We start from the raw sequence: 57,470 nt of genomic DNA on the forward strand, positions 1-57,470 counted from the left end.
CCTGGCCTATATCGCCTGGTATCAGGGCATCCGCCGGATTGGTGCGACGCGTTCCGGCGTCTTCATTGCGCTCAACCCGCTGACGGCGGTACTGCTGGGCGCGATGCTGCTCGACGAACGGCTCACTTTATTTATGTGCGTAGGTGGCGGGTTGATCCTGGCGGGGATCTTCCTGTGCAACAAACCGCTTGCACGCTCGGCAAAAAAGACGATTTGATACCTGAGGCGGACAAATCCGGTTACGCTGTGTAGAATCGGGTTACGCATATAAGAATAAGGTCTTCTGGCAGCAGAAGCCTCGCCCGCAATAGCCTTGGGTCGACAATGAAGATACTTGGGTTTCAACTGATCTATGGCGACTTCCTCGCCCGCAGTGTCCGCGGCATTTCCTGCGCGCCGCCCCGCGTCCTCAGCATCACTGGCAACTAACGTTTTTTGTTGATTGATAAGTATGATGAGGCGCCGACATGGCAGATCTATACGAAAACCCGATGGGCCTGATGGGCTTCGAATTCATTGAATTTGCATCCCCAACCCCGAATACCCTGGAGCCGATCTTCGAGATCATGGGCTTCACCAAGGTGGCCACCCACCGTTCCAAAGACGTGCACCTGTACCGCCAGGGCGCGATCAACCTGATCCTCAACAACGAACCGCACAGTGTGGCGTCCTACTTCGCGGCCGAGCACGGCCCGTCGGTTTGCGGCATGGCCTTCCGCGTCAAGGATTCGCAAAAAGCCTACAAGCGGGCCCTGGAACTGGGTGCCCAGCCGATCCACATCGAAACCGGCCCGATGGAGCTGAACCTCCCGGCGATCAAAGGCATTGGCGGCGCGCCGCTGTACCTGATTGACCGTTTTGGCGAAGGCAGCTCGATCTACGACATCGACTTCGTCTTCCTCGAGGGTGTCGATCGCAATCCGGTGGGCGCCGGTCTGAAGATCATCGACCACCTGACCCACAACGTTTATCGCGGGCGCATGGCCTACTGGGCCAACTTCTACGAGAAGCTGTTCAATTTCCGCGAGATTCGTTACTTCGACATCAAGGGCGAATACACCGGCCTGACTTCCAAGGCCATGACGGCCCCGGACGGCATGATCCGCATCCCGCTGAACGAAGAGTCATCCAAGGGCGCCGGGCAGATCGAGGAGTTCCTGATGCAGTTCAACGGCGAAGGCATCCAGCACGTGGCCTTCCTGACCGACGACTTGATCAAGACCTGGGACTCGCTCAAGAAGATCGGCATGCGCTTCATGACCGCGCCGCCGGACACCTATTACGAAATGCTCGAAGGCCGCCTGCCGAACCATGGCGAACCGGTGGCGGAGCTGCAATCGCGGGGCATCCTGCTGGACGGGGCCTCGGAGCAGGGCGACAAGCGCCTGTTGCTGCAAATCTTCTCGGAAACCCTGATGGGGCCGGTGTTCTTCGAGTTCATCCAGCGCAAGGGCGACGATGGCTTCGGCGAGGGCAACTTCAAGGCACTGTTCGAATCGATCGAGCGTGACCAGGTGCGGCGTGGTGTACTCACTACCGAGTAAACCCGACAGGTAAAACAACCCGCCCGGCAGTGATGCCGGGCGGGCTTTTTGTTGTCGATGCAAGACCCCTGTGGGAGCGAGCCTGCTCGCGAAAGCGCTGTGTCAGTCACCTAAGCCTTCGCGAGCAGGCTCGCTCCCACAGGGGCGGGGGTAGCCTTAAGCCCGGCGCCGCTGCCGCACCAGGTGCCTGAAGCCTTCCAGCACCAGCACGGCCACCGCCAGCCAGATGGGGATATAGGTGAGCCATTCCTCAGCCTCGATGCTTTCCCCCAGCAGCAGCGCCACGCCCAGCAGCAGCACCGGCTCGACATAACTCAACAGCCCGAACAGGCCGAGCGGCAGCAAGCGGCTGGCAACGATGTACGCCACCAACGCCGAGGCGCTGATGACGCCAAGTACCGGAATGAGCAGCGACAGCCACGGGTACTGGTTGAAGACACCAAAGCCTTGCGCTCCGCTCTGCACGAACCAGAGGGCCAACGGCAGCATCAGGGCCATGTCCAGCCAGAGACCGCCCAGGTTGTCGGTCCGGATGCGTTTGCGCAGGATGAAATACAGCGGATAGCCCAGCACGACCAACAGGGTCGCCCAGGACAGACCACCGACTTGCCATAGCTCGTTGAACACGCCGAGCGTAGCGAGCAACACGGCGACTTTCTGAAAGCGCGAGAGTCGCTCGCCATAGACGATGCGCCCGGTCAGGACCATCGACAGCGGCAGCAGAAAATAACCCAGCGACACGTCCAGGCTGTAGCCGTTGAGCGGCGCCCACATGAACAGCCACAACTGCGCGCCCATCAACGCTGAAGACGCCATCGCCCCGAGCAGCAGAAGCGGTGTGGCGACCAGGCGCTCGACAAGATTGGCGACGAGCTTCCACTCCCGTGCAATCAGCATGAACGCCGTCATGCAAGGCATCGTCAGCAGCATGCGCCAGCCAAATATCTCCAGGCCGGTCAGCGGTGCGAGCAGCGAGGTGTAGTAGTACATGACCGCGAACAGGGCGGAGGCCGATACCGATAGAGCGATGCCTTTGGACACTGATGCCTCTTGTTATTGGAATTGCAGCAGGGAGTTGTTTACCCGTGGCGAGGGAGCAAGCTCCCTCGCCACGGGGTCATGCGTTGAATATTACGACGTATGCGGCACGCGGCCCGACACGAAATGACTGATGTCGTTGAAGCCCGGCGTCGAAGCATGCCCCGGTGTCACCAGCGAATCGATGAACGCTTCGTCATCCGCCGTGATCCGCACCGCTTGCGCCCTGGTGTACGCGTCCCATTGTTCTTCGGTGCGCGGTCCGACGATCGCCGACGTGACGGCACGGTTGTTCAATACCCAGGCAATGGCGAACTCGACGATGCCGACGCCGCGATCCCGGGTGTATTGCTGGATCTGCTGGGCAATGCGCAAGGATTCGACCCGCCATTCGGTTTCCAGGATGCGCTTGTCCTGGCGTCCGGCGCGGCTGTTGGCATCCGGTGCCACATCGGGTGCGTACTTGCCGCTGAGCACACCTCGGGCGAGGGGGCTGTAGGGCACCACGCCGAGGCCGTAGTTCTGCGCGGCGGTGATCTGTTCGGTTTCCGCCTGGCGGTTGACGATGTTGTACAGCGGCTGGCTGATCACCGGCCGATCGACGCCCAGGCTGTCGGCGATGCGGATCACTTCGGCGATGCGCCAGGCGCGGTAATTCGACAGGCCCCAGTAGCGGATCTTGCCCTGGCGAATCAGATCGCCGATGGCCGACACCGTGACCTGATGGCGTGTTGTGGTCTTCGCGGTGCAGGTAGTAGATGTCCAGGTAATCGGTGCCCAGGCGCGTCAGGCTGGCCTCGATGCCGTTGAAGATATGCTTGCGGCTCAAGCCGCTGCGGTTGGGCACACCGTCCGGCGGGCCGAAGCCGACCTTGGTGGCGAGCACCCACTCGTGGCGCCGGCTGGCAATCGCCTCGCCGACGATTTCTTCGGAACGGCCGTTGGTGTAGACATCGGCCGTGTCGATGAAATTGATGCCCTGGTCCCAGGCCTTGTCGATGATCCGCAGCGAATCCTCGGTGCTGGTCTGTTCACCGAACATCATCGTGCCCAGGGTCAGCGTCGAGACTTGCAACCCCGAATGGCCCAGCGTGCGGTAGCTCATGGACAAGATCCTTTTATCGATGGGAAAGGTCCCATCAAATACCAGAACCGCCGTGTGGATCCAACCGTTTTCTATACCCCGGCAAAATCCAATGTGGGAGCGAGCCTGCTCGCGAAGGCGTACTTCCAGGCACCCTCTACAGTGACTGACACAGCGCTTTCGCGAGCAGGCTCGCTCCCACAGCAGGCAAACCGCGTCAGCCCCGCAGGGTGCGCGTCATGCGCAACGCCAGCAGGCTGCCGCAGACAATCACTGCCGCCAGCACATAGAGCGCCGCATCGGTCGAGCCGGTGGCGTCCTTGACCCAGCCCACCAGGTACGGGCTGAGGAAGCCGGCCATCTGGCCCATGGAATTGATCAGCGCCAGACCGCCGGCCGCCGCTCCCGCGCTGAGCAGGGCGGTGGGCACCGGCCAGAACATCGGCAGGCCGGTGAGGGCGCCCATGGTGGCGATGGTCAGGCCGAGGATGGCGATGGCCGGCGTAGTGGCGAAATTGACGGCGATCAGCAGCCCGACCGCACCCATCAGCATCGGCACGACCAGATGCCAGCGACGCTCCTTGTGCAGGTCCGCCGAGCGGCCCACTAGCAGCATGAACACCGCCGCCAGCAGATAGGGGATCGCACTCAGCCAGCCGATCACCAGGTTATCGCTGAAACCCAGGTTCTTGATGATCGACGGCAGCCAGAAGTTGATCGCGTACACGCCGCTCTGGATGCAGAAGTACACCAGGCCGAAGGCCCAGATCGCCGGGTTCTTGAACACGGCTGCCAGGGAATCGGTGGTGGTCTTCGGCTTGTTGGCCAGGTCTTCGGCATGGTCGGCGGTGAGCACGGCGCGCTCATGGTCGGTCAGCCATTTGGCATTGGCGAAGGTGTCGCTGAGCAGGAAGAACGCCAGGGCCCCGAGGATCACCGTCGGCACGCCTTGCAGCAGGAACATCCACTGCCAGCCCGCCAGGCCACCCTGGCCAGCGGCGAAATGGTTGAGGATCCAGCCGGAAAACGGGCTGCCGAGCAGGCCCGACACCGGGATGGCCGACATGAACAGCGCCATGATCCGGCCGCGACGGAACGTCGGGAACCACTGCGAGAGGTACAGCACCACGCCAGGGAAGAACCCGGCCTCGGCTGCACCGGTGAACAGCCGCAAGGTATAGAACCCGGTCGGGGTGGTGACGAACAGCAGGCAGGTCGACAGCGTGCCCCAGGTGATCATCATCAGCGCGATCCAGCGCCGCGGGCCGAATTTTGTCAGTGCCAGGTTGCTCGGCACGCCACACAGCACGTAGCCGATGAAGAAGATCCCGGCACCAAGGCCGTACACGGTTTCGCTGAATTTCAGCGCATCGAGCATCTGCAACTTGGCGAAGCCAACGTTGACCCGGTCCAGGTAGTTGAACAGGTAGCAGATGAAGATGAAGGGGATCAAGCGCAGGGTGATGCGCTTGTAGACGGTATTTTTTTCGTCGGGGGTAGCCAGGAGGGCTGCTGCGCTCTGGGACATGGCGGGTCTCTCTTTATTATGATTTTGGCGTGCCAAGGGGTAACGTTGACCGCCCCTTGAGTCTCGGCCAGCCTGAGGGCCCGTGTCTTTGTGCCGGGGCACAGGGTTTGGGCGCGGACCCTGTGCGGCTGACCAATCGCGCTGAAGCATTACTCCCAATAACAAGAACCCTGCTCACAAGGAGTCGCCCATGTTCGAACTCGATCACGACCTGGCCCAGGACATCGTCGACCGGGCGATGGCGATTCTGCCCTATAACGTCAACGTCATGGACAACCAGGGCCTGATCCTCGCCAGCGGCGAGCGCGAGCGCATCAATACCCGTCACGAGGGTGCGCAGCTGGTCCTGGCGAATGGGCGGGTGGTGGAAATCGACGAGCACACCGCCGTGCACCTCAAGGGCGTGCAGCCAGGAATCAACCTGCCGTTGATGCTCGACCAGCGGCTGATCGGCGTGCTCGGTATCACTGGCGAGCCCGCGCAATTGCGCACCTACGCCGAGCTGGTGCGCATGACCGCCGAAATGCTGCTCGCCCAGCGCAACCAGCAGGCCGAGCAGCAATGGCGGCGCCAACGTTGCGATGATTTGCTGGCGCTGCTGCTGGGTGATGCCGGGGATTCGCCACGGTTGCTCGACGAAGCCCTGCAGATGGGCCTCAAGCCGCAGCTGTCGCGGGTGCCGTACCTGTTTGAATTGGGCCAGGAGCATGGGCCCGGGCAAACGGTCGAGGCGCTGAGTGCGTGGCTGATGTCGCGCTACCCGGACAGCTGGTGCCTGACCTCATCCAAATCTTCTTTGCTCTGGTGCCGGCCGGTCACGGCTTCGGTGGAGAACGAGCGCTTGCTCGGCAAGCTCGACGGGCTGGGCTGGAACATCCTCAGGGTGGCGGTGGGCGGTCAGGCCGAGGGTCTGACCGGCCTGCGCCGTTGCTACCGGCGTGTGGCGGACCTGCTCGCTTACGGCCGTGATGTCCTGCCGCAGTCGCGCCTGTTGATCCTCAATCGTTATCGCCTGCCGGTGCTGCTCTGGCGCCATCGCAGCGACGATGCGCTGGACGAGTTGCTGACACCGCTGCGCAAGGTGATCGCCAAGGACAACAACGGACAACTCCTGGCCACCCTGCGCAGCTGGTGCGAACACGACGGCCAGAGCCAGGCCTGCGCCGACGCGCTGGGCATCCACCGCAACAGCCTGCGCTATCGCATGGAACGCATCGCCGAGCTCAGCGGCGTGGACCCGCTGCGGCTGGATGGGATGCTGGCGTTGTATCTAGGCGTCCAACTGTTGCCCCATGATCAAAATTATCCGGCGTGATCCCTTCGCGAGCAGGCTCGCTCCCACATTGGATCTGCTGTGATCCCATATCCAGTAGAAATACTTGTGGGAGCGAGCCTGCTCGCGAAGAGGCCAGCAATGCCGAACCGCCATTTTTGTGAAATTGACCAATAATGCCCAAGGAGTTTTGTGCGGCGGACCGGCGTCAGGGCTGCGGTCAGCTGGCAGCATGCTGTGCATCGGAACCGGAGAACAAAAATGAAAATAATCATCGCCCCCGACTCGTTCAAGGACAGTCTCAGCGCCCAGGGCGTGGCGGACGCGATTGCCCAAGGGTTGGCCGAGGTCTGGCCGGATGCGCAGTTGATCAAATGCCCGATGGCCGACGGCGGGGAAGGGACGGTGGAGTCGGTGCTGGCGGCGTGCAACGGCCAATGGCGTCGCGCCCTGGTTCGCGGGCCCTTGAGCGCCGCTGTCGAGGCCCGCTGGGGCTGGCTGCCCGACAGCGGCACCGCGATCATCGAGATGGCTGAGGCCAGCGGCCTGCAACTGGTGCCGCCGGGACAGCGCGACGCGTGCTCCAGCAGCACCTTCGGCACCGGCGAACTGATTCGCGCCGCCCTCGATGAGGGTGCCCGTCGCGTGATCCTGGCGATCGGCGGCAGTGCCACCAACGACGGCGGTGCCGGGGCGATGCAGGCTCTGGGCGTGGCGCTGCTGGACGCACAGGGCCAATCGCTGCCGCCCGGCGGCCTGGCCCTGGGGAAACTGGCGCGCATTGACCTGAGCGAGTTGGACCCGCGCCTGGCCGGGGTGCGTTTCGAGATCGCCGCCGACGTCGATAACCCCTTGTGCGGGCCCCATGGCGCTTCAGCGGTGTTCGGCCCGCAGAAGGGCGCTTCTGCCGAGCAGGCGCAGCAACTGGATCGCGCGCTGGGGCATTTCGCCGAGCACTGCGCCCAGGCGTTGCACCGGGACGTGCGCGACGAACCGGGCAGTGGCGCCGCCGGAGGCCTGGGATTCGCGGCCAAGGCCTTTCTCCAGGCCCGGTTTCGCACCGGCGTGGAAGTCGTTGCGCAATTGACCGGCCTGGCCGAGGCGATCAACGGGGCCGATCTGGTCATCACCGGCGAAGGCCGTTTCGATGCGCAGACCCTGCGCGGCAAGACGCCTTTTGGCGTGGCCCGCATTGCCCGACACCAAGGTGTACCGGTAGTGGTCATTGCCGGCACGTTGGGGGAGGGTTACCAGGCGCTGTATGAGCATGGCATCGATGCCGCCTTTGCCCTGGCGAACGGGCCGATGACACTTCAACAGGCCTGCACCGATGCGCCACGCCTGTTGGCCGAGCGCGCGCGGGACATCGCCCGGCTCTGGCGCGTGGCGGCCCGCTAGATCGGCCGTGCCGGTGCCGACGATGAGGCACCGGCCCCGGAGTTTGCCTCAAGGACATTGACCCGCCCGCGCACCCTGCGTAGCCTTGCGCCTTCGAGGTTCTTTGGCGTACGCCGAAGCTAAGAAGGGAACGCGGTCCAAGCCGCGGCTGCCCCCGCAACTGTGAACGGTGCTGTTTCTGCAAGGCCACTGTGCATGCCCTTTTTCAACGGGCGCACGGGAAGGCGCAGCAAATTGTCGGTCCAGGCTTTGTATGAAGCGTGGACCGGCCCGCCGTCAGCCAGGAGACCTGCCTCGACAACAGATTCTCACTACAACCGGGCGGGGTGATCCGGTGGCGAAATCTTCCGCGCGCGTCTGTGCCAGCGGTTGTCGTCCCGTTTGCCCGCCACCTTGCCAAAGGGCATCCGATGAAAACACTGGCCAAACTCCCCGTCACCATCGTCACCGGTTTCCTCGGCTCGGGTAAGACCACCTTGCTGCGGCACATGCTCGACAACGCCCAGGGCCGGCGCATCGCGGTGATCGTCAACGAATTCGGCGAGCTCGGTATCGACGGTGAGATTCTCAAGCAGTGCTCCATCGGTTGCACCGAAGAAGAAGCCAACGGCCGGGTCTACGAATTGGCCAACGGTTGCCTGTGCTGCACCGTGCAGGAAGAGTTTTTTCCGGTGATGCGCGAACTGGTGGCCCGTCGCGGCGACCTCGACCACATCCTCATCGAAACCTCTGGCCTGGCCCTGCCCAAGCCCTTGGTCCAGGCCTTCCAGTGGCCGGAAATCCGCAGCGCCTGCACGGTCGATGCGGTGATTACCGTGGTCGACAGCCCGGCCGTGGCCGCCGGTACTTTTGCCGCGTTCCCCGACCAGGTCGATGCCCAGCGCAAACTGGACCCGAACCTGGATCACGAATCGCCGCTGCACGAGCTGTTCGCCGATCAACTGGCGAGCGCCGACCTGGTGATCCTCAACAAGGCCGACCTGATCAGCCCTGAAGACCTGGCAAAAGTCCGCCTGGAAGTCGCCGAAGAATTGCCGCCAGCGGTCAAGGTCATCGAAGCCAGCAGCGGTCGCCTGCCGCTGGACGTGCTGATCGGCCTGGGCGCCGGCTCCGAAGAGCACATCGACAGTCGCCACAGCCACCACGATCACCACCATGACGGTGATGATGACGACCACGATCATGACGCCTTCGACTCGATCTCCCTCGAACTGCCCCAGGCCGATGAAAGCCTGCTGCTGGACGCGCTGACGCAACTGGTGATCCAGCATGACGTGCTGCGGGTCAAGGGTTTCGCGGCGATCCCGAACAAGCCGATGCGCTTGTTGATTCAGGGCGTCGGCACGCGCTTCGACAAGCACTTCGACCGCCAGTGGGGCGCCGACGAAGCGCGGGTGACGCGGCTGGTGCTGATCGGCCAGGCGCTGGATGCCGGGCTGCTTGAAGCGCAGCTGCGCGCCGCCCTCAGCGTCTAAGCCATGCACCTGCTCAGGACCCAGCCCGGCGGTTTTGTGTCGGATGACAACATCGCCGACCTCGGACAAACCCCCGCCGAGCTGGTGATCCTGTGCAGCGGCGATTCCAGCCTGGCGCTGCTGGCCGAAGCGGCGGGGCAGTTGCCGGACGACTACCCGCAGTTTCGCCTCGCCAACCCGATGCAGGTGCAGAACCACGCCTCGGTGGACCTGTATGTCGACGACGTACTGCGCCACGCCAAGGTCATCCTGTTGTCGCTGCACGGTGGCATCGGCTATTGGCGCTACGGCATCGAGCGCCTGATGGAACTGGCCGCGCGCGGCGTGAAGCTGATCCTGGTGCCGGGGGATGATCGCCCCGACCCGGAGCTCAGCGACCTGAGCAACGTAGCGTTCGAGGATCGCGACCGGCTCTGGCAGTTCTTGCGCCAGGGCGGATTGGCCAATGCCCTGAACCTTTTCAATCACCTCGGCAGCCAATGGTTTGCGCGCGATTATCCGTGGGCCGAACCGGAGCCCTTGCCGCGCACAGCGATCTACCACCCCGAACAAACCCACGCGACCCTCGATCATTGGCAAACCGACTGGCGCGCCGACGAACCGGTGGCGGCGGTGTTGTTCTATCGTTCACACCTGCAAGCGGCGAACACTGCTTTCATCGACGTATTCTGCCAGCGCCTGCAAGCGGCGGGGCTCAATCCGCTGCCAATTGCCGTGGCCAGCCTCAAGGAGCCAGGTTGTCTGGCACAGGTGGAAGATTGGTTGGACGAGGCAGCGGCGGGGGTGATTCTAAACACCACCGGCTTCGCCCAATCCAGCCCTGAAGCACCGCATCTGCGGCCGTTTCGCCGCGACATCCCGGTGATCCAGGCGATCTGCGCGCAGGACAATGAGCCCGGCTGGCGTGCCAGCGAACAAGGCCTGGGGCCACGCGACCTGGCGATGCACATCGCCCTGCCGGAACTGGATGGACGGATCATCAGCCGGCCCATCAGTTTCAAGGACCTGGCCTGGCGCAGCGAGCGCAGCCAGAGCGATGTGGTCTGCTACCGGGCGGTGCCCGAGCGCATGGATTTCGTTGCCGAGCTGGCCCGGCGCTGGACGGCGCTGGCGCGTCTGCCCAACCGCGAAAAGCGCGTGGCGCTGATTCTCGCCAACTACCCGACTCGTGATGGGCGCATCGGCAACGGTGTCGGCCTGGACACGCCGGCGGCGGCGCTGAATATCCTCCGCGCCCTGCAGGCCGAGGGCTATCCGCTGTCGGCCGAGCTGCCGGCCAGCGGCACCGCGTTGATCCAGCAATTGCTCGGCGGCGTCAGCAACGATCTCGACAGCCTGGATTTGCGACCGTGTCATCAAAGCCTGGCCCTGGACGCCTATCAAGCCATGTTCGACGCGCTACCCGAGGCCAATCGCGACGCGGTATTGGCCCGTTGGGGCGCGCCCGAGCAGGACCCCATGTTCCGCCAAGGTCGGCTGATGGTCGCCGGCTTGCGCCTGGGCCTGACGTTTATCGGCATCCAGCCGGCGCGCGGTTATCAAGTCGACCCGAGCGCGGTGTACCACGACCCGGACCTGGTGCCGCCCCACGGTTACCTGGCGTTCTACTTCTGGTTGCGCCACACCTACGGCGCCCATGCAGTGATTCACGTCGGTAAGCACGGCAATCTCGAATGGCTGCCGGGCAAGGGCGTCGGGCTCTCGGAAAATTGCTGGCCGGACGCGCTGCTCGGACCGCTGCCGAACATCTACCCGTTCATCGTCAATGACCCGGGCGAGGGCGCCCAGGCCAAGCGACGCACCCAGGCGGTAATCATCGATCACTTGATGCCGCCGCTGACCCGGGCCGAAACCTACGGGCCGCTGCGCAACCTCGAACTGCTCGCGGACGAATACTACGAGGCGCAACTGCTCGACCCGCGCCGCGCCCGGGAGCTGCAACGGGATATTCTCAGCCTGGTGCGCGAGACCCACATCGACCGCGAACTGCAACTCGACGCCGCTCTCGACAGCGACGCCGACGCGGCGATCTGGCTGCCACGCCTGGACACCTACCTGTGCGACCTGAAGGAGTCGCAGATTCGCGACGGCCTGCATATCTTCGGCGAGTCGCCTGGCGGACGGTTGCGTATCGACACCTTGCTGGCGTTGCTGCGTATTCCCCGTGGCGACGGCAAGGGTGCGCAGTCGAGCCTGTTGCGGGCCTTGGCGAAGGCGTTCGGGCTGGGGTTCGATCCGCTCGATTGTGCCTTGGCCGAGCCTTGGACCGGGACGCGACCCGAGGCCCTGGGCGAGGTCAGCGCCGAGCCTTGGCGCAGCGTCGGCGACACCCGCGAGCGCCTGGAGCTGTTCGCCGCGCGGTTGATCGAACAGGCCCTGGAAGGTCCGGTCAAGCAGCTCGACGCGCCGGGCTGGGACGCGGTGGGCTGCATCATCGAACACCTGCGCTGCGTCGTCGCGCCGCGTCTCGACGCCTGTGGCCCGGCGGAAATGCGCGGCTTGCTTGATGCCCTGGGTGGACGCTTCGTGCCGGCCGGCCCCAGCGGTGCGCCGAGTCGTGGACGCCTGGATGTGCTGCCGACCGGACGCAATTTTTTCTCCGTCGACGTGCGCAACCTGCCCACCACCACGGCGTGGCGCATCGGCTTCCAATCGGCCAACCTGATCCTCGAACGGCACTTGCAGGACCACGGCGATCACCTGCGCCAGCTCGGTCTGTCGGTGTGGGGCACCGCGACCATGCGCACCGGTGGTGATGACATTGCCCAGGCCATGGCGCTGATGGGCGTGCGCCCGGTGTGGGCCACGGGCAGCCAGCGCGTCGACGATTTCGAAATCCTGCCGTTGAGCCTGCTGGACCGGCCCCGGGTCGATGTGACGCTGCGGGTCTCGGGGTTCTTCCGGGACGCCTTCGCCAACCTGATCCGCCTGTTCGATGCGGCGGTGCAGGCCGTTGCGGCCCTCGATGAGCCGGACGACATGAACCCGCTGGCGGCGAAGGTCCGCAGCGAGCGCGAAGCCTTGCGGCAAGCCGGACTGCCGTTGGAAGACGCGACACGCCAGGCCGGCTGGCGGATCTTCGGCGCCAAGCCCGGCGCCTATGGCGCGGGCGTGCAGGGCGCTGTTGACGGACGTCTCTGGCAGAGCCGCGAGGACCTGGCCGAGGTGTACCTCAACTGGGGCGGCTACGCCTACGGCGCCGTTGATGAAGGCACCGCCGCGCGGGCTCAGTTCAGCCGGCGCCTGAGTCAGGTGCAAGCGGTGTTGCAGAACCAGGACAACCGCGAGCACGACCTGCTCGATTCCAACGATTACTACCAGTTCCAGGGCGGCATGCTCGCCGCCGTCGAAACCCTGAGTGGCCAAGCCGCTGCCAGTTACCACGGCGATCACAGCCAGCCGGACTTGCCGAAAATCCGCACCCTGAAGGAAGAACTCAACCGGGTCATCCGCTCCCGCGCGGCCAATCCGAAGTGGATCGACGGCGTCAAGCGCCACGGTTACAAGGGCGCGTTCGAACTGGCGGCGACGGTGGACAACCTGTTTGCCTTCGACGCTACCACGCAGTTGATCGATGATCACCAGTACGCCTTGCTGGCCGATGCCTACCTGCTCGATCCGGATACCCGGGACTTCGTCCGCCAGCACAACCCCGACGCCCTGCGGGACATGACCGAGCGAATGCTCGAAGCCCAGCAGCGGGGGATGTGGCAGGAACCGGGCGACTATCGCGAGGCGCTGGAGAATCTGTTGCTGGATATCGAAGAAGATGACTGATTTGCCGATGACTGCCGGGCTTTTGTGGCGAGGGAGCTTGCTCCCGCTCGGCTGCGCAGCAGTCGTCATCCGTCATCCAGAAAAACGCCGAGACCTCAGGTTGTTGGGGCTGCTGCGCAGCCCAGCGGGAGCAAGCTCCCTCGCCACGGGGACGTTTTTACATCCATGAGACATTCAACATGACCGACACCGCCCATTTTCCCCTCTCCGCCGTGGTCGGCGCCGATGCGCTGAAACTGGCCCTGTGCCTGGCGGCGATCGATCCGAAGATCGGCGGTGTGCTGATCGAAGGTCCACGGGGGATGGCCAAGTCCACGCTGGCCCGGGGCCTGGCGGATCTGCTGGCAAGCGGTCAGTTCGTGACCTTGCCACTGGGCGCCACCGAAGAGCGGCTGGTGGGCACTCTCGACCTGAATGCCGCACTTGGGGAAGGGCGCGCGCAATTTTCCCCCGGCGTGCTGGCCAAGGCCGACGGTGGCGTGCTGTATGTCGATGAGGTGAACCTGTTGCCGGATCACCTGGTGGATCTGCTGTTGGACGTCGCCGCCAGCGGCACCAACCTGATCGAGCGCGACGGCATTTCCCACCGGCATCCGGCGCGTTTCGTGCTGATCGGCACCATGAACCCGGAGGAGGGCGAACTGCGTCCGCAATTGCTCGATCGTTTCGGCCTGAACGTGGCGCTTGACGGACACACGGCACCTGCCGAGCGCGGGCAGATCATTCGGCGGCGGCTGGATTTCGACAGCGATCCGGCGGCGTTCTGCGCCGAGTGGGAAACCGCCCAACGACAGTTGCGTGAACGCTGCCAACAGGCGCGCGCGCGGTTGGCCGGGATCCCATTGGATGACACGGCGCTGGAGCAGATTACCGAGCGTTGCTTCGCCGCTGGGGTCGATGGCTTGCGCGCCGATCTTGTCTGGTTGCGGGCCGCCCGCGCTCATGCTGCCTGGCGTGGCGCGGACACCATCGCGGCCGAAGACATCGACGCCGTCGCCGAGTTTGCCTTGCGCCATCGGCGCCGCGACCCTGCGACCCAGGCGCCCGCGCCGTCCCAGGCACCGCCGCCGCGCCCGAATGAAGCGAGCGAGTCCGGCGAAGGCCAGGGCCAATGGGGTGACCTGCCGGCCCGCGCGCTGCCGACCGGTGCCCGGCGTGACGTGCCGAGCTGGCCAAAAAAGCCCTAGGCATTCGCCCCCGGTCGCCCGTGGGGGCGAATGCCAGACCCCGCCCGGGACGGCTCGACCAGGGCCGCCAAGGCCACGGCAAAGCGGCCGCCAGCGGCGCGGTGGATTGGCCGGGCACGTTGCTCAAGGGACATCCACGCCTGCTGGCCGATTTGCGTTTCAAATGGCGGCAGCGTTCCGCCCATGAGCTGTGGCTGGTGATCGTCGATGCGTCGGCCTCGACCCGTCGCCATCGCGCCTTGAGTGACGGCAAGGGCCTGCTGGCCCAACTGTTCGATGACGCCTACCGACAACGTGCACGGTTGGCGCTGTTGACGGCCAGCGGCGTCGCCCCGACGTGGCAAGTGCAGGGGCTCAAGGCCTCCACTGGCCTGGGCGCTTGGCTCTACGCGCTGGGCGCCGGCGGCGGCACGCCGTTGCTGGCGGCGCTGGACGAGGCACAGCGCTGGCTCATGATTCGGCGCAAGCGCTACCCGGCGGAGCAGCAGCGGGTGTTGCTGATGACCGATGGACGAGTCAAGGACGGGCTGGGCGTGCCGCCTCTCGAATGCCCGTGCCTGCTGATCGACATCGAGCGCGGGCCGATTCGCCTGGGCCGGGCGCGGCAACTGGCGGAGCAGTTGGGCGCTGAGTATCGGCATATCGATGAAGCGCACTGACTGAACTTTGCGGTGTAACGGCAGGCCCCTTCGCGAGCAGGCTCGCTCCCACAGGGTGACGGGGCTTGCACTGGTTATGTGTCCACAGCGAAACCAATGTGGGAGCGAGCCTGCTCGCGAAGGCATCACCTCGGTCCCGGACCTCTATGTTCAATCTGCATCACTGCTCTATGCTCAGGCAGTCTCCACAGGAGTGAACCATGCGCGTACTGGTCACCAACGCGAAGGACGATTTCCGGGTCAAGGCCTATGCCGGCACCAACGGCGTGTTGCTCGCCATGGACCTGGCCGAGCCCCGGCGCAAAGGGCTGCTGGGTTTTGCCATCGAGAAACAGCAGGGCGCCAAGCCCTGGCTGTTCCTGTTCAACAGCCTGACGTTCCCCGACAAGGCCCACACCTTTCCCCAGTTCCATGCCACGCCCAGCGACAAGGCGCCCTTGCAGAAATTTCGCTGGGCCGATTACGCCGTCAACCCTGGCGTGACGATTCATTACCGCGTGCACCTGGCCTACGGCAGCGCCGATGCGCCGCAACTGGGCGAATCCCTCGAAGTGAGCGTGACCAGCGATGACGGCCAGCCGGCCAACCAGCGGGTCATCTTCAATCGCGCGGTGGCCGCCAGCCAGGCGTTCCAGCGCAAGTTTCCCGAACTGGACGCACTCATTGACGCCAACAAGAACCTGTCCATCGACGACTGGCCCGACGCGCCGCGGCGCTGGCTGGAAAACGGCTTGCTGGGACGCCTGACCGGGTTCATCGATCGGGCGCTCGATGCCAGCTGGGCGCTGGACGTCGCCATTTATGAGTACGAATTACCGGTGATCGTCGGTGCGGTGAACGCTGCCCATGCCCGTGGTGCACGGGTCAGGGTGCTCTACCACGCCGAACCGGGGGGTGACGGTACGCTGCGCAACGAAGCCAGCCTGGAAAAACTGCCAGCGGCGAACAAGCGTGGGCGGGTCACCCACAATATCTTCCACGACAAGTTCATCGTGTTGAGCAAAGTCGAAGGCAACGCGTCGCTGAAACCCGAGGCGGTGCTGTGCGGCAGCACCAATTTCACCGCCAATGGCATCTACCGCCAGGCCAATGTCATTCATGTGCTGGACGACCCGCGCATCAGCGCCAGTTACCTTCAGGTCTTCGAGCAGATCTGGGCCACACCGGAGGATGTCGATGCCACGCGCCAATGGCTGACCCGCAACAACCCCATGGATGCAGACGAGAAACTGTTCGCCGGTTTCTCGCCGCGTACCGGGCAGGGCGATCTGGATCGCTTCGTCGACATCATCGACGGTGCGCGCAAGGACCTGCTGTTCGTCACGGCGTTTGCCTTGCCCGACCGGATCCTCGATGCCTTGCTCGGCCAACCCAATGACGACGTGCTGCGCTACGGCCTGCAAAATACCACCAGCCGCATCAGCGGTTTTCACGCCGACCGCACCGCCGAATTCGCCGCCACCGCGCTGCTCAATACTGGCCTGGAAGGTTGGCTCAGGGAAAACATGAAAGGCCAGAAAGGCAACCTGCTGGTGCATACCAAAGCGGTGGTCACCGATTTCACCAGCGATGCGCCGACCATTATCAGCGGCAGCCATAATCTCAGCATCGCGGCGAGCAACGACAACGACGAGAACTACCTCATCATCCAGGGCGACACCGACCTGGCCGACCGCTACGGGCTCGAACTGCTGCGTTTCTACGAGCATTACCGCTTTCGCTACTTCGCGAAAAAACTCGCCCTCAAGCAGGTCAAGCCGCTGGCGGTGGATGACAGCTGGAGCGACGACTATTACCGCGAGGGGGATCTGCGGATGTTGTCCAGGGTGAGGTTTTGCGGGCGTTGAGCAGTAGCGAGAGCCGGTTTGGAGTGCTATTTTTAGCACCATTAAAAGTGCTCGAGGATATCTCATGACCCATATCGTGCTTTCTCAAGTGGTAGCCAGCATCTCCGAACTCAAGAAAAACCCCATGGGCACCGTTGCTGCAGGCGGAGGACTATCTGTAGCGATCCTCAATCGTAACGAGCCGGCTTTTTACTGTGTCCCTGCCAAAGAGTATGAAGCCATGATGGAGCGGCTTGAGGACATCGAACGACCCCAGTGCTAGCATAGGGCCATCTATCAGCCTGGAAGCTGTCATGAAGCGCTGTCACGGAAAGTTCTTTCTGCTTCGCACCGGTGTCGCGGTCCTGTTGTTGGCCCTGGGCACTTCGGCCATCGCTGCCAACCAGCCGTGTTCCGGACGCAAGGGCGGCATTGCCGGATGTGACGGCGATACGTTCCTGTGCAACGACGGCTCCATCAGTGCTTCGAAAAGGTCCTGTTCCGCTGTGCTGGGGCTTCGCAATGAGGCTCGCCCGCAATCGCTGCTCAAGTCATCAGACGGCTGCCAATGCGGCAGCGGCAATTATTGCGTCGGTCCCCGGGGCGGGGTCTATTGCCTCACACCCGGCGGCAGCAAGAGTTACAAGCGTAAATAGACCGACTCCTTCCCAAGGCGCCGCAAATCCAAGTGGGAGCGAGCCTGCTCGCGAAAGCGTCAGGTCAGTCGGCATCGTTGTCGGCTGAAACACCGCCATCGCGAGCAGGCTCGCTCCCCCAAGGCTAGCCACCCGCAGCAGCACCGATTTGGGGCCTCGCTACCCGCATCCGTGGCCAACGGTAGCAACCACGCAGCGACCCGCCGGGGTGCCCTCTGGCGTTGTATTTTTCCATCTCGTTGATTTTCCTCACATTCCATTTTTCCCACCCATGCACATCAAGCCTGTGGCACACTTTCTGCTGTCTATTCCGTTGTTACATACCATGTTCCGGTATAGCGGAATAAACTCATCCTGGAGTGCTTGCCATGCAATGCCGACCTTCCTTGTTCAAAGCGTGTGTTTTTCTCTTCGCGGCCACGACGGCTGCCATGGGTGTCGCTCAGGCGGCCGACAGCAAGCTGGACAGCGTGCTGCAACGCGGGAAATTGATCGTGGGCACGGGCAGCACCAATGCGCCGTGGCACTTCCAGGGAGCGGATGGCAAGTTGCAGGGGTTCGATATCGATATCGCGCGGATCGTCGCCAAGGGTTTGTTCAATGACCCGGAAAAAGTCGAGTTCGTGGTGCAGTCTTCCGATGCACGGATTCCCAACCTGCTGACCGACAAGGTCGACATGAGCTGCCAGTTCATTACGGTCACCGCCAGCCGAGCCCAACAGGTGGCATTTACCTTGCCGTACTACCGCGAAGGGGTAGGCCTGCTACTGCCGGCCAACAGCAAATTCAAGGAAATCGAAGACCTCAAGGCTGCCGGCGATGACGTCACCGTGGCGGTGCTGCAGAACGTCTACGCCGAAGAGCTTGTGCACCAGGCGCTGCCCCAGGCCAAGGTCGACCAGTACGACAGCGTCGACCTGATGTATCAGGCGGTGAACTCCGGCCGTGCCGATGCCGCTGCCACCGACCAGTCCTCGGTCAAATACCTGATGGTGCAGAACCCCGGTCGCTACCGCAGCCCGGCCTACGCCTGGAGTCCGCAAACCTATGCCTGCGCGGTCAAGCGCGGCGACCAGGACTGGTTGAACTTCGTCAACACTGCGCTGCATGAAGCCATGACCGGTGTGGAATTCCCGACCTACGCTGCGTCGTTCAAGCAGTGGTTCGGCGTCGAGCTGCCATCGCCGGCCATCGGTTTTCCCGTTGAATACAAATGACCCAGTGAGCCCGGGGCGCCAGCGTTGGGCGCCCCGTCGAAGGTACTGCCGACCATGAATTATCAGTTGAACTTTGCCGCCGTCTGGCGCGATTTCGACACGCTGCTGGCGGGGCTTGGCCTGGGGCTTTCCCTCGCGCTGGTGTCGATCGCCATCGGTTGTGTGATCGGCCTGCTGCTGGCGTTCGCGCTGTTGAGCAAGCACCGCGTACTGCGGTTGTTGGCCTCGGTGTATGTCACGGTGATCCGCAATACGCCGATCCTTGTGCTGATCCTGCTGATCTACTTCGCCTTGCCGAGCCTGGGTATTCGCCTGGACAAGCTGCCGTCGTTCGTCATCACGCTTTCGCTGTACGCCGGGGCCTACCTCACCGAAGTGTTCCGTGGCGGCCTGGTGAGTATTCACAAAGGGCAGCGGGAGGCAGGTCTGGCGATCGGCCTGGGCGAATGGCAGGTAAAGGCCTACGTCACCGTGCCGGTGATGCTGCGCAACGTGCTGCCGGCGTTGTCCAACAACTTCATTTCGCTGTTCAAGGACACCTCGCTGGCGGCGGCGATTGCCGTGCCGGAGCTGACCTACTATGCCCGCAAGATCAACGTGGAAAGCTACCGGGTGATTGAAACCTGGCTGGTCACCACGGCCCTGTATGTCGCGGCCTGTTACCTCATCGCCATGTTGCTGCGTTACTTCGAGCAGCGCCTGGCGATCCGCCGTTAGGAGCGTTCCATGTACCAATCACCTAGTTGGTTGCAGGAGTTGTGGGTCGCCCGGGAGACTTTGTGGGCCGGTTTCCTGACCAGCGTGCAATGTTCGGCCCTGGCGATTGTGTTGGGCACCTTGATCGGCGTCGTCGCCGGGTTGGCGCTGACTTATGGCCGGGTCTGGATGCGCGCGCCGTTTCGTTTCTACGTCGACCTGATTCGCGGTACGCCGGTATTTGTGCTGGTACTGGCCTGCTTCTACATGGCCCCGGCCCTGGGTTGGCAGATCGGTGCGTTCGAGGCTGGCGTCCTCGGATTGACGCTGTTCTGCGGCTCCCACGTGGCCGAGATCGTGCGCGGTGCCTTGCAGGCCTTGCCGCGTGGGCAAATGGAGGCGAGCCAGGCCATCGGCCTGACGTTTTTCCAGTCGCTCGGTTATGTGCTGTTGCCCCAGGCCTTGCGGCAGATCCTGCCGACCTGGGTGAACTCCTCCACCGAGATCGTCAAGGCCTCGACGCTGCTGTCGGTGATCGGTGTCGCCGAACTGCTGCTCAGCACCCAGCAGATCATCGCCCGGACCTTCATGACCCTGGAGTTCTACCTGTTCGCCGGTTTTCTCTTTTTCATCATCAACTACGCCATCGAATTGCTCGGGCGGCACATTGAAAAGCGGGTGGCCTTGCCATGACTGACGTTTCCCTTTCAAACGCGCAACCGCTGCTGGACATTCGCGGCCTGCGCAAACAATACGGCCCGCTGGAAGTGCTCAAGGGCGTGGACCTGAGCATGCAGCGCGGCAACGTGGTGACGCTGATCGGCTCCAGTGGCTCGGGCAAGACCACGCTGCTGCGTTGCGTCAACATGCTCGAAGAATTCCAGGGCGGGCGGATCGTGCTCGACGGCGAGTCCATCGGCTATGACGAGGTGGACGGCAAGCGCGTGCGTCACGCCGAAAAAGTCATCGCCCGGCACCGGGCCATGACCGGGATGGCCTTCCAGCAATTCAACCTGTTCCCGCATCTGAGCGCTTTACAGAACGTCACCCTGGGCCTGCTCAAAGTGAAAAAACTGCCGAAGGACGAAGCGGTGGCCCTAGCCGAGAAATGGCTGCAGCGGGTCGGCCTGCTGGAACGGCGCGATCACTTTCCCGGTCAGTTGTCCGGCGGCCAGCAGCAGCGCGTGGCGATTGCCCGGGCGATCGCGATGAACCCCAGCCTGATGTTGTTCGACGAAGTGACCTCGGCCCTGGATCCGGAGCTGGTCGGCGAGGTGCTGAACGTGATCAAGGGCCTGGCCGAAGACGGCATGACCATGCTGCTGGTGACCCACGAAATGCGCTTTGCCTTCGAGGTCTCCGACAAGATCGTTTTCATGAACCAGGGCCGCATCGAAGAGCAGGGGCCGCCGAAGGAATTGTTCGAGCGCCCTCAATCGCCGCGCCTGGCGGAATTTCTCAAGAACACCCGTTTTTAAGTCCATCCAATAAGGAGTAACTCATGAGCATTACGCGCTATGGCACCGGCAGCACCGCGGGCGGCGGGCAGCCGCGGCCCTTCGCTCGCGCCGTGGAGGCCGATGGCTGGTTGCACGTGTCCGGCCAGGTGCCCGCGGTGAATGGCGAGATCGTCGCTGGCGGCATCGTCGAGCAGACGCACCAGACCATGAAGAACCTGATCGCCATTCTCGAAGAGGCCGGCTATGGCCTGGAAGATGTTGTGCGTTGCGGCGTCTGGCTGGATGACCCGCGGGATTTCTGGAGTTTCAACAAGGTCTTCGGCGAATACTTCAGCCCCGAACACGCCCCGGCTCGGGCCTGTGTGCAGGCGAGCATGATGGTTGACTGCAAGGTCGAGATCGATTGCATCGCCTACAAGAAAAAGGCCTGAACACGATATTCTGGCGAGGCCACTTTCCGTGGCGAGGGAGCTTGCTCCCGCTGGCCTGCGCAGCAGGCCCATTTTTACGACTGCTGCGCAGCCGAGCGGGAGCAAGCTCCCTCGCCACAAGGGTTTTTTGCCCGATGAAAATTGAGATCTCAGGAACCGCAGACATGACCGAAGACACCATCAAACGCCGGGCCCGGGGATTGGATCGGGCGTTCGATATCCTCGATTTCCTCAAGGAAATCGGCCAGCCGCTGCGCCCGAACGATATTGCCAGCGGCATCGGCAGCCCCAAGTCCACGGTCTACGAACTGGTGGCGTCGCTGCTCGAGCGGCGCATTCTCGAGCCGGTCGGCAAGGACGGCCACGTCTACCTGGGGCGGCAGTTGTATTTTCTCGGGCAGGCGCACCTGCGGCATTTCGACCTCAGCCGCGAGGCCGACCAGGCCTTGCAGGAGATCGTCCGCCAGACCCGCGAAACCGCGCAGATGTGCCTGCTCAACGGGCGCAAATACACCGTCGCGCTGATGAAGGAAGGCGAGCGGCACTTTCGCATTTCCTCGGACATCGGTGAGAACGCGCCGATCCCCTGGACCGCGTCCGGGCGCCTGCTGCTGGCGCATCTGAGCGACCAGCAGATCGTCGACCTGATCGACCCCGACGACTTCATCCTGCCGGGCGGCGAGCGTTTGCCCCTGGAGCAGTTTCTCAAGGAAATCCGCCAGGCCGGTGTCGATGGATTTTTCTCCTTCGACAGTGTGGCCGACACCTTCACGCATTGCTTCGCCGCGCCGGTCAGAGACCCCAGTGGCGTGGCCATCGCGACGCTGTGCATCGTCGCCCCGAGGGCTGACGCCAAGAACAATTATGCCGACTACCGCCGGGTGCTGATCGAGAGCGCCAACAACCTGGCCCGTCGCATCAACGAATAGACAGCCGCGGCTGTATGAGGAGTTTGAACATGTCTTCTGCCATTGTTAACGCCGGTGTCGAAAAGGGCGCCGCTTCCCAGGGCGCCCATCTGCTGCGCGATGTCAGCCTGCCGGCCCTGGTACTGCATCGCGAGGCGCTGGAGCACAACATTCGCTGGATGCAGAAGTTCGTCAGCGACAGCGGCGCCGAGCTGGCGCCCCACGGCAAGACCAGCATGACTCCGACGCTGTTTCGTCGCCAGCTTGAGGCCGGTGCCTGGGGCCTGACCCTGGCCACCGCAGTGCAGACCCGCGCCGCCTACGCCCATGGCGTGCGCCGGGTGCTGATGGCCAATCAATTGGTAGGCCGGCCGAACATGGCGCTGATCGCCGATCTGCTGGCCGACCCGGCGTTCGAATTCCACTGCCTGGTGGATCATCCGGACAACGTCGCCGAGCTGGGGGCTTATTTCGCTTCGCGCGGCGCACGGTTGAACGTGATGATCGAGTACGGCGTGGTCGGCGGTCGTTGTGGTTGCCGGACCGAAGCCGAGGTACTTGCGCTGGCCGAGGCCATCGGTGCGCAACCGGCGTTGGCCTTGACCGGTATCGAAGGTTACGAAGGGGTGATCCACGGCGATCACGCCATCAGCGGCATCCGGGCGTTCGCCGGGTCCCTCGTAGGGCTGGCAATGCAGTTGCAGGACAGCGGCGCGTTTGCCAACGACAAACCCATCATCACCGCCTCGGGTTCGGCCTGGTACGACCTGATCGCAGAATCCTTCGAGGCGCGCAATGCCCACGGGCGCTTCCTCAGCGTGTTGCGACCCGGCAGTTATGTGGCCCACGACCATGGCATCTACAAGGAGGCGCAATGCTGTGTGCTGGAGCGCCGCAGTGACCTGCACGAAGGCTTGCGTCCAGCGCTGGAAGTCTGGGCCCACGTGCAATCGCTGCCGGAGCCGGGCTTTGCGGTGATTGCCCTGGGCAAGCGCGACGTGGCCTACGACGCCGGGTTGCCGGTGCCGCTCAAGCGCTACACGCCGGGTTCGGAATCGGCGACGGGGGGCGACGTCAGCGGCTGCAAGGTGACCGCGGTGATGGACCAGCATGCGTTCATGAGCGTGGCGCCGGGCGTTGAACTGCGGGTGGGCGACATCATTGCGTTCGGCACGTCCCATCCATGTCTGACGTTCGACAAGTGGCGGGTGGGGTGTCTGGTGGATGAGGGGTTGCGGGTGGTCGAGAGCATGGAGACTTGTTTTTAAGAGTTGAGACCGAGTCGCGGCCTTCGCGAGCAGGCTCGCTCCCACAATTGGATCGCGGGTGACCCAGTGATCACTTGTGGGAGCGAGCCTGCTCGCGAAAGCGGCCCGCAACACACCGCTGAAATATCAGGATAACTCATGAGCAACACCAGACCCCGCATCGCCCTCATCGGCGAATGCATGATCGAACTGCAACACCGCGCCGACGGCAGCCTGCAGCAAAGCTTCGGCGGCGATACGCTGAACGCCGCGGTCTACCTGGCCCGGGCGTTGGGCGACAACGGCGTTGTGGATTACGTCACCGCGCTGGGCGACGACAGTTTCAGCGATGCCATGTGCCAGGGCTGGTCCGCCGAAAACATTGGTTTGGGCATGGTCCAGCGCTTGCCCGGGCGCCTGCCGGGCCTGTATTGCATCCAGACCGACGCGACGGGCGAGCGCCGCTTCCTGTATTGGCGCAACGAGGCGGCGGTGCGTGATTGCTTCACCACGCCAGCCGCCGCGCCGATTCTCGCAGCGTTGGCGGACTACGATGTGCTGTATTTCAGCGGCGTGACCCTGGCGGTGATTGGCGAGCAGGGCCGGCGCAAACTCATCGACACGCTGGTCGAGGCACGTCGGCTCGGGGCCCAGGTGGTGTTCGACAACAACTATCGGCCAAGGCTCTGGGCCTCGGTCGAGGCGGCCCGTGCGGCTTATCGCAGCGTGCTGCCCTATGTCGAGCTGGCGTTGTTGACCGTGGACGACGAACAGGCGCTGTTCGGCCATGCCGACAGCGAGGCGGTGTTCGCTGCCTATGCACAGTTGGGTACACCGGAAGTGGTGCTCAAGCGCGGCGCCGAGGCTTGTCTGATTCGTTGCGACGGCCGGTCATATGAGGTGCCTGCCCTGCGGGTCGAGCGGGTGGTGGACACGACGGCGGCGGGAGACTCGTTCAGCGCCGCCTACCTGGCGAGCCGCTTGCTCGGCGGCAGCCCGGCGGAAGCCGCCGAGGCCGGGCATTTGCTGGCGAGCCGGGTGATTCAGGTGCCGGGGGCGTTGATTCCCCGGCAGTGACATCACGTCCCTGTGGCGAGGGAGCTTGCTCCCGCTGGCCTGCGCAGCAGGCCCATCCTTTGCGACTGCTGCGCAGCCGAGCGGGAGCAAGCTCCCTCGCCACAAAGGGCCGGTCCGCGCCCGGCATCGCTTCAGTCGCGGTAAAACACCTGCACCAGGTGATAGCCGAACTTGCTCTTGATCGGTCCGTGCACCACCCGCAGCGGTTTCTTGAAAATCACCGCATCGATCGCGCCGACCATCTGCCCAGGGCGTACCTCACCCAAGTCCCCGCCGCGCTTGCCGGAGGGGCAGGTGGAGTACTTTTTTGCCAACACGTCAAACGCTTCGCCCTTGGCGATGCGTTGCTTGAGCTGTTCGGCTTCTTCGGCGGTTTTCACCAGGATATGGCGGGCTTGGGCTTTCATTGCAGCGGTGACCTGAGCGGTGCAAAAGGGCGGCGATTATGCCTCAAGTCAGCTGCCATGGTTGATCATCGTCCGAATCTTGTTGGCCAGGAGATCGAGGGTGAACGGCTTGGCAACCATGTCCATGCCTTGCTCGAGGAACCCCTGGCGCTCGGTGGCTTTCTGCGCATAACCGGTCATGAACAGGACTTTCAAATCAGGCCGGTGCTGACGGGCGATTTCAGCCAGCTGCCGGCCGTTCATGCCTGGCAGGCCGACATCGGTCACCAGCAGGTCGATACGCTGCCCGGATTCCAGGAACAGCAGAGCCTGCCGGCCGTCCTCGGCTTCGAGGGCGGTGTAGCCCAAGGTGGCCAGCAGGTCGAGCACGAGCATGCGCACCGCCGGTTCGTCTTCGACCAGCAACACGGTTTCCCCGGCAATGGCCGGCGGCGCGTCCGTGGCCGCCGGCGCTGCGGGTTGTTCGGTCGCGGCAACGCGCAGCCGCGGCAAGTACAGCTGCACCCGCGTGCCCTGGCCTGGCACGCTGTCCAGGCTCAGGTGTCCGCCAGACTGCTGGGCAAAGCCGTAGATCATCGAAAGACCGAGGCCGGTGCCCTGGCCGATGGGCTTGGTGGTGAAGAACGGATCGAAGGCCTTGGCCAGCACGGCGGGAGTCATGCCGCTGCCGTTGTCGCGCACGGCGATCATCACGTAATCCCCGGCCTTGACCGGTTCCAGTGTGCTGATGTCGCTGCCGTCGAGGTAGACGTTGGCGGTTTCGATGGTCAACTCGCCGCCGTCGGGCATCGCGTCCCTGGCGTTGATCACCAGGTTGAGCAGGGCGTTTTCCAGTTGGCTGGCATCGGTACTGACCGGCCACAGCTCATCGGCCAGTTCAAGCCGCAGCACGATGTGATCGCCGGTGGTACGGCTCAACAGGTCTTCGAGTGAGCGCACCAGGCCATTGGCGTCCAACGGTTTGCGGTCCAGCGACTGGCGCCGGGAAAAGGCCAGCAGGCGATGGGTCAGGGCCGCGGCACGGTTGGCCGAGGAGATGGCCGCTTCGGTAAACCGGCCTATCTCGGCGGCGCGGCCCGAGGCGATGTAGCGCTGCATCAGGTCCAGGCTGCCGAGAATACCGGTGAGCATATTGTTGAAGTCATGGGCAATGCCGCCGGTGAGCTGGCCCACCGCTTCCATCTTCTGCGCATGGCGCAGCGCTTCTTCGGCGCGTTCGCGCTCGAACATCTCGCTTTGCAGGCGATGATTGGCTTCGGCCAGTTGCTGGGTGCGGGCGATTACCCGTTCCTCCAGCGTTTCGTTGAGATTACGCAGTGCTTCTTCGGTTTTCTTGCGCTCGGTTTCGTCGATCACGAAGATGTAGAAGCCGTTCACCGCGCCGTCACTGCCATGGCGCGGCAGGTAGTTGATCAATGCATGCCGTGGCCGGCCATCGCGATGGGCCGACTGCACGGTGAAACTGCACGGCTTGCCTGCCAAGGCGCCGGCGATCTGTTCGGCGCGCGCCGCGTACGCTTCGTCGCCGATGACCTCGCGAATGGTCTTGCCGTACAGCTCCTGCGGGGTCAGCCCGTACCAGTTCAGGTAGGCGCTGTTGTTCAGGCGGAAACGCTCTTCGCGATCGACATAGCTGATCAGCACCGGCATGGCGTTGATGATCAGTTGCAGCTCGGTCTGGCTCTGGCGCAGGGCGTGCTCGGTGCGCTTGCGCTCGGTCAGGTCCAGCGCCGCGCCAAGGAAGCGCTTGGGCCGGCCGTGGCGATCCTTGTAGCAGCGCCCGCGCACGAATACCCAGCGCAGTTCACCGTCGGGCTGCAGCAGCCGGTACTCCTCGGCATATTCGGTGCCGTGGGTGATGCAATGCTTGATGCTGCGCGCGACCATCGCCCGGTCTTCGGGGTGCACGCCTTCCAGGTACGCGCTGATCGGCAGTTGCCGCGACAGGCTCGGATCGACGCCATGCAGCAGGGCGAAATGCGCATCGGCGATGAAGCGGTCTTCGCTGATGTCCCAGTCCCAGGTCCCCAGTGCATCGGTGGCCGCCAGCGCCAGTTGCAAGCGCTCCTCGCTTTCCTGCTGAGCCTTGAGGCTGGCCTCGGAACGCCGCTCGAATTCCTGGGCCAGCCGGCGTCTTTCGCTGGTCTCGATGGCCGTGACCAGGATGCCGGCGACACTGGCGCTTTCGTCGTGTATCGGGCTGTAGGTCAGGTCGAGCCACACGTCACAGAGGCGGCCACTGAAGGGCATGCGCCACCGTTTGTCGCGGCAGGCGTACATGCGCCCTTGCAACACGCTGTGATATATCCCCTCGGTCTCGCCCCGAAGTTCAGGCCAGGCCGTTCGGGTGGGCTGGCCGAAGGCCCTGGGGTGCTTGTCGCCGACCAGCCGGGCATAGGCGTCGTTGTACAGATGAGTCAGCTGCGGCCCCCACAGCACGGCCATCGGCATGGGCGAGTGGAGCATGATGTCCACGGCGGTGCGCAGGCTCTGTGGCCAGGTATCGATGGCGCCCAGCGGGCTGGCGGTCCAGTCCTGACGGGCGATCAATTGCTGTGTGTCGCTGCCGGCGGGTATTGCATTCATCACGGGAGTTCCTGGATGTTCATATCGATGCGGCGGCTTCTACTATCCTCTGGAGAAGGTAAGCGCGGGTTGATCTGAAGTTTTTCTGGCTCGGGTCAACGTGTCCATTGAAGTTTGCGGAAGTTTTTCAGGCCATGGAAATTGATCCCTTGTTACGCATCCTGGCAAGCCAGGACGGTTCCGACCTCTACATGTCCACCGGTGCACCGCCCTGCGCGCGTTTTGAAGGTGTGCTCAAGCCGCTGAGCAACCAGGCGTTCAAGGTCGGCGACATCGCCGGGCTCGCCGAGTCATTGATGGACGCCGAACAGCGCCTTGAGTTCGATCGGGAACTGGAAATGAACCTGGCGATTTCCCTGGCCGGTGTCGGGCGGTTCCGGGTCAACATCTTCAAACAGCGCAACGACGTGTCCATGGTGATACGCAACGTCAAGCTGGATATCCCGCGCTTCGAAGACCTGAAGCTGCCCAAGGTGCTGCTGGAAACCATCATGCAGAAGCAGGGGCTGATGTTGTTCGTTGGTGCGACGGGCTCGGGCAAGTCGACCTCCCTGGCGGCGCTGATCGATTACCGCAACCGCAACAGCAGCGGCCACATCATCACCATCGAGGACCCGGTGGAGTATATCCATCGGCATAAGAAATCGATCGTCAACCAGCGCGAAGTCGGGGTGGATACGCGCAGTTTTCATGCCGCGCTCAAGAATACCTTGCGCCAGGCGCCGGACGTGGTGCTGATCGGCGAAATCCGCGACCGGGAAACCATGGAGCATGCCCTGGCCTTCGCCGACACCGGCCATCTGGTGATTTCCACCCTGCATGCCCACAACGCCAACCAGGCCCTGGACCGGGTGATCAATTTTTTCCCGGAAGAACGCCGGGCGCAACTGCTGCACGACTTGGGCAACAACCTCAAGGCGTTTGTTTCCCAGCGCCTGGTGCGCACCCGCGACGGTCAGCGGCGGGCGGCGGTGGAGGTGATGCTGGGCTCGCCGACGGTGGCCGACCTGATCCGGCGCAACGAGCTGGGCGAGCTCAAGGGCATCATGGAAAAGTCCGAGGAACTGGGCATGCAGACGTTCGACCAGGCATTGTTCAACCTGGTGGTCGAAGGCGCCATCGATGAGGAAGAAGCGCTGAAAAACGCCGATTCGGCAAACAACCTGCGTTTGCGCTTGAAGCTGCATGCGGAGACGGGGGCCGCGCCGCCTGCCGATCCGCCGGCGGGGGAGTGGGGACTGATGGATTGAGTCCGGTTTCAGGAAGCCGCGTTATCGTTCTTCGCGAGCAGGCTCGCTCCCACAGGGATCTGCAATTCAGTGTGGGAGCGAGCCTGCTCGCGAAGAGGTACTGAAGTCAGCAGATAACCAGCGGTCAAGTCGCTAGCTCCGGCCGCCCGCGAAACTGCTCCAGCGCCTCGGGATTGGCCAGCGCATCGGTGTTCTTCACCGCCTCGCCATGCACCACGTTACGCACGGCCAGTTCCACCACTTTTCCGCTGATCGTGCGCGGAATGTCGCTGACCGCGAGGATTTTCGCCGGTACATGGCGCGGCGTCGTGTTAGCGCGGATGACCTGGCGAATCTTTTGCTCCAGGGCATCGTCCAGCACGACGCCATCACGCAGGCGCACGAACAGCACCACTCGTACGTCACTCTGCCATTGCTGGCCAATGGCGACGCTGTCGAGGACCTCTTCGACTTTTTCCACCTGCCGATAGATTTCCGCCGTGCCAATGCGCACGCCACCGGGGTTGAGTACCGCGTCGGAGCGTCCGTGGATCAGCAGGCCGCCGTGGGCCAGTTCTTCGGCGTAGTCCCCTTGGGCCCACACTCCGGGAAACTGGCTGAAATAGGAGGCGCGAAGTTTATCCTGGCGCGGGTCATTCCAGAGCCCGATGGGCATCGCCGGAAAATGCCGGGTGCAGACCAGCTCGCCTTTCTCGCCGACCACCGCCTCGCCGGCCTCGTTCCAGACCTGCACCGCCATGCCCAGGCTCTTGCCCTGCATCTCGCCCCGGCGCACGGCGGACAGCGGGTTGCCGTTGATGAAACACGAGACGATATCGGTACCGCCGGACATCGAGGCCAGGCAAACGTCGGCCTTGAAATCGCGGTAAACGTAATCGTAGCTGTGGGGCGCCAGGGCCGAGCCGGTGGACAGGAGGGTCTTGAGGCTGCCCAGGTCATGGCTCTGGCGTGGCTGGATGCCTTGGCTTTCCAGGGCGGCGAGGTATTTCGGGCTGGTGCCGAACACGCTGATGCGCTGTTGGTCGATCAGGTCGAGCAGGCGTTCGGGACCAGGATGAAACGGCGAGCCGTCATACAGCACCACCGAGCTGCCCACCGCCAGGGCCGAGACCAGCCAGTTCCACATCATCCAGCCGCAGGTGGTGTAGTAGAACAGCCGATCCCCGGGGCCGAGATCAACGTGCAGGCCATGTTCCTTCATATGCTGCAGCAGCACGCCGCCGGTACTGTGGACGATGCACTTCGGCACGCCGGTGGTGCCGCTGGAGTAGAGGATATACAACGGATGATCGAACGGCACGCTGGCGAACTCCGGCTCGCCACCGCTTTGATAAAAGTCCTCCCACAGCGTAACGCCAGCCTGGGTGTTGAAATCCTCGACGCGAGCATCGGGTCGGGCGTAAGGCAGCACGATCAACTGTTGCAGGGACGGCAGCCGCGCAAGGATCTCGTTCACCTTCGGGCGCTGGTCGATGACCTTGCCGGCATAACGATAACCGGCACAGGTAATCAAAACCTTGGGCTCGATCTGGCCGAACCGGTCGATGACGCCCTGGGTGCCGAAATCCGGCGATGAGCACGACCAGATCGCCCCCAGGCTCGTCGTGGCGAGCATGACCACCAGCGTCTGCCAGGTGTTGGGCATGCAGGCGGCGACCCGGTCGCCCTGGGTCACGCCGGCGGCTTGCAGGCTTTTCTGCAGGCCGGCGACATGGGCGGCGAGCTCGGCCCAGGTCAGCGTTTGCTCGATGCCGTCTTCATCGACGGCAACCACCGCCACGGTGTTATCGCGACGGCGCAGCAGATGTTCGGCGAAACTCAGCGTGGCCCCCGGGAACCAGCGTGCGCTGGGCATGTGCGGGCCCTCCACCAGCACTGCGGTGGGGCGCTGGTGAAAACGGATGTCGAAGAAGTCCACGATGGCCTGCCAGAAAGCCTCGCGCTGGTCGATGCTCCAGGCGTGCAGGGCCGGGTAATCGTTCAACTGCAGCGAGTGCCGTTCGTTGACGAACCGGCGCAAGGCGTCCATGCGCGACCGGGCGATGCGTTCGGGGCTGGGTTGCCAGAGGATGTCGGACATGGGGTGCCTCTTGTTTTTCCGGGGCTTGCGAACATTGCAGCACACGGCGTTTATTTATGGCGAGAAGCGCTTCCGTGGCGAGGGAGCTTGCTCCCGCTCGGCTGCGCAGCAGACGCCTCTTGGGCCCGCTTCGCCCGAGGCGTCGGACCGGGCCAGCGGGAGCAAGCTCCCTCGCCACAAAAGCTCGGTGCTGGGGTTACCGCGCCAACCACCCTCCATCAACATTCCACGCCGCGCCCCGCACCTGGCTGCCGGCTTCGCTGCAGAGGAACAACACCAGTTCACCCAGCTGCGGCGGGGTGACGAACTCCAGGGACGGTTGCTTCTCGGCCAACAGGTCGTGCTGGGCCTGTTGCGGGTCGACGCCGCTGGCGATGCGGTCGTCGATCTGTTTTTGCACCAGTGGTGTCAGCACCCAGCCTGGGCAGATTGCATTGCACGTCACGTTGCTGGTAGCGGTTTCCAGGCCAACCACCTTGGTCAGCCCGATCACTCCGTGCTTCGCGGCGACGTAGGCGGCCTTGCCCACCGAACCGACCTGACCGTGCACTGAGGCGACGTTGACGATCCGCCCCCAGCCCTTGGCGCGCATGCCCGGCAGGCTCAGGCGAGTGGCGTGGAACACCGAGGACAGGTTGATGGCAATGATCGAATCCCAGCGCTCCACCGGGAAATCCTCCACGGCGGCCACGTGCTGGATCCCGGCATTGTTCACCAGGATGTCCACGCCGCCGAAATCGCGCTCGGCGTAGGCGAGCATGTCGGCAATCTGTGCCGGGTCGCTGACATCGGCCGGATGATGGCCGACCTTGCCACCGAACTGCTTGACCTCGGCGACCGCCGCCGAGGCATCGCCGAAGCCATTGAGGATCAGGTTGGCGCCGGCCTTGGCCAGGCTCAAGGCGATGCCCAGGCCGATGCCGCTGGTGGAACCGGTGACCAGGGCAGTCTTGCCCGAAAGAAATGTCGTCATGGAAACCTCACACAATGCCAGTGGCGTAGAACACACCGATCACGAAGAACACCGCGAGGGTCTTGATCAGCGTAATGCAGAAAATGTCTTTGTAGGCTTCACGGTGGGTCAGGCCGGTGACGGCCAGCAAGGTGATCACCGCGCCGTTGTGGGGCAGGGTGTCCATGCCGCCGCTGGCCATGGCGGCCACCCGGTGCAGCACTTCCAGGGGAATGTTGGCGGCGTGGGCGGCGCTGATGAAGGTTTCGGACATCGCCGCCAGGGCGATGCTCATGCCCCCCGACGCGGAACCGGTGATGCCGGCCAGCAGCGTCACGGTGACCGCTTCGTTGACCAGCGGATCGGGAATGTTCTTGAGCCAATCGGCCAGCACCAGAAAGCCCGGCAATGAGGCGATCACCGCACCGAAACCGTATTCCGAAGCGGTGTTCATCGCCGCGAGCAGGGCACCGCCCACTGCGCTCTTGCTACCTTCGGCCAGTTTGCTGCGAATCGCGCGGAAGCCGAACAGCAACACCATGACAATACCCACCAGCAAGGCGGCCTGTACCGCCCAGATCGCGGTGAGCTTGGCGATGTCGCTGGTCACTGGTGTCGCCATGCCCGGCAGCGCCAGGCTATGCGTCTTGCCGTACCACTGCGGGATCCACTGGGTAAACAGCAGGTTCATGATCCCCACCGCCAGCAGCGGCGAAACCGCGACCCACGGGTTGGGCAGCTTGATGTCCTCAGCGGTTTCCGGCTCGTTGCGTAGTTCGGTGCCATAACCTTCACCGGCGCGTTGGGCCTTGTTGCGCTGGCGTTGCAAAAACAGCATGCCGAAGCAGAAGACGAAGATCGTACCGATCACGCCCAGCCACGGCGCGGCCCAGGCGGTGGTGTTGAAAAAGGTGCTGGGGATGATGTTCTGGATCTGCGGCGTGCCGGGCAGGGCGTCCATGGTGAACGAGAATGCGCCGAGGGCGATGGTGGCTGGAATCAGCCGCTTGGGGATATTGCTCTGGCGGAACATCTCCGCGGCGAACGGGTACACCGCGAACACCACGACGAACAGCGACACGCCGCCATAAGTCAGCAACGCGCAGACCAGCACGATCACCAGCATGGCCTGGCGTGTGCCCAGCAGGCGAATCGCCGCGGCGACGATGGAGCGGGAGAAACCCGACAACTCGATCAGCTTGCCAAACACCGCGCCAAGCAGGAACACCGGGAAATAGAGTTTGATGAAACCGACCATCTTGTCCATGAACACCCCGGTGAAGGCGGGGGCGACGGCGGATGGATCGGTAAGCAGGACCGCGCCGAGGGCGGCGATCGGGGCAAAGAGGATGACGCTGTAGCCACGGTAGGCGGCAACCATCAGCAGCGTGAGGGCTGCCAAGGCAATGATCACACTCATGGTGTGTCTCCTGGGATTGTTATTGTTGTGGGTAAGGCTTTGAGGAGGGCTATAGCGATATCTGTGCCAGATGGCTAAGTGACTGATAGATAAGGATAAATTTTGTTATTGAAGAGCGAGGGAAAGGATAATTCTCTGTTTTGAGATTTTTGTTGGAGGGGCCGGCCTCTTCGCGAGCAGGCTCGCTCCCACATGAGACAGTGATGGACTGACAGAACGCTGTACCGGTGGGAGCGAGCCTGCTCGCGAAGAGCCCGCAGCGCTCCAAGATCGCCAGTCTAAAAAAAGAGATTTCAGTCTCTTTATTGAGACTCCGCAATCCCCAGCGCCACCATCTTCTTGTACAACGTCGATCTTCCCAGCCCCAACCGCTCGGCCGCCTCGACTACCTTGCCATCGCATTGCGCGAGGGTGGTTTCGATCAAGTGTCGGTCAAATCGAGCCCGGGCCTGGCTGAAGGTTTCCTGCGCCAATAACGGCTCCAGGGTCGGGCCTGTCGTGCGCTCAACCGGGATGAAAGTGCCGATGGCCGCGCGGATGTCAGTTGCGCTGAGCATCAGGTCGTCGCTGAGCAACGCGGCTCGCTCCAGCACGTTGCGCAATTCCCGAATGTTGCCCGGCCAGGCATGTTGGCCCAGCAGACCGAGGGCGTCGCGGTGCAATTCGTGCTGGCTGCGCAGTTCTTCGAGGATCGCCTCACTCAGTGCCGGCAGATCATCCAGGCGCTCACGCAGCGGCGGGACCTGGATCGGCAGCACGTTGAGACGGTAATAGAGGTCGGCGCGGAACTCGCCGCGCTTGATTGCCGCTTCAAGATCGGTGGAGGTCGCGGCAATGATCCGCACATCGCTCTGCAACACCTCGTTGGAGCCGACCGGTTCGTATTCTTTCTCCTGAAGCACCCGCAGCAGTTTGCTTTGCAGCGGTAGCGGCATGTCGCCGATCTCGTCGAGGAACAGCGTGCCGCCTTGGGCGATCTGCAGTTTGCCGGCGCGGCCCTTGCGGTCGGCGCCGGTGAAAGCGCCTGGCGCGGTGCCGAAGAACTCGGCTTCGAGCAGCGATTCGGGGATGGCAGCGCTGTTGATGCTGACAAAGGCCTTGTGCGCCCGCGGTGAAGCACTATGGATCGCTTGGGCCAGCAACTCCTTGCCGGTACCGGTTTCGCCGAGCAGCAGCACCGGTGAATCGGTGCTGGCGCTGCGTCGGGCGCGGCGCTTGACCTCCAGGCCGGCGCTGCTGGTGCCGATGAAGTGGGCAAAGTTGTACTTGGTCTGCCGCGCCCGCAGCAACGAGCGGGTGGAGGCCAGTTCTTCCTGCATGCTCAGATAGCGCTTGAGCATCGGCGACAGGCTGCGCAACTCATCGAACAGGGCAAAACCGATGGCGCCGATCACCGCGCCGGCGTTGTCGTGGATCGGCAGGCGCATCACCACCAGCGGTTCCTTGGGCGTGTCCTGCATGTCCAGCAGGATCGGCCGTCCGGTGCGCACCACCTCACGCAGCAAGCTGCCGGGGATGACGCTTTCGCAGGCGCGGCCGATGGCTTCCTGCGCCGAATTCAGGCCGAAACGACGGGCGTAGCGCTCGTTCATCCAGACGATATTCGCATCGCGATCGACAATGACCGTGCCTTCGCTGGACTGCTCGATGATCTCGAACAGCGAGCGGATCGCCAGCGTGCGTACGCGCTTGTAGTCCTTGAGACTTTCGGTGGGATTCATCAGGCATTCCAAAATAGGTGGGCTTGCCGGCACCCTCGGATGAGTCGCGGCATTATGCCTGATCAAACTCGGCGTTCTGTAGTGGGGCCAAGCCGGTGGAGAGGGATGTTTTTACCGCCAGAATTGCCACAGAAAAAGCTGTACGTATGAAATACTCTGTACATGTTTTTAGGCCCGTTCGCGGCTGTACTGGAGCACCCATGAATAAATTCAACCCTCGCAAACTCAAGCTTTCCAAGTGGACCGCCTGCCAGCCCGTCAATCGGGAAAAGCATTTTCTCGTCACCCAATTGCTCTGCGACGAACAGGATTGCCCCGTTCAGGTGGAGTTGCAGGCGGTGTATAGCGGACGGGTGGCCGTGCTTGACTGGCGTGATCTGACCGACAGCGAACGGTGGAAAATCGGTTGGCATTGAGTCTTGGACAGGTGAGGGAATTTTCCTTCAGAAATTGTACATATAAAAAATTATGTACAACTTATGCGACGATGATGGCTTAATAGTGCCTCTTCAGAAAAGGCATTCCGCCTTTCAGACGGCTACGGCCAAGCACTCATGTCACCGGGAGCGGCACCCATGTTCATTCGCACTCGCAAACATCAGGACGTCTTGCACGAGACCCAGGGCGCACTGGCCTCTCTCGAAGCCGAGCGGGCGGCTTTTCACCAATCGATGGCGATCGTCGAGTTCGCGCCTTCAGGCGAAATACTTGGCGCCAACGCGCTGTTTCTGAACATGACCGGCTACGTGCTGGAGGATATCCTCGGCAAGCATCACCGGATGTTCTGCGCGCCTGAGTACGCCGGCAGCCGCGAATATGCGGTGTTATGGCAGCAACTGGCCCAGGGTGAGGGTAGCGAACAGCAGTACCTTCATCTGGCACGCGATGGCCTTGGGTCATGGGTGCAAGCCAGCTACATTCCTGTGCGCGATCAGCGCGCCAGGGTCGAACGCATCATCCAGGTCAGCCGCGACATCAACGACCGCGTGCTACGGGCTCAGGCCGAGTCGAGTTTCATGCAGGCGATCGATCGCTCCATGGCGGTGATCGAGTTCGATCTGGGCGGTCATGTCATCAATGCCAACGTCAACTTCCAGAAGGTCATGGGTTATGGCCTGGAGGAGGTTCGCGGCCAGCACCATCGGATTTTTTGCGAGCCCGGCGAAGTTCAAGGCGAAGCCTATCGCGATTTCTGGGCTGGACTGAACCGTGGCGAATACAAGAGCGGGCTTTTCCAGCGCGTCGACAGGCACGGCAACACCGTCTGGCTGCAGGCCACCTATAACCCGCTCTACGATGCCCAAGGCCATTTGTACGGGGTGGTCAAGTTTGCCACCGACAGCACGCGTGAAGTCGAGCAACGCCAGACCGAATCAAAGGCGGCGCAGTTGGCCTTCGAGACGTCCCGGCAGACGGATGAGCACACCCAGTTGGGCACCGCCGTCGTACAGCAGACCGTTACCGTAGTGCAAAGCATCGCCGATGAACTGCAACAGGTCGCTACCGGGATCAGCGCTCTCAGCGCGCAGTCCGAAGAGATCGGCAACATTGTCGATGCCATCCGGGGAATCGCGGAGCAGACCAACCTGCTTGCGCTCAATGCGGCCATCGAGGCCGCTCGTGCCGGTGAGCAGGGGCGCGGCTTCGCGGTGGTTGCCGATGAAGTGCGCAATCTGGCCCGGCGTACCAGCCAGGCGACCGTTGCCATTACCGAAGTCGTCGGCAAGAACCGCGACCTGGCCAGGCAGGCGGTGGGCAGCATGCAATCGAGTACCGCCAAGGCCGAGCAAGGCGTGAAGCTGGCGAACCAGGCCGGCACCGTCATCCTCGACATCCACCGGGGCGCGAAGCAGGTGGTGGAGGTCATGGGCGAATTCGCCCAGACCCTGGACCAGCGCCGCGAAGCCTGAGCGGGTCAGGCTTATCCCGGATGGGCCGCCGCCAGCAGCTCCCGGGTGTAAGGGTGTCGGGGCGAGTCGAATACGTCGTGGCTGGCGCCTTGCTCGACGACCTTGCCGTCCTTGATCACGATCATGTCATGGGCCAGGGCTCGCACGACCGCCAGGTCGTGGCTGATGAACAGGTAGGTCAGGCCGTGTTTTTCCTGGAGCTGGCGGAGCAGGGCGACCACTTGTTTCTGCACCGTGCGATCCAGCGCCGAGGTCGGTTCGTCCAGCAGGATCAGCGCGGGCTTGAGCACCAGCGCCCGGGCGATGGCGATGCGCTGGCGCTGGCCGCCGGAAAACTCATGGGGATAACGATGCCGGCTCTGCGGGTCGAGGCCGACTTCCTTGAGCGCCTGGATCACCTGGGCTTCGCATTGCTCGGCGCTGGACCTGCTGTGCACCTCCAGACCTTCGCTGATGATCTGCTGCACCGACATTCGCGGGCTGAGGCTGCCAAACGGGTCCTGGAAGACGATCTGCATCTGCTTGCGCCAGGGCCGCAGTTCTTTCTGCGACAGCTGATCAAGGGCTGCGCCGCTAAAACGGATGCTGCCTTCGGATTCGATCAACCGCAGGATCGCCTGGCCGAGCGTGGACTTGCCGGAACCGGATTCGCCAACAATGCCCAGGGTCTTGCCGCGCTGGATGCTCAGGCTGATGCCATCCACGGCGCGCAGGTATTGCTTGCGCCGCAACAGCCCGCCACCGATGGGGAAGCTGACCCGCAAATCCTCAACCTGCAACACGTCTTCGCGCTCGTCCCGGGGCAGGGCTTCGCCTTCCGGCTCGGCGTGCAGCAGTTCGCAGCTGTAGGGGTGTTGCGGTGCGCTGAACAACGTTTCGCAAGGCGCCTGCTCGACGATTTCTCCCGCCTTCATCACGCACACCCGCTGGGCGATGCTGCGCACCAGGTTGAGGTCATGGCTGATCAGCAGCAGGGACATGCCGAGCCGCTGCTGCAATGACTTGAGCAGCAGGAGGATCTTGCGTTGCACTGTCACGTCCAACGCAGTGGTCGGCTCGTCGGCAATCAGCAACTCCGGTTCGCAGGCCAGGGCCATGGCGATCATGACCCGCTGGCGCTGACCGCCCGATAGTTGGTGGGGATAGGCCTTGAGCCGTTCGGCCGGGTTCTGGATACCCACCAGGTCGAGCAGTTCCAGGATCCGCTGGCGCGCCGCTTTGCCGCCCAGTCCCCTGTGCAGCATCAATGTCTCGCCAATCTGTTTTTCGACGCTGTGCAATGGATTCAGCGACGTCATCGGCTCCTGGAAAATCATTGCGATCCGATTGCCGCGCAACTCGCGCAAGGTCTTGGCCTCGGCGCCCACCAGTTCCTGGTCTCGATAGCGAATGCTGCCGGTGGTGCGTGCGCCGCTGTCGGTCAGCAATTGCAGAATCGAGTGAGCCGTCACCGACTTGCCTGAGCCGGATTCGCCCACCAGGGCCAGGCATTCGCCAGGGCGGATATCCAGGCACAGGTCGCGCACTACCGGCTGGTCGTTGAAGGCGACGTTCAGGTTGCGGATTTCGATCAGGTTGTCGCTCATCTAGAAGCTCCGCTTCAAGACCGGGGATCAAAGGCGTCGCGCAACGCCTCGCCAATGAACACCAGCAGCGACAGAATCAGTGCCAGGGTGAAGAACGCCGTCAATCCCAGCCAGGGCGCTTGCAGGTTCTGTTTGCCCTGGGCGATCAACTCACCCAGGGACGCGCTGCCGGCCGGCATGCCGAAGCCGAGAAAGTCCAGGGCCGTCAGGGTGGATATCGCGCCGGTGAGGATGAACGGCAGGTAGCTCAAGGTCGCGTTCATGGCGTTGGGCAGGATGTGTCGCACGATCACCTTGCGGTCGGTCAGGCCCAAGGCCCGTGCCGCTTTCACGTACTCCAGGTTGCGCCCGCGCAAGAACTCGGCGCGCACCACGTCCACCAGCGCCAGCCAGGAGAACAGCGCCATGATCCCCAGCAGCCACCAGAAATTCGGTTCCACGAAACCGGACAGGATGATCAACAGATAGAGCACCGGCAACCCGGACCAGACTTCCAGCAACCGTTGCCCGAGCAGATCCACCCAGCCGCCGTAATAACCCTGCAAGGCGCCGGCGGTAATTCCGATCAGCGCGCTGATGGCGGTCAAGGCCAGGGCGAACAGGATCGACACCCGCGCGCCGAAGATCACCCGCGCCAGCACATCACGGGCCTGATCATCGGTGCCCAGCCAGTTGACCGTCGACGGCGGGCTTGGCGCCGGCTGGTTGAGGTCGTAGTTGGGCGTGTCGTCGCTGAAAGGGATGGGCGGGAATAGCAGCCAGCCGCCATCCTGGTGAATCAGGTTCTGTACATAGTTGCTGCGATAGTCGGCCTGGAATGGCAACTGACCGCCAAATTCCTGCTCGGTGTAGCGCTTGAAAACCGGGAAGTACAGCGAGCCCTGATAGCTCACCACCCATGGTTTGTCGCTGGCGATCAGTTCACCGCCCAGGGTCAGGGCGAACAGGCCGATGAACAGCCACAGCGACCACCAGCCACGACGGTTTTTCTTGAAGCGCTCGAAACGCCGCCGGCCCAAGGGCGAGAACTTGAACATCAGGCGTTCCTCGCGGCGAAGTCGATACGCGGGTCCACCAGGGTGTAGCAGAGGTCACCGATGAGCTTTATCAGCAGGCCGAACAGGGTGAAGATGAACAGCGAGCCGAACACCACCGGATAATCTCGGGACACGGCGGCTTCATAGCTCATGCGCCCCAGGCCATCGAGTGAGAAGATCACCTCGATCAGCAACGAGCCGGCGAAGAACACGCTGATGAATGCCTGGGGAATGCCCGAGACCACCAGCAGCATCGCGTTGCGAAACACGTGGCCGTACAACACGCGCCGTTCGCTCATGCCTTTGGCCCGTGCGGTCACCACATATTGGCGGGTGATCTCGTTGAGAAACGAATTTTTAGTCAGGATCGTCAGGGTCGCGAAGCCGCCGATGACCAGCGACGTGACGGGGAGCACCAGGTGCCAGAAGTAATCGGCGATCTTGCCCAGCGTCGATAGTGATTCGAAGTTGTCCGACACCAGTCCGCGCACGGGGAACCAGTTGAGGGAGGTGCCGCCGGCGAACATGACGATCAGGAACATGGCGAACAGGAACGCCGGCATCGCATAGCCGATGATGATCGCGGTGCTGCTCCACACGTCGAATGCCGAACCGTGGTGCACGGCCTTGCGAATGCCCAGCGGAATCGACACCAGGTAAGTGATCAGCGTCGCCCAGAGCCCGAGGGAAATGGTCACCGGCATCTTTTCCAGGATCAGGTCGGTGACCGTGGCGCCGCGGAAAAAGCTCTTGCCGAAATCCAGGCGGGCATAGCTGGTGAGCATCAGCCACAGGCGTTCGTGGGCGGGCTTGTCGAAACCGTACTGTTTCTCGATGTCCTTGATCAGTTGCGGGTCCAGGCCACGGCTGGCGCGCGAGCTGCCGGCCATGGCATTACCCGAGCTGCCGACACTGGCGCCGCCGATACCTTGCAGGTGGGCGATGGCCTGTTCGACCGGCCCGCCCGGTGCGGCCTGCACGATCACGAAGTTCACCAGCAGAATGATCACCAGCGTCGGGATGATCAGCAGCAGGCGCCGTGCAATATAAGCCCACATCAGTGATGTCCTCCGGGTGCGCTGCGCTTGATGCGTTCGGCGGTCATCTGTTCGTTGGTCAACGGCGTGGTGCTGACTTCCCACCAGCTTTCGATGGCTTCGTCATTGCTGGCCTGGACCTTCGGCATGCCGAAGCGATTCCACCACACGGTCGAGCTGCCGGGTGGGTAATAGTTGGGGATCCAGTAGTAATTCCATTGCAGTACCCGGTCCAGGGCGTGGGCATGGCGGAGCATGTCGCTCTGGGTGGTGGCCTTGACCAGGCCGTCGATGAGGGCATCTACGGCTGGGTTCTGCAGGGCCATGTAGTTGTTTGCGCCCGGGTCATTGGCGGCCGCCGAGCCGAAATAGTTATAGAGTTCCATGCCGGGCGAGGTGCTCACGGGGTAACCGGTGATGATCATGTCGTAGTCGCGACTCATCAGGCGGTTGACGTACTGGGACGAGTCGATGCGCCGGATGCTCATGTCGATGCCGATTTGGGCCAGGGTCCGCTTGTAGGGCAGCAACAGACGGTCGATACCGTTCTGGGTATTCAGGAACGTGAAGCTCAGGGGCTCGCCTTCGGCATTCACCAACCGGTCGCCGTGGGGCTTCCAGCCGGCCTGTTCGAGCAGCGCCAGGGCTTGCAGCTGTTTGTCACGGATCACGCCGCTGCCGTCGGTTTTCGGCGCCTCGAATACCTGCGTGAACACCTCATCCGGGACTTTGCCGCGCAACGGTTCGAGGATCGCCAGTTCCGCCGCATCGGGGAGTTGCCGGGCGGCGAGGTCGGTGTTGGAAAAGAAACTCTGCTGACGCACATAGGCATTGCGCATCATCTGGCGATTGCTCCATTCGAAATCCCAGAGCATGGCCAGCGCCTGGCGTACGCGGCGGTCCTGGAACTGCGGGCGTTGCAGGTTGAACACGAAGCCCTGTGCCGGCTGCGGAGCGTCTGTGGCGAGGTGGGCCTTTTGCAGGCGACCGTCGCGCAGGGCCGGGCTGCCGTAGCCGATGGCAAAACCGGTCGCGGAAAACTCGCGGTTGTAGTCGTAGGCGCCGCCACGCAGGACCTGTCGGGCCACATCGGTATCGCCGAAATATTCAATGCTGAAATGGTCGAAATTATACAAGCCGCGACTGACCGGCAGATCCTTGCCCCACCAGTCTGCATTGCGTTCGAAAGTGATGCTGCGACCCGAGTCGACTTTGCTCACCAGGTACGGACCACTGCCCAGCGGGGCTTCGTAGCCGCCGCCATTGGCGAAGTCGCGGGTTTTCCACCAATGCTCGGGAAACACCGGCAGGGTGGCAACATCCAATGGTAGCGTGCGGTTTTCGTTGTTCTTGAAATCAAAACGAACGCTGCGAGGCGATTCCACCACGACGCCTTTGACCGCGGCGAACTGTGTGCGGTAGCGCAGGCTGCCCTGGGTCATCAGCAGCTCGAAGCTGTAGCGCACGTCCTCGGCGGTGATGGGCTTGCCGTCGGCGAAGCGGGCCTTGGGGTTCAGGTAGAAGCGCAGCGACAGGCCATCCTCGGCACGCTCCATTTTCTCGGCCACCAGGCCGTAGACGGTGTAGGGCTCGTCCAGCGAACGCTGGGCCAGCGGCGAATAGAGCATGCCGTCGACCTGGCTGACACCGATGCCTTTGTCTATATAGGGCAGGATATGGTCGAAATGACCGATCTCGATGGCCGAGCGGCGCATCGTGCCGCCCTTGGGGGCCTGGGGATTGGCATAGGCAAAATGGCCGAAGCCTTCGGCGTATCTGGCCGGCTCGCCATAAACAGTCAGGGCATGTTGGGGGGCGGCGCTCACACCTGCGGCGCCTGTCAGCAGGACCACGGCAGTGAGTAGCCAGGAGGGAAACGCCAGTCGCATTGTCAGCCTTAGAGCCGGGTGATCGATGACCCTGATTTGTACGCGAGCGGCGCGCTCATCGCCAGCCCCTCGCATCATGCAAACATGACGGCCCACCAAAGGGCGGGCCATCATGTCGATAAACCGGGATCAGTCCTGGCGGCTGGTCACTTCCAGCAGGTGATAGCCAAACTGGGTCTTGACCGGGCCCTGGACCACATTGATCGGGGCGCTGAACACCACGGTGTCGAATTCCTTGACCATCTGGCCTGGACCGAACGAGCCCAGGTCACCGCCCTGACGGCTGGACGGGCAGCTGGAGTTCGCCTTGGCGACCTCGGCGAAGTCAGCGCCGGCTTCGATCTGGGTCTTGAGTTCGTTGCACTTTTCTTCGCTGGATACCAGGATGTGGCGGGCAGTGGCTTTGGCCATGGGAAATCTCCTTCAGTGTTTTCAAAACGTCCAGCCTACCGGAATCAGTAGGGCTTTGTTGTCAAAAATGCGACGTGTCGATCAGAGTCCGACGATTCGCAAACGCTCGGCGTGCCTTATATAGAGCGCTAGCGGGTCCGTTCCCTTGCTGTGTCCGCTGGCGTTCGCGTGATTAATGGCGTGCAAATGGTCCAGTGGGTAATCGGAGCGAATGACCTTGCCCAGGTGGGAACTGAAGCGCCCGACGATGCCATCGTTCTGTCCGGCTTCGGTAGTGAAGTATTCGGAAAAGGCCCGGCAGAAATCATGCAGCGGACCTGCTGCACCGCAGGCTTCGCCAGGGATGTCTTGCAGCGTGCCGCTCCAGGAGTAGTAGCGAACGCCGTTGACCAGCTGCGGCCCGTTGCCGCCCCAGTTTCGGGGCAGGCCCTGGGGGTATCGGTCGTTGAACGCGCCCACGCTTTCCGTCGTCAATGCCGCCAGCGCCGCGATGGCGTTCTGTGGAAGCCGGGTATGGCCGCTGAGTGCCGAGATGAAGTCGGCGAAGAGTGTTGCGACCCGGTTCGCCACATGCTCCGGCAATCGCCCGGGAGTCAGGGCCTTGCGCAGGAAGTCGGCCAGTTCCGAGCCCTGGTTGGGGCCGCTGACAGAGGTGACCGAGGCGACTCGTTCGGGGGCGGTTGCCCCGGCATAACGTGCCGCCAGCGCACCTTGGCCATGCCCGATCAGGTTGACCCGGGTGGAGCCGGTTCCTTCCAGGACCCGGTCGATCTGCGTCAGCAGTTGTTCACCACGGGCTTCATTGCAATGGGTAGCCGACAGATACGGGATGAAGACCCGCGCGCCGGCGGTGCGCAAAGCCTGTTTGACGTTCTCAAAGAGCCCGAAGGCGCCGATCTTGTCGAACCCGAACAACCCATGGACCAGCAGGATAGGAAAGTGAGTGTTTGCATTCCGTTGCATGTTCGTACCTTTTTCGAAGAGGTTCACCTGGATTTGCCGGCACCACTCTAATGCAGGCGACAAGCGAGCGGTGTAGGACCAAGCCGCGGTAAGCCAGGGAAACTGGAATAGAAAAAGCAGGAAAATTCACTTGGTAGGCGGACGATGCCGACGGTCCGGGATACTTCCGATAGTCGTCGCGGCTGGCAGCTACAACACTCGGCGCAACAGCCCACCGATCATGGTCGACTTGTCTGACTGCGCATTTGCCGCGGGCGGGTTCAAATGACTTCAGCGGCGCCGTGATGTGCATGGCGCTTTCTCCAAAGGACTGGAACGTGAAAATGAAGACTTACCCATCGCCGCAGGACAGTAGTGAGCCATGCTGTGCGAGACTGCCAGCGCCTTCCCTGGCGAAGGCCAAGGGAGGCGTGGTGGATCCGGCCTGGAACAAGGCCGTGATCACGATCAAGCCGTATCCGACGATGACGAGTGGTGATGAAGTGCGGCTGCGTTGGCATGGGCTCAATAACGAAGGCGACCCCTACCGGCATGAAACCAGCAGGTTTATCACCGAGCGGCAGGTCGGACGGGACGTGGTTTTTATTGTTCGTGAACCGCATATCGCCGAGCTCGACGGAGGTTCGCTGGAGATCTCCTATCAGGTAGCCGGAAAGTGGATCCCCGGCGTGCTGAGGTCGCAAGCCCTGCAGCTTGAAGTCGGCGACAGGTCCGAGCTGCTGTTGCCGCCGATTGCCGATGATGCGGTGGGTGGCAGCCTCGATCCCGCCCGGGTGCCGGAAGGAACGCGGGTGACCATTCGGCCTTATTCGAGGATGGCGGTCGGTGATCGGCTGGCCTTGACTGTCAGCCAGGATTCCAAGGCGCTTTGGCATGACGTGCTGCACATCGAGGAGCATGTATTGGGGCGTGAAGTGTCATTCTGGATCGATTATTCGCACCTGGCCCCGTATGTCGGCCACCGGTTGAGCCTGGGCTATGTTGTCAGGCATGGCCGCTCGGCACGCCAGGCCGAGTCTTTGTCGATGCATATCGGCCCCTTGGTGCGCCCTGCGCTGAAGGCGCCCCAGGTCGCGGCGCTGAACGAAGGAGGGCTCGATATCGAAACGCTGCAAGGCCCGGTGACGGTGGTCATCGATGGCACCGGACTGGCGGCGGGCGAATGGGTCGGCCTGCAATGCAACGGGACCTATACCCATGTGCAGGAGCGGGAAATCACCGAGGCGATGGTCGGCCAGCCGCTTGTCTTCGAGGTGCCGGCCGCCTATTGGCAGGAGCAGCGAAACAGGCTGGTACAACTGTTTTATCAGGTGGAACGACTGGACGATGTCAGCCAGCGGTCTGTGGAAATCACTATCGAGGTGCGTACCCGGGCGCCTGGTTGAGCGAGGCCCTCCCTTCACGGAGGGCCTGTCGGGTGCGTCAGGCCTGCAATCGCAACGAGTGATCGGCCTGGCGCAGCAGTTGCTCGGTGGCCTCCCAGCCAAGGCATCCATCGGTCACCGACACGCCGTAGCGCATCGTCGGCCCCAATGGTTGGCAACCCTCAAACAGATGGCTTTCCAGCATCATGCCAATGAGGGCACGGTTTCCTTGTAGACGCTGTTCCAATACGTCATTGAACACCTGCGGCTGGCGCAACGGGTCCTTGCCGCTGTTGGCATGGCTGCAATCGACCATGATCCGGGCCGGGATCTTAAGGCGGGTGAGGTCGTCGTGTATCTGCGCCACGCTCTGGCGATCATAGTTAGGCCCGCGATGGCCGCCGCGCAGCACCAGGTGAGTGTCGGGGTTGCCCTGGGTCTGGACGATCGCCGGGTGCCCCTGGCTGTCGACGCCGAAATGCCGGTGAGGGTGGGCGGCGGAGCGCATGGCGTCGCAGGCGATGCCGACCCCGCCGTCCGTGCCGTTCTTGAAACCGACCGGCATGCCGAGGCCACTGGCCATTTCCCGGTGAATCTGCGATTCCGTGGTCCGGGCACCGATGGCGACCCAACTGAGCAGGTCGTCGAAGTAGCCAGCGGCCATGGGCTGCAGCAATTCAGTGGCGATCGGCAGGCCGAGTCGCAGCATCTCTCTCATCAGTTCCCGGGACAGGTTCAAGCCGGCAGCCATGTCGTCGCTGCCGTCCAGATCGGGGTCGTAGGCCAGGCCTTTCCAACCGATGGTGGTGCGGGGCTTCTCGACATAGGCGCGCATGACCAGCAGCATGCTGTCGCTCACTTCGCGGGCGAGGCGCGCCAGGTTGGCAGCGTATTCAAGCGCAGACTCGGGATCGTGGATCGAGCAGGGGCCAACGATGACCAGCAGGCGGGAGTCCTCGCCGTCGAGGATCGCACGCACCGCTTGGCGATGGGTGTCGACCTGTTGGCTCAGCGCAGTGGCGAGCGGCAATTGCTGTTTGAGCTGCAGAGCGCTTGGCAGACGCAGGGTCAGCGCTTCATTGGCAGGCGTGAGGGTGGACAGTGGCAAAGCAGAAACGGACGAATTCATGATCTGGCTTCCTGGGCGAGCAGCGGGTTCGTTCCCGCGCGCCGGCCCTATTGGGGTGTTCGACAATTGGCCGTGATGGCCGGCAATGGAGGCATGCCACCGGTAGGTGACCGATCGGAGGCGGCAGGCTGTCCCGAGCGGTGGCTGGTAAATCGCCAGGCGGCAAAACTGTCGTAACGGTAATAAGTGGCGTAGTTCATGGTTCGATCCTCAAGTTGTCTGGTGCTGCAATTGTCTGGGGCCTGAAAAACAAAACCCCCGGTCGGGAGGCCGACCGGGGGTTTGGAAAACTCTGGTAGGCGACCCGTTTGAAATGGGCGCCGGTTGGGTATCAGGCGCGCCAGTGGCTAAACCAATACCCAAAATAAAAGCTGACCGGAGTCTGGACACTGCTCACCCGGGCAGCCGCAACCGAGCGCAGGGCGCTGGCGGTGTGAAGCTGTGCAAGGGCGTTGAACATGGTCTGTCTCCGATGAATGACCCGCAGCTTACTAGAGCGAGGCGCGCCGGTTCAATAAGAAAATCCTATCGGATTGATGACGCCGTCCACGCCGCTTGAGTCCGGCGGGCTTTGTGACAAACTCAGCGCTTTGTCCCCTCCGTCAAGGACGCACCATGAGCCGAGCCTTTGCTGCCGCCCAATCGATTTCCATTCCAGGGGACATTGCCGGCAACCTTATTCATCATCAGCGCTTCATGGAGTCCGCCGCCGATCGGAATGTGGGGCTGCTGGTGTTCCCAGAACTTTCGCTCACCGGGTACGAGCGAGGGCTGGCCGCGGAACTGGCTATCTTGCCGGAGGATGTTGTGTTGCAGCCGCTGCGCGACCTGGCGCGGGAGCTCGGCCTGACTGCGGTGGTCGGCATGCCGATTCGCCTCGCGGCCGACGCCCCGGTGCTGATCGGCGCATTGGTGCTCGGTGCGGATGGCTCCCTTGGGGTCTACAGCAAACAGCATCTGCACGCGGGAGAAGAAATCGCTTTCGCGCCCGGTCACGGCGGTTCGATCCTGGCGATGGGCGCGGATCGCGTGGCGTTGGCGGTGTGCGCCGATTTTTCCCAGGCCAGCCATGCGGCGGCAGCCGCGGAGCAGGGCGCTACGCTATATGCAGCCGGCGTGTTGATAACCGAGGGAGGCTATATAGCGGACACGACGTTGCTGCAAGGTTACGCCCGACAACACGCCATGATGGTCCTGATGGCCAATCACGGTGGCGCTACCGGAGGGTGGGAGTCGGCTGGTCGCAGCGCGATCTGGGCGGCCGATGGTTCGCTGATAGCCGCGGCGCCAGGCGTCGGCGAGCTTCTGGTCACGGCTCGTCCCCAGGGCAGCGGCTGGGAAGGGCAGGTGGTGCCGCTTTGACGAGGTCTAAAATGATGTTCGAATGGCGCCCGGCTGAAGTCGATGATATCGAATTCGCCCGACAACTGACGTGCAGCAATATGCTTCCCTATTATCTGCGTCATGATTTGCTGTGGCAGGACGAAGCGTTTGACCTGGCCTGGGTGATTCGCCAGAACTGGATCATCCATCGGGGTGACCAGGCGCTGGGTTTCGTCAGCCTCAGCCGCGACGCCCGTGCGCTGTATATCCGGGAGTTGCAGATTGACAAGGCGTTTCATGGGCAGGGGGCCGGAACCTGGGCGATCGGACAGGTCTGGGGGATGGTGGCGGTGGAGCGTCGCCCCGCGTTGCGCCTGACCGTGTTCAAGGATAATCCGGCCAGGCAGCTCTACGAACGCATGGGGCTGCGGGTCGTCGGCGAGGATGAATGTTTCCTGAGAATGCAGCGGGACGTTGCCGCTTGAGGCTGCGGATGTCGGATTTCATGAAGATGTGTTGTAACTTTTATCTGCCCCTTTGCGCTAGGTCTGCCGAATGCTTTTTGCTAAGGTGTGAGGCAACCCATACAAGACCAAATCGTGAGGTGTCTGCTTGATTAGGGTGTTAGTGGTCGACGACCATGATCTCGTCCGTACGGGCATTACACGGATGCTGGCTGACATCGATGGCCTGCAAGTGGTTGGCCAGGCCGAGTCCGGGGAAGAATCCCTGATCAAGGCGCGGGAGTTGAAACCCGATGTGGTGCTGATGGACGTCAAGATGCCGGGCATCGGCGGCCTCGAAGCCACGCGTAAACTGCTGCGCAGCCATCCGGACATCAAGGTTGTCGCGGTGACCGTCTGTGAAGAAGACCCGTTTCCGACCCGGCTGCTGCAAGCGGGCGCGGCGGGTTACCTGACCAAGGGCGCCGGCTTGAACGAGATGGTCCAGGCCATTCGCCTGGTATTTGCCGGCCAGCGCTACATCAGCCCGCAGATCGCCCAGCAACTGGCGATCAAGTCTTTCCAGCCGACCAACGACTCGCCCTTCGATGCGTTGTCCGAGCGGGAAATCCAGATCGCGCTGATGATCGTCGGCTGCCAGAAGGTCCAGATCATCTCCGACAAGCTTTGCCTGTCACCCAAGACCGTCAATACCTACCGTTACCGTATCTTCGAAAAGCTTTCGATCAGCAGTGATGTCGAGTTGACGCTGCTGGCGGTGCGCCACGGCATGGTCGATGCCAGCGCCTGAAAATGACCGAACAGTTTGATCCCAGCGCTTTTCTGTCCACCTGCAGCGGTCGCCCTGGCGTGTACCGCATGTTCGACAGCGACGCGCGCCTGCTTTATGTCGGCAAGGCCAAGAATCTCAAGAAGCGCCTGGCCAGTTATTTCCGCAAGACCGGCCTCGCGCCGAAGACTGCGGCCCTGGTGGGGCGCATCGCGCAGATCGAAACCACCATCACGGCCAACGAAACGGAAGCACTGCTGCTTGAGCAGACGCTGATCAAGGAATGGCGCCCGCCCTATAACATCCTGCTGCGCGACGACAAGTCCTACCCGTACGTGTTCCTGTCGGACGGAGCGTTTCCGCGCCTGAGCATTCATCGCGGGGCCAAGAAGGCCAAGGGGCGGTATTTCGGCCCTTACCCCAGCGCTGGGGCCATTCGTGAAAGCCTGAGCCTGCTGCAGAAAACCTTCTTCGTTCGCCAGTGCGAGGACAGCTACTACAAGAACCGCACCCGGCCGTGCCTGCAATACCAGATCAAGCGCTGCAAGGCCCCGTGTGTCGGGCTTGTCGAACCCGAGATCTACGCTGAAGACGTACGTCACTCGGTGATGTTCCTGGAGGGGCGCAGCAATGCGCTCACCGACGAATTGTCAGCAGCGATGGAAGAGGCATCGATCAACCTCGAATTCGAACGCGCCGCAGAGCTGCGCGACCAGATCGGGCTGCTGCGCCGGGTGCAGGACCAACAGAGCATGGAGGGCGGCAGCGGCGATGTCGATGTCGTTGCGGCGTTCATCAACCCCGGCGGCGCCTGCGTCCACCTGATCAGCGTGCGCGGCGGCCGTGTTTTGGGCAGCAAGAACTTCTTCCCCCAGGTGGGTATCGAGGAAGACGTGGCCGAAGTCATGGCGGCTTTTCTCGGCCAGTACTACGTCAGCAGCCCGGAGCGCGATTTGCCCAGCGAGTTGATTGTCAACGTGGTACATGAAGACTTCCCGACCCTGATCGAGGCCATCGACAAGCTCCGCGGTCGCGAACTGACCATCAGTCACCGTGTGCGCGGCACTCGGGCGCGCTGGCAGCAACTGGCCGTGACCAACGCCGAACAGGCGCTAGGCGCGCGTTTGGCCAACCGCCAGCATGTGGCGGCGCGATTCGAAGCCCTTGCCGATGTCCTCAACCTGGATGAACCACCGCAGCGACTGGAGTGCTACGACATCAGTCACTCCAGCGGCGAGGCGACGGTAGCCTCTTGCGTGGTGTTTGGTCCGGAGGGGCCAATCAAGTCCGATTACCGACGCTACAACATCGAGGGCGTTACCCCGGGCGATGATTATGCGGCGATGCACCAGGCGCTGATGCGGCGCTTCGGCAAGCTGAAGGACGGCGAGGGCAAGTTGCCGGACATCCTGCTGGTGGACGGTGGCAAGGGCCAGTTGTCCATGGCCCGCGACGTGCTCAATGAATTGTCGGTCCCGGATCTGATTCTGCTGGGGGTTGCCAAGGGCGCCACGCGCAAGGCCGGTTTCGAGACCCTTTACCTGAACGACGCGGCCCACGAATTCACCCTGAAGGGAGACTCGCCGGCGCTGCACCTGATCCAGCAGATCCGCGACGAAGCCCACCGCTTCGCGATCACCGGCCACCGCGCCCGGCGTGGCAAGACCCGCCGTACTTCCACGCTGGAAGGCGTGGCGGGGGTTGGACCGACGCGCCGGCGCGACCTGTTGAAACATTTTGGTGGCTTGCAGGAGCTGTCTCGTGCCAGCATCGAAGAGATAGCCAAAGCACCCGGTATCAGTAAAAAGCTCGCAGAGTCGATTTATGCGAACCTGCATAGCGAGTAGAATGCCCGTCAACCTCGTAGCCAGTTGTGCCGATGAATATCCCAAACCTGATTACCGTTCTACGCGTCCTGCTCATCCCGATCTTCATATTGCTGTTCTATTTGCCGTACCACTGGAGCTACGTGGCCTCCGCCTCGGTCTTCGCCTTCGCCGCCGCAACAGACTGGCTCGACGGCTACCTGGCCCGCCGCCTGGAGCAGAGCACGCCATTCGGCGCGTTCCTCGACCCGGTGGCCGACAAGCTGATGGTCGCGGTGGCGCTGGTGCTGCTGGTGCAGGAACACGGCAATCTCTGGCTGACCTTGCCGGCGGCGGTGATCATCGGACGCGAAATAGTCGTATCGGCCCTCCGCGAATGGATGGCCGAACTGGGCGCCCGTGCCCAGGTTGCGGTATCGAACCTGGGCAAATGGAAAACCGCCGCACAAATGCTGGCCTTGGTTATCCTGTTGGCGAACCCTTCGGACTTCAGCTTCTGGGTGCTGTTGGGTTACGCATTGCTGCTGGTGTCCGCAGGCCTGACATTGTGGTCAATGGTCCAATACCTGCGCGCCGCCTGGCCGCACCTGCGGACTGACGTTGATCCGAAATAAAACTTTTTTGAATCAAAGGGTTGACGGCGTGTTATGAATCTATAGAATGCGCCACACCAAGACGCGGGAATAGCTCAGTTGGTAGAGCACGACCTTGCCAAGGTCGGGGTCGCGAGTTCGAGTCTCGTTTCCCGCTCCAATTATTTTTCTATAGACTTCCATTGAAGTATTTAGAAGTCAAAGAAAGAGGCCTCGGCCTCTTTCTTGGTTCCATTAAAGTCTACTCTGATACATTAGTATCCACGATTTTTTAGTACATTTTTTAGTACATCAATTCGACGCTTGGTAAATCAGTTTTTTGAGCAGCTTGGTACTCTGAAAACTGTACAACACACCTTCATTTCATATGAGGGAGTTAGTACGATGGTCCTTACCAATACGGCGATCCGGCACGCCAAACCTCGCGCCAAAAACTATACCCTTCCTGACTTTGATGGCCTCGCACTTTTCGTGAATACGAAAGGCACCAAGAGCTGGCACTTCCGCTTTTCCTGGGCGGGCAAGCAGCCTCGTATTTCGCTCGGTACTTATCCTGAAATAGGTCTGCGCAATGCTCGCGCTCTGCGTGATATCGCCAGGGCGCAGGTCGCGGAGGGTATCGATCCCCGCGACCAGCGACGGCTTGAGCGCAATGCCAAACTGTTGGCGGAGAGAACACCTTCTTAGATCGATGTGGTACAAATTTTCGGCCCTTAGGGGAGCGGGACCGCCCGGGAATTCAAGCGGTGCTGAATTGGGTTATGCCGACTCTTTCGATCCACCATTGCTGGTCTTTAGCTCGCTCGCCACACCTGAAAGCCAAGATCGTATCCTTAGACTTTTCGTCCCAGAGTCACCGTGCTGATCGACGGCATGGTGTGCTCCACTCAAACCTACCTATGCATCCGGATGAATGGAGCTTAGGCTAGAGCTAGGGTTATCACGACTATGCTAGGATTAGATAACGTAGATAACGTAGATAACGTAGATAACTGGAGAGGAGATTTCCATGAGCGTTACAGAGCAGTCGGGCGTCTCCACTTTGGTCGGTACGCCTAAGGAGGCTCGGGCCAGCTTGAGCCGCTCGCATGCGGACCGAGTGCTGGTCGTGTCTTTTGATCAGGTCAACCTCAGCGTATTTGAGGCGTTGGCGGAAAACTTCGCCAATGTGGCTTCTTCGATGTACGAGGTGCTGCAGGAGCGTCAGGACCCGAAGTCGCTGGAGCGACTGGCCGAGGTGTTTGTGACGCGTAAGCCGCCTTCGCCTCGCTTGCTCAAGGAAGCGGCAATGCTGGTACAGGCCCGCAAAGCGGTGTTGGAAAGCGGTGACTGGTTGACCTCCGCGGATATTGCGCAGGTGGCCCAGTTGAGTACTAGAAACCCGAGTGCCCAGCCCAACAAATGGAAAAAGCAGGGGCAGATCTTTGCCATCAGCCACGGTGGGGTCGACTATTTCCCTGGCTACGGCTTGGACCCGGACGCGGGCTATCGGCCGTTCAAGGCACTGGCCAAAATCATTGAGGCTTTCGCTTGCCACAAGGACGGCTGGGGGATGGCTTACTGGTTTCGCTCCGATAATAGTTTTCTGGGCGGCAAAAGACCTCAGGACCTGTTGGCATCGGCGCCTGATCGGGTGATTGCTGCAGCACTGGATGAAATCCAAGGCATTGTCCATGGCTAAGCAGCGTACCGAGTCCAGTGAGGGTAGGGCGACGCCTTCCACGGATTTGGCAGCGTCCATTACCCCAGTGCCTGCGGCTACGTTGCACGTCACTTTCACCGTGATCGCCAAAGGCGATGTGCTTCACCGTGTGCACCAGGATAAGTATCAGCCTGATCAATTCAATCCTGGTGTGCACGGCAACGCACGCTTCAGCCCGATCCAGGATGATCAGGGGCGGGCGATTCCCACCTTGTATGGAGGCACGACAGTCGATTGCGCCTTGATGGAGACCGTCTTCCACGACGTTCCCCATACGGCTGGGTTTAAGAGCTTCGACAAAGGCAAGCTGACTGGACAGGTGCATTCTGCCGTCCAGGTTAGCCAACCGCTGCACCTGGTTGATCTGTCCAGCGTGCCACTGCGGAAACTGGGCATCACGCGCAAACAATTGATCGACACTGAGAAAGATCAATATCCTGCGACGCGCAAATGGGCCGAGGCAATCCACCGTCAGTGTCCAGATGCCCAAGGGCTGTCTTGGGTGTCGCGACAGGATGATTCGGCACGTGCGGTGGTGCTCTTTGGTGACCGGATTCCCGATGGCGCACTTCATCCGCAGGGGGCGTCACGCAGCTTGACCGGCGACTCGACTGTGTTCGACACGGTGCTCAATCTAGCAGAGCGGATTGGGGTCGTTATCATTGCGGGAAAAAGCTGAGTCGAAATGACCGAACAGTGGTCCCTGGAATCCGCTCTCTGAGGCTGGAATTGCCATTCTTCAGTCGTTAGATCTTGCTGAAGACGGCGGGCTTTGATGGGGGCATTGATGGATTCTTCCGTACAGGCTTGCGTAGCATCGACGGTCAACAAATAGGTCTTCTTTGCGTTCTGGGAGCGGACGGTGCTTGTCCCGGAACACGCAGCAATAACATGATGGCTGGCTCCGTGCTGGCCTAAAATGCGGAGCTCGGTATGGACGTCAACCAGATGTTAAATGATGAACTGGTGAGCCGGCTGGAAGAGAAAATTCCAGCCATGGCGAAAGGCGCGATTAAGGCGGCCTATATCAATACGCTGGCGGCCGGACTCAGTGTGATGGAAATCAGGAATGGCATGCTCGTTGAGACAATAGCCGATGGTCAGCACACGGTTATTCGGATGGCCAAGCCCAAGCATAAGGTAGCTTCGGGCAAGATTATCAAGGTGCGCCACCTTTCATAGCTAGAGGTTGAGCGCCTGTATCTTAACGACGTCGCCGCGCTGCGTGCGAGAAATCTGATGCTTCGGCCTGCTCAGTCTTTGTACTGTATAGGGAAGAAAGCCATCAAGCTCGCCGGTGCATTGGGTCGTTAAGATCAGTGACCGTTGGCTCTCAGCTTAGCCAAGCCCTGTTTGATGTGTCCGGCGTTCTCTCCGAGGGTCTGAAGTGCACCTCGGACATTCGCGCCAATCTCTGTTGCACCTTGATCCTCTACCTTCAAGGTCAGCTCCATCACCGCCGCCTCCAAGGCGAGCTGATTTTGGGACAGCCGCTCAAGAACATCAGAAAGTGAATATTCGGTGGGCATTGTTTCGACTCCAATGGAAGACTTAAGAGCGTAGCAGCGGGAGGGACGGAAACTGAAGGGCGGTAGGTCAAGAGAGTACTTGTTGAGATTCAGTGGCAGCAATCGGCCAAAAGGGGACAGTCGACCGATTAAGCCGAGACGGTTAGAGCTACGGGCAGATAGGTACACGAGCAGCAGGTCTACAGCCATTTAAAGGACTGCTAATGAGGGATTGGGGTTGAAGGATCGCTCACTTCCAGAAATGTGGGGCGAAAGAACGCGCCTTTCGACAACGGGCCTTCGGTAACCGGACCGCCTCGCATGACAACCTCGGCGCCTTCGGCTATGGCGCGCTCGATCACTTTATCGACGCGTTCGACGTACTCGCGGTAGATCATCGGGCCCATCTCGCTAGGTAGGTCCGCAGCAGCTCCCACTTTCACCGCGCGCAGTCGATCGGCGAAGCGTTTGCGAAACTCGTCGGCGGTCCCCTCCTGCACGATCACGCATTGGCCAGTCACGCAGAACTGCACCGTGAACATTGTCACTGACATCTCGAGTATAGGCAGAGCGAGATCGAGATCGGTATCGTCAAACCCGATCGATGGAGTCTTGCCGCCCGGTTCCAGTCCAACGCGCTTGAAGTGCGGTGCGGGATAAGCGCGATCGCCTTGCCGGTCGCGGTGCTAACCATCGTAGATGGCCGGACTGACGGACTCGCGGATCAAATCCGAGCCCAGCCACTCGCCCCCGATTCAACTCAACGCATGTCTGGACGGATGTGGGGTATGGATGCTCATGGCGGACTTCTGGCTTTTGTCTGTCGGGGATTGTCGACAAGGCTTTACCCAAACGGTCTGCAATCCGTTCGCGTCTCCTCAATCGCATATAAAAAAGAAACGCTTGCAGTCATCTGCTCTCGCAACTGCGCGCCATCTGCCGACTGGGGGAAAGTGGGTCTCTCTGCCAATCCTGCCGGCACGGGCTCAATCCTCGCGATAGGGGTTGTCAATTTGCCCCGACCGTAGCGGAGGCTGCACGCGTTGATGTCTTCACGGTCCACGAACCAGCCTGGCGGAACGAACTGGCAGACGCATAGGTATCTTCCATGAACTGAAAATAAGTCATCTTCCCGTCACGAACCTTGGCGTGGACGGAAAACGGTGATGTAAACACCTTGCCGACCGCCACAGATCGGTAGGTGAACTTACCGAAAATTGCAACATCCTCGCCGGAGGCAATTTTGGTAGAGATTGTGAAGTCTTCGATCTTCCAGTAGTCCGAGACTTGCATGAATAACGAACTAAAGGCATTTGGACCTTTATTTGTGCCGGTCCAAGGCAGGATTTCTTTAAGTTCCGGATTGTCGAAGTTGAGCGAAACGTAGGTTGCGTCTGGAGCCGCCAGCCTCTGCGCTGCGGCTTCGACTTTATCGGGCGCAGTATTGGCCAGGAATTCCATGACAACTGAGAGTGAAGCAGCAGACTGCGCTTCGCTAATCGACTGTGCTGCCACAGGGTTAGCAGTCAAAATGCATGCGGCTAGCGTAGTTGCTGCAGATACCAACTTGGATTTGGACATGGTCATGCGCTTTCTCCATTTAACTATCGTTTGAATGCGTTGAGTCGAGCCCCGGCCAACATATGGTGGCGAGCGGATAAAAGAAAAATTGAGAATTAAAGGCAATTTACACCGGTATTATTCTATTTCTGATAGCTCATGTAGCACGAACTAGTTCAGCCTCCGACTTGGATTTTGAGGAGGTCTGCGCCCGCGTAAACTCCTTCCACAAGCTGGCGCTCGAAGCGCTCCTCGTCGCGTTGACGGAAATCAATTATCAAATCTTCAACAGCGAGGTCGGACGTACCCAGTGCCGCTAGCGCACGCTCGCCTAGCTTCACGGCGGACTCAAAGGTTTCGCGAATTTGATAATCCACATCGCGCCCTGCCAGAACGAGGCTGTGGCCGCGGTCGACCGAACGAACCATTAACTTGGCCATTGGAAAATGCTCGCGACAGAAATCGACTATTTTTAACGTCGCTTCGGTGTCATCAACGCAGACGCAAATGAGCTCAGTCCGGCTTGCGCCTGCGGCTTTCAAAATGTCGAGCCTGGTGCCGTCACCGTAATAGATCTTCATGCCATAGCGTTCAGCAGCATTAATGGCTTCGACACGATAATCAATCATCGTTAGGTGTACGCCCCGGATCATAAGGATCTGGGAGACGACCTGCCCGAACCGGCCAAAACCGATGACCAAAGCATTACCGGTAGCGGCGGGAAAGTTCGTCGTTTGGCTCGCGGTGGCGGAGGGCTTCGTAAAACGGTTAGCAAGTCCGAACACCAAGGGCGTGAGTGCCAATGAGAAGGTAACTACTGCTATCAGGATCGCTGCAATGTCCGACGGGATGATGAGACTCGCGGCGGCGGCTGCGAAAAGTACGAAGGCGAATTCACCGCCCTGCGACAAGACGGAGCCTATCTTTAGGGCATCTCGCCAGTCCGACCCAGTCAATCGTGCCAGTCCGACTATCAGAACGGTCTTTACAATCATGAGCGTCAGTACTGCGCTCGCAATGACAGCTGTATTAGCGGTCACCAACCTAAGATCGATCCCCATGCCAACGGCTATAAAGAAGAGACCAAGAAGAAGCCCACGGAAAGGCTCGATGTTGGCTTCGAGTTCGTGTCGAAAGCGAGACTCCGCAAGCAAGACGCCAGCAAGGAACGCGCCCATTGCCATCGAGAGTCCCGCAATTTGCATTATTGCCGCGGCACCAAGGACCACTAGCAAGGCGGAGGCGGTCATGATCTCGCCCGACCCCGTTTTCGCCAGCATTTTGAATACCGGATTTAGGGCGTACTTGCCCACTACAACTACTGCCGCTACTGCGGCTACCATGGTGACGCCTGCGAGCCACTCGGACGTGACGCCAGCCTCGGCGGTTACAGGCGAGAGCACAGTGACTAAAGCGAGCAGTGGAACGATCGCCAGATCTTGCAAAAGTAGAATGGAAAACGCACGCTGCCCATAGGATGAAGCCAGTTCGTTGCGATCCTC

At 61.9% G+C, this 57,470-nt stretch carries 49 protein-coding genes, 1 tRNA gene, 5 pseudogenes and 1 riboswitch (2 of these 56 only partly in view); of the genes and pseudogenes, 34 read left to right on the forward strand and 21 right to left on the reverse strand.

Annotation, left to right across the window (positions count from 1 at the left end):
- Window positions 1-217: the 3' portion of a DMT family transporter gene (locus M1E16_RS10545; protein WP_458130306.1), read on the forward strand. Its footprint begins 728 nt before the window's first position; only the last 217 of its 945 coding nucleotides appear in the window; the start codon falls outside the window, past its left edge; the stop codon is at window positions 215-217.
- 250 nt (window positions 218-467) lie between these two features.
- Window positions 468-1,544 carry a 4-hydroxyphenylpyruvate dioxygenase gene (gene hppD / locus M1E16_RS10550; RefSeq protein ID WP_434652623.1) on the forward strand — a complete coding sequence of 359 codons (1,077 nt, stop codon included), beginning with the start codon at window positions 468-470 and terminating at the stop codon, window positions 1,542-1,544.
- Between the two features lie 156 nt (window positions 1,545-1,700).
- Here hppD and rarD read toward each other — a convergent pair whose 3' ends face one another.
- The 3 genes and pseudogenes from rarD to M1E16_RS10565 form a co-directional block, all read right to left on the reverse strand.
- Window positions 1,701-2,585 carry an EamA family transporter RarD gene (gene rarD, locus M1E16_RS10555; protein WP_458129843.1) on the reverse strand — a complete coding sequence of 295 codons (885 nt, stop codon included), beginning with the start codon at window positions 2,583-2,585 and terminating at the stop codon, window positions 1,701-1,703.
- A 90-nt stretch (window positions 2,586-2,675) separates the two neighbouring features.
- Window positions 2,676-3,687: pseudogene (locus M1E16_RS10560) on the reverse strand (aldo/keto reductase).
- Window positions 3,688-3,883: 196 nt separating this feature from the next.
- Window positions 3,884-5,194, reverse strand: coding sequence for an MFS transporter (locus M1E16_RS10565; protein ID WP_434624456.1), 1,311 nt, complete (start codon window positions 5,192-5,194; stop codon window positions 3,884-3,886).
- A 190-nt stretch (window positions 5,195-5,384) separates the two neighbouring features.
- Between M1E16_RS10565 and M1E16_RS10570 the strand changes: the two genes are divergently transcribed.
- The 17 genes and pseudogenes from M1E16_RS10570 (at window position 5,385) to M1E16_RS10650 (ending at window position 24,481) form a co-directional block, all read left to right on the forward strand.
- On the forward strand, window positions 5,385-6,509 hold the full coding sequence (locus M1E16_RS10570; protein WP_434568895.1) for a sugar diacid recognition domain-containing protein: 1,125 nt from the start codon (window positions 5,385-5,387) through the stop codon (window positions 6,507-6,509).
- A 219-nt stretch (window positions 6,510-6,728) separates the two neighbouring features.
- Entirely contained in the window at window positions 6,729-7,865 is a 1,137-nt protein-coding gene (locus M1E16_RS10575; protein ID WP_458129844.1) for a glycerate kinase, read from the forward strand.
- A 79-nt stretch (window positions 7,866-7,944) separates the two neighbouring features.
- Window positions 7,945-8,176, forward strand: a riboswitch (cobalamin riboswitch).
- A gap of 99 nt (window positions 8,177-8,275) precedes the next feature.
- Window positions 8,276-9,340 carry a cobalamin biosynthesis protein CobW gene (gene cobW, locus M1E16_RS10580; protein WP_305495327.1) on the forward strand — a complete coding sequence of 355 codons (1,065 nt, stop codon included), beginning with the start codon at window positions 8,276-8,278 and terminating at the stop codon, window positions 9,338-9,340.
- Between the two features lie 3 nt (window positions 9,341-9,343).
- Complete coding sequence (gene cobN, locus M1E16_RS10585) at window positions 9,344-13,117, forward strand: cobaltochelatase subunit CobN (RefSeq protein WP_458129845.1); 3,774 nt, start codon at window positions 9,344-9,346, stop codon at window positions 13,115-13,117.
- Window positions 13,118-13,296: 179 nt separating this feature from the next.
- Complete coding sequence (locus tag M1E16_RS10590) at window positions 13,297-14,304, forward strand: ATP-binding protein (RefSeq protein WP_458129846.1); 1,008 nt, start codon at window positions 13,297-13,299, stop codon at window positions 14,302-14,304.
- A gap of 20 nt (window positions 14,305-14,324) precedes the next feature.
- Window positions 14,325-14,963 carry a vWA domain-containing protein gene (locus M1E16_RS10595; protein ID WP_458129847.1) on the forward strand — a complete coding sequence of 213 codons (639 nt, stop codon included), beginning with the start codon at window positions 14,325-14,327 and terminating at the stop codon, window positions 14,961-14,963.
- Between the two features lie 200 nt (window positions 14,964-15,163).
- Window positions 15,164-16,810, forward strand: a complete 1,647-nt coding sequence (locus M1E16_RS10600) for a phospholipase D-like domain-containing protein (RefSeq protein ID WP_458129848.1) — start codon at window positions 15,164-15,166, stop codon at window positions 16,808-16,810.
- Window positions 16,811-16,874: 64 nt separating this feature from the next.
- A pseudogene (locus M1E16_RS10605) lies at window positions 16,875-17,057 on the forward strand (type II toxin-antitoxin system Phd/YefM family antitoxin); the annotation flags it as partial.
- A gap of 46 nt (window positions 17,058-17,103) precedes the next feature.
- Complete coding sequence (locus M1E16_RS10610) at window positions 17,104-17,445, forward strand: YdcA family protein (RefSeq protein ID WP_458129849.1); 342 nt, start codon at window positions 17,104-17,106, stop codon at window positions 17,443-17,445.
- Between the two features lie 368 nt (window positions 17,446-17,813).
- Entirely contained in the window at window positions 17,814-18,662 is an 849-nt protein-coding gene (locus M1E16_RS10615) for a transporter substrate-binding domain-containing protein (protein WP_434568888.1), read from the forward strand.
- A gap of 54 nt (window positions 18,663-18,716) precedes the next feature.
- Window positions 18,717-19,379, forward strand: coding sequence for an amino acid ABC transporter permease (locus M1E16_RS10620; protein WP_434568887.1), 663 nt, complete (start codon window positions 18,717-18,719; stop codon window positions 19,377-19,379).
- Window positions 19,380-19,388: 9 nt separating this feature from the next.
- The gene (locus M1E16_RS10625) at window positions 19,389-20,051 is read left to right on the forward strand and encodes an amino acid ABC transporter permease (RefSeq protein ID WP_434568886.1); all 663 of its coding nucleotides are present in this window, start codon (window positions 19,389-19,391) and stop codon (window positions 20,049-20,051) included.
- Window positions 20,048-20,836 carry an amino acid ABC transporter ATP-binding protein gene (locus M1E16_RS10630; protein ID WP_305495315.1) on the forward strand — a complete coding sequence of 263 codons (789 nt, stop codon included), beginning with the start codon at window positions 20,048-20,050 and terminating at the stop codon, window positions 20,834-20,836. The genes M1E16_RS10625 and M1E16_RS10630 overlap by 4 nt, the downstream gene beginning before the upstream one ends.
- A 23-nt stretch (window positions 20,837-20,859) precedes the next feature.
- Window positions 20,860-21,249: a RidA family protein gene (locus M1E16_RS10635; protein WP_434603969.1), complete on the forward strand. Its 390-nt coding sequence runs from the start codon at window positions 20,860-20,862 to the stop codon at window positions 21,247-21,249.
- 164 nt (window positions 21,250-21,413) lie between these two features.
- Window positions 21,414-22,178 carry an IclR family transcriptional regulator gene (locus M1E16_RS10640; protein WP_458129850.1) on the forward strand — a complete coding sequence of 255 codons (765 nt, stop codon included), beginning with the start codon at window positions 21,414-21,416 and terminating at the stop codon, window positions 22,176-22,178.
- Between the two features lie 29 nt (window positions 22,179-22,207).
- Window positions 22,208-23,425 carry an amino acid deaminase gene (locus tag M1E16_RS10645; protein WP_458129851.1) on the forward strand — a complete coding sequence of 406 codons (1,218 nt, stop codon included), beginning with the start codon at window positions 22,208-22,210 and terminating at the stop codon, window positions 23,423-23,425.
- 138 nt (window positions 23,426-23,563) lie between these two features.
- Window positions 23,564-24,481, forward strand: coding sequence for a sugar kinase (locus M1E16_RS10650; RefSeq protein ID WP_458129852.1), 918 nt, complete (start codon window positions 23,564-23,566; stop codon window positions 24,479-24,481).
- A 131-nt stretch (window positions 24,482-24,612) separates the two neighbouring features.
- Here M1E16_RS10650 and M1E16_RS10655 read toward each other — a convergent pair whose 3' ends face one another.
- Window positions 24,613-24,888: a peptidylprolyl isomerase gene (locus M1E16_RS10655; RefSeq protein ID WP_019690952.1), complete on the reverse strand. Its 276-nt coding sequence runs from the start codon at window positions 24,886-24,888 to the stop codon at window positions 24,613-24,615.
- 48 nt (window positions 24,889-24,936) lie between these two features.
- Window positions 24,937-27,474 (reverse strand): PAS domain S-box protein, encoded by a 2,538-nt coding sequence (locus M1E16_RS10660; protein ID WP_458129853.1) that lies wholly within the window; start codon window positions 27,472-27,474, stop codon window positions 24,937-24,939.
- Window positions 27,475-27,608: 134 nt separating this feature from the next.
- Here M1E16_RS10660 and M1E16_RS10665 point away from each other — a divergent pair, with 134 nt between their 5' ends.
- Complete coding sequence (locus M1E16_RS10665; protein ID WP_458129854.1) at window positions 27,609-28,724, forward strand: PilT/PilU family type 4a pilus ATPase; 1,116 nt, start codon at window positions 27,609-27,611, stop codon at window positions 28,722-28,724.
- A 124-nt stretch (window positions 28,725-28,848) separates the two neighbouring features.
- Here M1E16_RS10665 and M1E16_RS10670 read toward each other — a convergent pair whose 3' ends face one another.
- The 4 genes from M1E16_RS10670 to M1E16_RS10685 all read right to left on the reverse strand — a co-directional run bounded on the left by M1E16_RS10670 (window position 28,849) and on the right by M1E16_RS10685 (window position 34,897).
- Complete coding sequence (locus M1E16_RS10670; protein ID WP_458129855.1) at window positions 28,849-30,804, reverse strand: acetoacetate--CoA ligase; 1,956 nt, start codon at window positions 30,802-30,804, stop codon at window positions 28,849-28,851.
- Between the two features lie 196 nt (window positions 30,805-31,000).
- A complete protein-coding gene (locus M1E16_RS10675) occupies window positions 31,001-31,777 on the reverse strand; it encodes a 3-hydroxybutyrate dehydrogenase (RefSeq protein WP_458129856.1) in 777 nt (258 codons plus the stop codon).
- A 7-nt stretch (window positions 31,778-31,784) separates the two neighbouring features.
- Window positions 31,785-33,176, reverse strand: coding sequence for a GntP family permease (locus M1E16_RS10680; RefSeq protein WP_458129857.1), 1,392 nt, complete (start codon window positions 33,174-33,176; stop codon window positions 31,785-31,787).
- A 302-nt stretch (window positions 33,177-33,478) separates the two neighbouring features.
- Window positions 33,479-34,897 carry a sigma-54 interaction domain-containing protein gene (locus M1E16_RS10685; protein ID WP_458129858.1) on the reverse strand — a complete coding sequence of 473 codons (1,419 nt, stop codon included), beginning with the start codon at window positions 34,895-34,897 and terminating at the stop codon, window positions 33,479-33,481.
- A gap of 200 nt (window positions 34,898-35,097) precedes the next feature.
- Here M1E16_RS10685 and M1E16_RS10690 point away from each other — a divergent pair, with 200 nt between their 5' ends.
- The 3 genes and pseudogenes from M1E16_RS10690 to M1E16_RS10700 form a co-directional block, all read left to right on the forward strand.
- The gene (locus M1E16_RS10690; protein ID WP_434652591.1) at window positions 35,098-35,313 is read left to right on the forward strand and encodes a TIGR02450 family Trp-rich protein; all 216 of its coding nucleotides are present in this window, start codon (window positions 35,098-35,100) and stop codon (window positions 35,311-35,313) included.
- Window positions 35,314-35,472: 159 nt separating this feature from the next.
- A pseudogene (locus tag M1E16_RS10695) lies at window positions 35,473-36,252 on the forward strand (PAS domain-containing protein); the annotation flags it as partial.
- A gap of 183 nt (window positions 36,253-36,435) precedes the next feature.
- Window positions 36,436-36,807 (forward strand): annotated as a pseudogene (locus M1E16_RS10700) (methyl-accepting chemotaxis protein); the annotation flags it as partial.
- An 11-nt stretch (window positions 36,808-36,818) separates the two neighbouring features.
- On the opposite strand, the gene M1E16_RS10705 reads toward M1E16_RS10700, so the two are convergent.
- The 6 genes from M1E16_RS10705 to M1E16_RS10730 form a co-directional block, all read right to left on the reverse strand.
- Window positions 36,819-38,393 carry an ABC transporter ATP-binding protein gene (locus M1E16_RS10705; protein WP_458129859.1) on the reverse strand — a complete coding sequence of 525 codons (1,575 nt, stop codon included), beginning with the start codon at window positions 38,391-38,393 and terminating at the stop codon, window positions 36,819-36,821.
- A gap of 14 nt (window positions 38,394-38,407) precedes the next feature.
- Window positions 38,408-39,430 carry an ABC transporter permease gene (locus M1E16_RS10710; RefSeq protein ID WP_458129860.1) on the reverse strand — a complete coding sequence of 341 codons (1,023 nt, stop codon included), beginning with the start codon at window positions 39,428-39,430 and terminating at the stop codon, window positions 38,408-38,410.
- A complete protein-coding gene (locus M1E16_RS10715) occupies window positions 39,430-40,488 on the reverse strand; it encodes a microcin C ABC transporter permease YejB (RefSeq protein ID WP_434568873.1) in 1,059 nt (352 codons plus the stop codon). Before M1E16_RS10715 ends, M1E16_RS10710 begins: the two co-directional genes overlap by 1 nt.
- Entirely contained in the window at window positions 40,488-42,356 is a 1,869-nt protein-coding gene (locus M1E16_RS10720; protein ID WP_458129861.1) for an extracellular solute-binding protein, read from the reverse strand. Before M1E16_RS10720 ends, M1E16_RS10715 begins: the two co-directional genes overlap by 1 nt.
- A gap of 129 nt (window positions 42,357-42,485) precedes the next feature.
- On the reverse strand, window positions 42,486-42,767 hold the full coding sequence (locus M1E16_RS10725) for a peptidylprolyl isomerase (protein WP_305495285.1): 282 nt from the start codon (window positions 42,765-42,767) through the stop codon (window positions 42,486-42,488).
- An 81-nt stretch (window positions 42,768-42,848) separates the two neighbouring features.
- Complete coding sequence (locus M1E16_RS10730; RefSeq protein WP_458129862.1) at window positions 42,849-43,730, reverse strand: esterase/lipase family protein; 882 nt, start codon at window positions 43,728-43,730, stop codon at window positions 42,849-42,851.
- 323 nt (window positions 43,731-44,053) lie between these two features.
- Between M1E16_RS10730 and M1E16_RS10735 the strand changes: the two genes are divergently transcribed.
- Window positions 44,054-45,115 carry a hypothetical protein gene (locus tag M1E16_RS10735; protein ID WP_458130307.1) on the forward strand — a complete coding sequence of 354 codons (1,062 nt, stop codon included), beginning with the start codon at window positions 44,054-44,056 and terminating at the stop codon, window positions 45,113-45,115.
- A gap of 37 nt (window positions 45,116-45,152) precedes the next feature.
- Here the strand turns inward: M1E16_RS10735 and M1E16_RS10740 are convergent, their stop codons facing one another.
- Both M1E16_RS10740 and M1E16_RS10745 read right to left on the reverse strand, forming a co-directional pair.
- On the reverse strand, window positions 45,153-46,223 hold the full coding sequence (locus M1E16_RS10740; protein WP_458129863.1) for a 3-deoxy-7-phosphoheptulonate synthase: 1,071 nt from the start codon (window positions 46,221-46,223) through the stop codon (window positions 45,153-45,155).
- Between the two features lie 331 nt (window positions 46,224-46,554).
- Entirely contained in the window at window positions 46,555-46,683 is a 129-nt protein-coding gene (locus M1E16_RS10745; protein ID WP_434694969.1) for a hypothetical protein, read from the reverse strand.
- 155 nt (window positions 46,684-46,838) lie between these two features.
- Here M1E16_RS10745 and M1E16_RS10750 point away from each other — a divergent pair, with 155 nt between their 5' ends.
- From M1E16_RS10750 to M1E16_RS10795, 10 genes and pseudogenes are all read left to right on the forward strand, one after another.
- The gene (locus M1E16_RS10750) at window positions 46,839-47,585 is read left to right on the forward strand and encodes a carbon-nitrogen hydrolase family protein (protein WP_458129864.1); all 747 of its coding nucleotides are present in this window, start codon (window positions 46,839-46,841) and stop codon (window positions 47,583-47,585) included.
- An 11-nt stretch (window positions 47,586-47,596) separates the two neighbouring features.
- Window positions 47,597-48,031 (forward strand): GNAT family N-acetyltransferase, encoded by a 435-nt coding sequence (locus M1E16_RS10755; protein WP_434694966.1) that lies wholly within the window; start codon window positions 47,597-47,599, stop codon window positions 48,029-48,031.
- Window positions 48,032-48,158: 127 nt separating this feature from the next.
- Complete coding sequence (gacA, locus tag M1E16_RS10760) at window positions 48,159-48,800, forward strand: response regulator transcription factor GacA (RefSeq protein ID WP_003200277.1); 642 nt, start codon at window positions 48,159-48,161, stop codon at window positions 48,798-48,800.
- Window positions 48,801-48,802: 2 nt separating this feature from the next.
- On the forward strand, window positions 48,803-50,626 hold the full coding sequence (uvrC, locus tag M1E16_RS10765; protein WP_305495279.1) for an excinuclease ABC subunit UvrC: 1,824 nt from the start codon (window positions 48,803-48,805) through the stop codon (window positions 50,624-50,626).
- A 32-nt stretch (window positions 50,627-50,658) separates the two neighbouring features.
- A complete protein-coding gene (gene pgsA, locus M1E16_RS10770; RefSeq protein WP_030141409.1) occupies window positions 50,659-51,219 on the forward strand; it encodes a CDP-diacylglycerol--glycerol-3-phosphate 3-phosphatidyltransferase in 561 nt (186 codons plus the stop codon).
- A gap of 63 nt (window positions 51,220-51,282) precedes the next feature.
- A tRNA-Gly gene (locus M1E16_RS10775) sits at window positions 51,283-51,358 on the forward strand.
- Between the two features lie 224 nt (window positions 51,359-51,582).
- Window positions 51,583-51,870 (forward strand): annotated as a pseudogene (locus tag M1E16_RS10780) (Arm DNA-binding domain-containing protein); the annotation flags it as partial.
- A gap of 337 nt (window positions 51,871-52,207) precedes the next feature.
- Entirely contained in the window at window positions 52,208-52,879 is a 672-nt protein-coding gene (locus tag M1E16_RS10785; RefSeq protein ID WP_458129865.1) for a hypothetical protein, read from the forward strand.
- Window positions 52,872-53,579 (forward strand): RES family NAD+ phosphorylase, encoded by a 708-nt coding sequence (locus M1E16_RS10790; RefSeq protein WP_458129866.1) that lies wholly within the window; start codon window positions 52,872-52,874, stop codon window positions 53,577-53,579. Before M1E16_RS10785 ends, M1E16_RS10790 begins: the two co-directional genes overlap by 8 nt.
- 254 nt (window positions 53,580-53,833) lie before the next feature.
- The gene (locus M1E16_RS10795) at window positions 53,834-54,082 is read left to right on the forward strand and encodes a hypothetical protein (protein WP_458129867.1); all 249 of its coding nucleotides are present in this window, start codon (window positions 53,834-53,836) and stop codon (window positions 54,080-54,082) included.
- Between the two features lie 134 nt (window positions 54,083-54,216).
- Here the strand turns inward: M1E16_RS10795 and M1E16_RS10800 are convergent, their stop codons facing one another.
- From M1E16_RS10800 to M1E16_RS10815, 4 genes are all read right to left on the reverse strand, one after another.
- Window positions 54,217-54,429 (reverse strand): hypothetical protein, encoded by a 213-nt coding sequence (locus M1E16_RS10800; protein WP_458129868.1) that lies wholly within the window; start codon window positions 54,427-54,429, stop codon window positions 54,217-54,219.
- A 200-nt stretch (window positions 54,430-54,629) separates the two neighbouring features.
- Complete coding sequence (locus M1E16_RS10805) at window positions 54,630-55,037, reverse strand: aldehyde dehydrogenase family protein (RefSeq protein WP_458130308.1); 408 nt, start codon at window positions 55,035-55,037, stop codon at window positions 54,630-54,632.
- A 379-nt stretch (window positions 55,038-55,416) separates the two neighbouring features.
- Window positions 55,417-55,995 carry a nuclear transport factor 2 family protein gene (locus M1E16_RS10810; RefSeq protein ID WP_458129869.1) on the reverse strand — a complete coding sequence of 193 codons (579 nt, stop codon included), beginning with the start codon at window positions 55,993-55,995 and terminating at the stop codon, window positions 55,417-55,419.
- Window positions 55,996-56,144: 149 nt separating this feature from the next.
- Window positions 56,145-57,470: the 3' portion of a monovalent cation:proton antiporter-2 (CPA2) family protein gene (locus M1E16_RS10815; RefSeq protein WP_458129870.1), read on the reverse strand. Its footprint extends 423 nt past the window's final position; the window shows 1,326 of its 1,749 coding nt (coding positions 424-1,749); the start codon falls outside the window, past its right edge; its stop codon occupies window positions 56,145-56,147.

Source organism: Pseudomonas sp. Z2-11 (assembly GCF_054161305.1).

Coding starts and splice junctions, on each gene's coding strand:
- hppD (WP_434652623.1), top strand. CDS start 468: ATGGCAGATCTATACGAAAACCCGATGGGCCTGATGGGCTTCGAATTC.
- M1E16_RS10565 (WP_434624456.1), bottom strand. CDS start 5,194: ATGTCCCAGAGCGCAGCAGCCCTCCTGGCTACCCCCGACGAAAAAAAT.
- M1E16_RS10570 (WP_434568895.1), top strand. CDS start 5,385: ATGTTCGAACTCGATCACGACCTGGCCCAGGACATCGTCGACCGGGCG.
- M1E16_RS10575 (WP_458129844.1), top strand. CDS start 6,729: ATGAAAATAATCATCGCCCCCGACTCGTTCAAGGACAGTCTCAGCGCC.
- cobW (WP_305495327.1), top strand. CDS start 8,276: ATGAAAACACTGGCCAAACTCCCCGTCACCATCGTCACCGGTTTCCTC.
- cobN (WP_458129845.1), top strand. CDS start 9,344: ATGCACCTGCTCAGGACCCAGCCCGGCGGTTTTGTGTCGGATGACAAC.
- M1E16_RS10590 (WP_458129846.1), top strand. CDS start 13,297: ATGACCGACACCGCCCATTTTCCCCTCTCCGCCGTGGTCGGCGCCGAT.
- M1E16_RS10600 (WP_458129848.1), top strand. CDS start 15,164: ATGCGCGTACTGGTCACCAACGCGAAGGACGATTTCCGGGTCAAGGCC.
- M1E16_RS10610 (WP_458129849.1), top strand. CDS start 17,104: ATGAAGCGCTGTCACGGAAAGTTCTTTCTGCTTCGCACCGGTGTCGCG.
- M1E16_RS10615 (WP_434568888.1), top strand. CDS start 17,814: ATGCAATGCCGACCTTCCTTGTTCAAAGCGTGTGTTTTTCTCTTCGCG.
- M1E16_RS10620 (WP_434568887.1), top strand. CDS start 18,717: ATGAATTATCAGTTGAACTTTGCCGCCGTCTGGCGCGATTTCGACACG.
- M1E16_RS10625 (WP_434568886.1), top strand. CDS start 19,389: ATGTACCAATCACCTAGTTGGTTGCAGGAGTTGTGGGTCGCCCGGGAG.
- M1E16_RS10630 (WP_305495315.1), top strand. CDS start 20,048: ATGACTGACGTTTCCCTTTCAAACGCGCAACCGCTGCTGGACATTCGC.
- M1E16_RS10635 (WP_434603969.1), top strand. CDS start 20,860: ATGAGCATTACGCGCTATGGCACCGGCAGCACCGCGGGCGGCGGGCAG.
- M1E16_RS10640 (WP_458129850.1), top strand. CDS start 21,414: ATGACCGAAGACACCATCAAACGCCGGGCCCGGGGATTGGATCGGGCG.
- M1E16_RS10645 (WP_458129851.1), top strand. CDS start 22,208: ATGTCTTCTGCCATTGTTAACGCCGGTGTCGAAAAGGGCGCCGCTTCC.
- M1E16_RS10650 (WP_458129852.1), top strand. CDS start 23,564: ATGAGCAACACCAGACCCCGCATCGCCCTCATCGGCGAATGCATGATC.
- M1E16_RS10655 (WP_019690952.1), bottom strand. CDS start 24,888: ATGAAAGCCCAAGCCCGCCATATCCTGGTGAAAACCGCCGAAGAAGCC.
- M1E16_RS10660 (WP_458129853.1), bottom strand. CDS start 27,474: ATGAATGCAATACCCGCCGGCAGCGACACACAGCAATTGATCGCCCGT.
- M1E16_RS10665 (WP_458129854.1), top strand. CDS start 27,609: ATGGAAATTGATCCCTTGTTACGCATCCTGGCAAGCCAGGACGGTTCC.
- M1E16_RS10670 (WP_458129855.1), bottom strand. CDS start 30,804: ATGTCCGACATCCTCTGGCAACCCAGCCCCGAACGCATCGCCCGGTCG.
- M1E16_RS10675 (WP_458129856.1), bottom strand. CDS start 31,777: ATGACGACATTTCTTTCGGGCAAGACTGCCCTGGTCACCGGTTCCACC.
- M1E16_RS10680 (WP_458129857.1), bottom strand. CDS start 33,176: ATGAGTGTGATCATTGCCTTGGCAGCCCTCACGCTGCTGATGGTTGCC.
- M1E16_RS10685 (WP_458129858.1), bottom strand. CDS start 34,897: ATGAATCCCACCGAAAGTCTCAAGGACTACAAGCGCGTACGCACGCTG.
- M1E16_RS10690 (WP_434652591.1), top strand. CDS start 35,098: ATGAATAAATTCAACCCTCGCAAACTCAAGCTTTCCAAGTGGACCGCC.
- M1E16_RS10705 (WP_458129859.1), bottom strand. CDS start 38,393: ATGAGCGACAACCTGATCGAAATCCGCAACCTGAACGTCGCCTTCAAC.
- M1E16_RS10710 (WP_458129860.1), bottom strand. CDS start 39,430: ATGTTCAAGTTCTCGCCCTTGGGCCGGCGGCGTTTCGAGCGCTTCAAG.
- M1E16_RS10715 (WP_434568873.1), bottom strand. CDS start 40,488: ATGTGGGCTTATATTGCACGGCGCCTGCTGCTGATCATCCCGACGCTG.
- M1E16_RS10720 (WP_458129861.1), bottom strand. CDS start 42,356: ATGCGACTGGCGTTTCCCTCCTGGCTACTCACTGCCGTGGTCCTGCTG.
- M1E16_RS10725 (WP_305495285.1), bottom strand. CDS start 42,767: ATGGCCAAAGCCACTGCCCGCCACATCCTGGTATCCAGCGAAGAAAAG.
- M1E16_RS10730 (WP_458129862.1), bottom strand. CDS start 43,730: ATGCAACGGAATGCAAACACTCACTTTCCTATCCTGCTGGTCCATGGG.
- M1E16_RS10735 (WP_458130307.1), top strand. CDS start 44,054: ATGAAGACTTACCCATCGCCGCAGGACAGTAGTGAGCCATGCTGTGCG.
- M1E16_RS10740 (WP_458129863.1), bottom strand. CDS start 46,223: ATGAATTCGTCCGTTTCTGCTTTGCCACTGTCCACCCTCACGCCTGCC.
- M1E16_RS10745 (WP_434694969.1), bottom strand. CDS start 46,683: ATGTTCAACGCCCTTGCACAGCTTCACACCGCCAGCGCCCTGCGCTCG.
- M1E16_RS10750 (WP_458129864.1), top strand. CDS start 46,839: ATGAGCCGAGCCTTTGCTGCCGCCCAATCGATTTCCATTCCAGGGGAC.
- M1E16_RS10755 (WP_434694966.1), top strand. CDS start 47,597: ATGATGTTCGAATGGCGCCCGGCTGAAGTCGATGATATCGAATTCGCC.
- uvrC (WP_305495279.1), top strand. CDS start 48,803: ATGACCGAACAGTTTGATCCCAGCGCTTTTCTGTCCACCTGCAGCGGT.
- pgsA (WP_030141409.1), top strand. CDS start 50,659: ATGAATATCCCAAACCTGATTACCGTTCTACGCGTCCTGCTCATCCCG.
- M1E16_RS10785 (WP_458129865.1), top strand. CDS start 52,208: ATGAGCGTTACAGAGCAGTCGGGCGTCTCCACTTTGGTCGGTACGCCT.
- M1E16_RS10790 (WP_458129866.1), top strand. CDS start 52,872: ATGGCTAAGCAGCGTACCGAGTCCAGTGAGGGTAGGGCGACGCCTTCC.
- M1E16_RS10795 (WP_458129867.1), top strand. CDS start 53,834: ATGGACGTCAACCAGATGTTAAATGATGAACTGGTGAGCCGGCTGGAA.
- M1E16_RS10800 (WP_458129868.1), bottom strand. CDS start 54,429: ATGCCCACCGAATATTCACTTTCTGATGTTCTTGAGCGGCTGTCCCAA.
- M1E16_RS10810 (WP_458129869.1), bottom strand. CDS start 55,995: ATGACCATGTCCAAATCCAAGTTGGTATCTGCAGCAACTACGCTAGCC.